This window comes from Otariodibacter oris (genome assembly GCF_009684715.1).
GTDB lineage: Bacteria > Pseudomonadota > Gammaproteobacteria > Enterobacterales > Pasteurellaceae > Otariodibacter > Otariodibacter oris.
This window is the reverse complement of sequence record NZ_CP016604.1, coordinates 1,384,115-1,441,785: the sequence shown is the minus strand read 5'-3', so window position 1 is coordinate 1,441,785 and position 57,671 is coordinate 1,384,115. Positions and strand designations below refer to the sequence as shown.

Genomic DNA, 57,671 nt, shown 5'->3' with positions numbered 1-57,671 from the left:
TGATAAACTGGAGGAAGGTGGGGATGACGTCAAGTCATCATGGCCCTTACGAGTAGGGCTACACACGTGCTACAATGGCGTATACAGAGGGAAGCGATATAGCGATATGGAGCGAATCTCAGAAAGTACGTCTAAGTCCGGATTGGAGTCTGCAACTCGACTCCATGAAGTCGGAATCGCTAGTAATCGCGAATCAGAATGTCGCGGTGAATACGTTCCCGGGCCTTGTACACACCGCCCGTCACACCATGGGAGTGGGTTGTACCAGAAGTAGATAGCTTAACCTTCGGGGGGGCGTTTACCACGGTATGATTCATGACTGGGGTGAAGTCGTAACAAGGTAACCGTAGGGGAACCTGCGGTTGGATCACCTCCTTACCAAAGAAATCGACATAGCGAGTGTTCACACAGATTGTTTGATGTAGTAGTAAAAAGACAAAAGACGTTTTTTAACGGAAGACATCTTTAAATGTTGTCCCCATCGTCTAGAGGCCTAGGACATCGCCCTTTCACGGCGGTAACAGGGGTTCGAATCCCCTTGGGGACGCCATTTAAAGATGGCTTTTTTGTCGAGAGATGAATAAGAATTTATCTTAATTGTTCTTTAAAAATTGAGAAACAAGCTGAAAAACTGAAGAGACTTTCAAGTCCGAGAGGATAAGAAGAAGTCTGAGTAAGAATAAAATCTTGTCTGAACAAAAGCAGGCAAGTATTAGTAGACTTGCATAAGCTTTGAGTTTTTTATTGTTATTTAATTATTATTTAATATTAATGATTAAATTGATTTAAAAATACTTGAGGTTGTATGGTTAAGTGACTAAGCGTACACGGTGGATGCCTAGGCAATCAGAGGCGAAGAAGGACGTGCTAATCTGCGAAAAGCTTGGATGAGTCGATAAGAGGCGTTTAATCCAAGATATCCGAATGGGGAAACCCAATAGGTGAAGAACCTATTATTACTGAGTGAATACATAGCTCAGTAAGGCAAACCGGGAGAACTGAAACATCTAAGTACCCCGAGGAAAAGAAATCAACCGAGATTCTGTGAGTAGCGGCGAGCGAAAGCGGAGAAGCCAGTTAGTGATAGTGGCAGAGTTAGGAGAATGAGTTGGGAAGCTCAGCGACACAGGGTGATAGCCCCGTATCCGAAGACCAGGCCATGGTACTAAGCTAACGAAAAGTAGGGCGGGACACGAGAAATCCTGTTTGAAGATGGGGGGACCATCCTCCAAGGCTAAATACTCCTGATTGACCGATAGTGAACCAGTACTGTGAAGGAAAGGCGAAAAGAACCCCAGTGAGGGGAGTGAAATAGAACCTGAAACCGTGTACGTACAAGCAGTGGGAGCAAGTTTATCTTGTGACTGCGTACCTTTTGTATAATGGGTCAGCGACTTATATTTTGTAGCAAGGTTAACTGAATAAGGGAGCCGTAGGGAAACCGAGTCTTAACTGGGCGAGTAGTTGCAAGGTATAGACCCGAAACCCGGTGATCTAGCCATGGGCAGGTTGAAGGTTGGGTAACACTAACTGGAGGACCGAACCGACTAATGTTGAAAAATTAGCGGATGACCTGTGGCTGGGGGTGAAAGGCCAATCAAACCGGGAGATAGCTGGTTCTCCCCGAAATCTATTTAGGTAGAGCCTTGAGCGGACACCTTCGGGGGTAGAGCACTGTTTCGACTAGGGGGCCATCCCGGCTTACCAACTCGATGCAAACTGCGAATACCGAAGAGTGATACTCAGGAGACACACGGTGGGTGCTAACGTTCATCGTGAAGAGGGAAACAACCCAGACCGCCAGCTAAGGTCCCAAAATCTATATTAAGTGGGAAACGAAGTGGGAAGGCTTAGACAGCTAGGATGTTGGCTTAGAAGCAGCCATCATTTAAAGAAAGCGTAATAGCTCACTAGTCGAGTCGGCCTGCGCGGAAGATGTAACGGGGCTAAAATATAGTACCGAAGCTGCGGCATCAGAATTTATTCTGTTGGGTAGGGGAGCGTCGTGTAAGCGGATGAAGGTGAATCGAGAGGTTTGCTGGACGTATCACGAGTGCGAATGCTGACATAAGTAACGATAAAACGAGTGAAAAACTCGTTCGCCGGAAGACCAAGGGTTCCTGTCCAACGTTAATCGGGGCAGGGTGAGTCGGCCCCTAAGGTGAGGCTGAAAAGCGTAATCGATGGGAAACGGGTTAATATTCCCGTACTTGTTATAAGTGCGATGTGGGGACGGAGAAGGTTAGGTTATCAGGGTGTTGGATATCCCTGTTTAAGCCGTTAGGTGGAGAGACTAGGCAAATCCGGTCTCTTATTAAACACCGAGAAGTGATGACGAGACTCTACGGAGTCGAAGTAACTGATACCACGCTTCCAGGAAAAGCCACTAAGCTCTAGCTTATAATAAACCGTACTGAAAACCGACACAGGTGGTCAGGTAGAGAATACTCAGGCGCTTGAGAGAACTCGGGTGAAGGAACTAGGCAAAATAGCACCGTAACTTCGGGAGAAGGTGCGCCGGCGTAGATTGTAAGGGCTTGCCCCTGAAGGTTGAACCGGTCGAAGATACCAGCTGGCTGCAACTGTTTATTAAAAACACAGCACTCTGCAAACACGAAAGTGGACGTATAGGGTGTGATGCCTGCCCGGTGCTGGAAGGTTAATTGATGGTGTTATCGAAAGAGAAGCTCCTGATCGAAGCCCCAGTAAACGGCGGCCGTAACTATAACGGTCCTAAGGTAGCGAAATTCCTTGTCGGGTAAGTTCCGACCTGCACGAATGGCATAATGATGGCCAGGCTGTCTCCACCCGAGACTCAGTGAAATTGAAATCGCCGTGAAGATGCGGTGTACCCGCGGCTAGACGGAAAGACCCCGTGAACCTTTACTATAGCTTGACACTGAACATTGAATTTTGATGTGTAGGATAGGTGGGAGCCTATGAAGTAGGAACGCTAGTTTCTATGGAGGCGTCCTTGAAATACCACCCTTTAACGTTTGATGTTCTAACGAAGACTGCGGAACGTGGTCTCGGACAGTGTCTGGTGGGTAGTTTGACTGGGGCGGTCTCCTCCCAAAGAGTAACGGAGGAGCACGAAGGTTTGCTAATCACGGTCGGACATCGTGAGGTTAGTGCAATGGTATAAGCAAGCTTAACTGCGAGACAGACAAGTCGAGCAGGTGCGAAAGCAGGTCATAGTGATCCGGTGGTTCTGAATGGAAGGGCCATCGCTCAACGGATAAAAGGTACTCCGGGGATAACAGGCTGATACCGCCCAAGAGTTCATATCGACGGCGGTGTTTGGCACCTCGATGTCGGCTCATCACATCCTGGGGCTGAAGTAGGTCCCAAGGGTATGGCTGTTCGCCATTTAAAGTGGTACGCGAGCTGGGTTTAGAACGTCGTGAGACAGTTCGGTCCCTATCTGCCGTGGGCGTTGGAGAATTGATTGGGGCTGCTCCTAGTACGAGAGGACCGGAGTGGACACATCACTGGTGTTCCAGTTGTCTCGCCAGAGGCACTGCTGGGTAGCTACATGTGGAAGAGATAAGTGCTGAAAGCATCTAAGCACGAAACTTGCCAAGAGATGAGTTCTCCCTGACTATAAGTCAGTAAGGGTTGTTGGAGACTACGACGTAGATAGGTGTGGTGTGTAAGCGTTGTGAGACGTTGAGCTAACACATACTAATTGCCCGAGAGGCTTAACCATACAACCTCAAGTGTTTTTTCGAAAAAAACTATAGAGAAAACATAAGAGAGTATGAAGTTTACTAAGAAAAGGTACACAGACTGAAAGAAGTAAAAGGAAGTCGAACAGAAAGACAGCTTGTTTTAAGATTTTAAGACTAGGAAGAGCAAAGAAAACCTAGAAAAGAATAGAAAGAAAAAAAGACAGAATAAGACGAAAGTCGTCAACAGGATTATCCTGATGGTCATAGTGCAGTGGAACTACCTGAATCCATCCCGAACTCAGAAGTAAAATGCTGTCACGCCGATGGTAGTGTGGTGATTCGCCATGTGAGAGTAGGTCGTCATCAGGGCTTTATTAGGAAAACCGTAGGTTAGCGATAACTTACGGTTTTTTGCTTTTTAGCGTTTGGGAATTTTCATTGTCTATTTCCCACATAATTATTTATACAGATTAAGCGGTCTGATTCTTATGATAATTTGCAAATTATTTAAAGAATCAGACCGCTTTTTTATCCCATTTGCAATATTTTGCATGTCATAAAATAGTGTATTATATCTTTAGTAAGTTAATTGATGGGGGAGTGGTGAAATTGTCCAAAGATTTTATACCACACTTAACTCAGTTTTTTACCAACTGGAAGGATATTCAAGAAAATAGCGAGTTTTATTTAGAATTTAGCTTAGAATATCGATTAGATTCATTTTTTCAACAGTGGAAAAAAACGAATTTTGTGCCATAGGTGCCTAAAAAGCAGGAATTAATTATTCCGAATATTGAAAATTATCCTGATACTACATTGGAAGATACAAAATATTTTGATGAAGTATAGTTGAAATTTTCATTTATATAAATTTGGCAAAAACTTTGCTGAATCAAACCGCTTGTCACTATGCTTTTCATAAAAAATCCGTACAAATACCCATATTTGTACGGATTGTCATATAGAAAACTAGTATCGATTAATAATCAATAAATGATTGCTGTCCTTCTCCCTCTTTTTCTACTACAGGTTGGATCATATGTTCTCGTTTTAAGCCTAGCTGTAATGCTAAGCCAATAGCAACATAGATGGATGAGTAAGTACCAAATCCAATACCAATTAGTAGTGCTAGAGAAAAACTATGTAATGTTGGACCTCCAAGCCAATATAGCGCCATAACAACAACGAGTGTTGTTAATGAAGTCATTAATGTTCTTGATAAAGTTTGGCTCAGTGAAACATTGATAACCTCAGATGATGTCGCTCGACGGATTTTAGGGAAGTTTTCTCTAACACGGTCAAATACAACGATACTATCATTTAGAGAATAACCAACCACCGATAAAATTGCGGCAACGAAGGTCAGATCTATTTCAATTTGTAGAAACGAAAATAACCCTACAGTTACAAGAACATCATGGAATAGTGCTGTAATACCTCCGACAGCAAGTCGCCATTCAAATCGGAATCCAACATAAACAAGTAACATTCCTAATGTTGCTAGCGTTGCGTAAATAGCACCTTGAGTTAATTCTTCACCAACATTTGGTCCGACGAACTCAATACTTTGAATTTGAGCATTTGAATCTACTTGTTGATGGATAAGAGACATTACGCTCGTACCCACATTCATATCACCTTCGGATGAAGGTAAGCGAATCATCACATCGCGTTGTCCACCAAACGTTTGTACTAATGCACTTGGATAACCATTTTCATCTAATACGTTACGAATTTGATTTAAATCCGCAGGCTGAGAGAAGTTGGTTTCAATTACTGTACCACCAGTAAAATCTAATCCCCAGTTAAATCCTTTTGTGACAATGCTGAAAATACAGAATGCCAATACTACGATTGAAAAAGCATAGGCAATGAAGCGGTATTTCATAAAAGGAATCAATTTGTAAGGGAGTTGCATATCCCCTATATTTTTCTCTAATTTTTTATTCATTTGATCCTCTTAAATCCAAAGTTTCTTCACACGTTTTCCACCATAAGTCCAATTCACGAGCATTCGTGTACCGGTTATAGCAGTAAACATTGATATCAATACCCCTAGCGCCAATGTTATTGCGAACCCTTTAATTGGTCCTGTTCCGATGGAGTAAAGGATAAGCGCAACAAGGATAGTTGTTAAGTTGGAGTCAAAGATACTGGTAAATGCACCACTGTAGCCTTCGTGAATTGCTTGTTGAATTGAGCGACCGTTACGAATTTCTTCTTTAATACGTTCGTAAATCAGTACGTTAGCATCAACAGACATCCCAACAGAGAGTACGATACCAGCTATACCTGGCATTGTGAGTGTTGCCCCAATCATTGACATTAGTCCGATGGTTAAAACTAAATTCACAATCAACGCAAGAGAAGCAAATATGCCGAATACTCGATAATAAACTAAACAGAAAATGATTGTTAAAGCTAATCCGAGTAAGCTTGCATCCATACCTTGTGCAACATTGTCAGCTCCGAGAGATGCCCCAATAGTGCGTTCTTCTACAATAACGATAGGGGCGATAAGCGCACCTGAACGAAGAAGTACAGCAAGGTTTTGTGCTTCTGCTGCACTATTAATACCAGTAATTTGGAATTGGCTACCTAAGCGAGAATTAATTGTTGCGACATTGATTACTTCTTCATGTTTTTCAAGGATGACTTTGCCTTGACTGTCTTTTCGCCCGCTATCTTTATATTCACTATAAAGTGTTGCCATTGGTTTACCTACAGCACTTTTAGTGGCATTCCCCATCAAGTCACCGCCCGCACCATCTAGGTTGATACTTACTTGAGGCAAGCCTCTTTCATCAATACCTGAACTCGCATTAATGATATGTTCTCCTCCAAGTACTGCTCGGCGGAATAATACTGTTGGCTGACCATCTTGAGTAAATTTAACTTCTGAATCGGCAGGTACGATACCTCTAGCTGCAGATTCAGGGCTAGCGGTTGTATTCACTAAACGGAATTCTAAAGTCGCAGTTGCACCTAGAATTTCTTTTGCTCTCGCAGTATCTTGAACACCAGGTAATTCAACTACGATACGATCAGCGCCTTGACGTTGAATAGTTGGTTCGGATACACCAAGTTCTTCAACACGTTTACGTAAGATTGATAAGTTCTGTTCAATCGCGGTATCTCTCGCTTCAGATAATCCATCTTCTGACGGGGCAAATGAAACGGTAGTTGGATTCAAGTATGTTGGTGTTAAATTAGTATGTGTTCTTCGAATATAACGCACAGCTTTATCTGCTGTATCAGCATCATTGAATTCAATTTCGTTAGCAAAATTATCTGCTTTTTTTATTGCTTTATATTGCAATTTTTCTACACGAAATTCATTTCTTAAGCTGTCTTGAAGTTGCTCTTGTTGTTTTAATAGAGCCGTATTCATATCAACTTCCATTAAGAAACGCACACCACCTAATAGGTCTAGACCTTGTTTCATTGGTGAGCCACCAATAGATGACAGCCATTCAGGTGTTGCTGCAGCTAAGTTTAGTGCGACAGAGAAGTTATTACCTAACTCATCAGCAATTTTTTCTTTTACTGGAAGTTGTTGTTCAGTTTTAGATAAACGAATAAGAATAGACCCATTATCAAGGCTAACCGCCTTTGGTCTAATATTCATTGATTGTAGTACATCTTGTACTTGTGAGAGAGTCTCACTTGAGGCTTGCTGACCACGAGTTCCAGAAATTTGAACAGAAGGGTCATCGCCGTATAAATTTGGAAGGGCGTATAAAGCACCAATGGCGATCAAAAAGATCACCATCAGATTCTTCCATAGAGGGAAACGATTTAACACAATAAATCCCCATGTCTAAAGGAAAAAATTAAAGAGATTTCAAAGAGCCTTTTGGCAATACAGCTACAACGAAATCACGTTTGATTGTTACTTCAACAGTATCATTTAATGCAATAACAATGTTTTCATTTTCAGCAGATACTTTGGTAATTTTGCCGATCAAGCCACCGCCTGTTAAGACTTCATCACCTTTTGATAGACCAGATAAAAGCTCACGTTGTTGTTTTTGACGTTTTGCTTGTGGACGGTACATCATAAAATAGAAGATAAGACCGAAAATAACCAAAATAAAGATCATTTCCATTCCGCCGCCTTGCTGCATATAAAGCTCCTTAAAATCAATAAGTTAATAGTATAATAAAGTCTTTTAGACTCCATAAAAAAGACGCCATAGGATAGCATAATCTGACAAATTAAACGATAGAAAATTCATTATTGATAACAGATCTGCTCTGTTTATTCATTATTTTATAATAGAATGAGAAAAGATTAATTTTTTCTCAAGATATTCAGAGGACAACGTGAAAAAGAATTGTTTATTTTTTGTAGCATTAGGATTATTTTCATCTTCAATTTTTGCCCATAACATTACACTTAACCAAGCATTACCATCTGTTCGTGTTCAGGATAATGGAGAAATTGTGATGAAGGGTGATAAAGTGGCTTATCAGCCTTGGTCATCAAGTAAGTTAGTTGGAAAGGTAAGAGTCATACAGCATATTGCAGGTAGAAGTAGCGCAAAAGAAAAAAATGAAGGATTGATAGAGGCAATCAGAAAGGCGAATTTTGATCGCACTAAATATCAAACGACTACGATTGTTAATGCTGATGATGCAATTATTGCAACGGGATCTTTTGTAAAAAGTAGTGCTGAAGATGGTAAGAGAGAAAATAACCATAGCCAAGTCGTTTTAGATCAAGAAAGTAGTGTAAAAAATAAATGGCAGCTTAAAGAAAAAGATAGCGCTATTGTGGTATTAGACAAGAATGGTAAGGTTCAGTTTGTGTCAGAGGGTAAACTTTCACCAAGCCAAATAGAACAAATTATTACGTTAGTTAATCGGTTAATTGCTGAGAGTTAATGAGCGAGTCATAAGGGGAAAAAGGCAATACAGGTATTGCTTTTTTCTTTTTAAATAATGTGACTTTAATGATTTTCAAACCAACTTTCTAAGATCAGGCAGGCAGAGATTGAATCCACTTTATCTTTCTTTAATGCTTTAAACCCCCCGCGTGAAAAAATTTCAGCACGAGCCTCAACAGTTGTTAAACGTTCATCTTGCAATTCTACGGGTAAATTAAATCGCCCTTGTAAGCGATTAGCAAATTTTTTGGCTCGTTGCGTTAGCGGTTGTTCAGTTCCATCCATATTGAGTGGCAAGCCAACAATTAATTTATTAGGTTTCCAGTCATTAAGTATTTTATCAATGATATCCCAGTTAGGAATACCGTCTTTTGCTTTAAAGGCTGATAAGGGTTGTGCTGTACCAGTGATACTTTGCCCTACGGCACAGCCAATACTGTTTGTGCCGAAGTCAAAAGCAAGTAATGTTTGATTCATTAGGCATTCCCTGCTTTAGATAGAATGCCATCAATGCCGAGAGATTCGTATGCTTCATTCCATCGATCTAGATATCCTGATTCAAATAAAATATGTTGATTAGCAGGGGATACAATCCAATAATTTTGCGCGATTTCTTGTTCTAATTGATTGGCTTTCCAAGTGCAACAGCCTAAACAGACAACAAATTTTTCTGGGGATTCTGTTCTTCCAAACGTTTCTAAGATATCGCCTGAGGTTGTCATCCAAATATCATCATCGACTTTATAGGAGTGCAATAGAGGGGTATCAATTTTTGTATGTAAGATAAATCCTCTATCTTGGTTTACTGGTCCACCGCTTAAAACGAGTTGATCTTTTGTGTATTCTCGTTCATTTGCCATCATGAAATCCATTTTCGCCAAGAGTTCTAGTACAGAAAGATCAGTCGGAGAATTGATCATTAACCCTATTGCCCCTTGGTCATTATGTTCGCAGATATATATGACAGAGCGATCGAAGTAATCATCGTTCATATCTGGTGTCGCAATTAATAATTGCCCTTGTAAATTTTTCATCTTAGCTTAAATCCCCATATAACACTTGTAAGGCTGTGATGGTTGCCAATGATGCAGTTTCTGTCCGCAAGACTCTCTTGCCAAGTAATACTTCTGTAAATCCTTCTTGTTCTGTCATTGCGATTTCTTCGGGCGAGAGCCCCCCTTCTGGACCAATTAATAATCTGACCCCAGATTTTGGTGGGGTCGGTAATGATTTTATCGTATAGCTTGCTCTAGGATGTAAATTTAGCTTGAGCATTTCATCCTGTTCTTTAGACCAATCAGTCAGTTTCATGATAGGGCGAATTTGTGGGATAACATTACGTCCACATTGTTCACAAGCTGCAATAGCAATCTTCTGCCATTGTTGAATTTTCTTCTCTTGGCGTTCGCCTTCTAACTTGACACCGCAACGTTCAGACCAAAGAGGTGTAATAATATTTACCCCTAATTCTACAGACTTTTGAATAGTAAACTCCATTCGATCACCCCTTGAGATGACTTGCCCCAAGTGAATCGGTAGGGAGGATTCTCGATCATCAAATAAACTTGAATCAATCGTGACTTCAATCTGTTTTTTGGAAACTTGATGGATTGTTGCATTGAATGTGTGGTTGGAACCATCAAAAAGAATGATTTTTTCTCCTACACTCATTCGTAAAACGCGTCCAATATGATTGGTGGCGTCTTCACTGAGCAGACAACGATCTTTTCCGAATAACGATTCTGGATGATAAACTCTAGGGATTCTCATGAATAAATAGTCCGTGATGCTTGAAAAGCAAAATTATGTGTAAAAATGCGTTCTACCGATAAAAATCAAGCGGTAAGATCCGACTTATATTTTGCAAAAGTTTTGCAGGATCTTACCGCTTGTACATTTTATTTTAATTGATTAATTGCATTACTGATTTCATTATCATTGTAAATAGATTGAATGATATCGGTATAGGCTTGACCTAACACATTCTGAATCGCTTGGTTATCAGCACCAAAAGCCCCTTCATAAGAACGACTAGTATTGAAGTTTTTACTGAAGTTACCTTTAGTTGCTTGAACTAATACTTCAACTTGGATATCTGAGTTCACCTTATAGCGAAGGTTGCCTTGTTCAACATTTGCAAAGAATTTTTTAACATTTGTGACTACATTAGCATTTGCCGCACCTTGTACTACAGTAAATCCTTTGCTATTTAGATTTTGTTGCATCGCTTGTTGAAAGAGTTGAGTGACATCAGGAATTGCTCTTAATCGATGATTTTCACTTCGTGATGTATAATTGGCGACTTCAGCTGAAGCACGTTGGTCTTGAGTTGATACATTGACCAATGTATTTTGATTTGCTGTATTAAACGCAGCATTAGGTGCAGGTGTTACAAAAGTCACGGTATTTGACTGACTTTGACAACCTGCAAGTACAAATAAACTTACTGTACTGAGGATGAGTAGTGATTTTTTTGATAGTTTCATAAAATCTTCCTTTTTGATGGGTGAAGTTAGTTAAAGTATAGTATGATTTGCACCAATTTTTCAAATTAAGGGATAAAAAATGTCTATTGAAAATTCAATAATTACAAAATTAACCGAAAATTTTAATCCAATTGTGCTTCATGTTGAAAATGAAAGCCATAATCATCATGCCGGGAAAGGGGCAGAGTCCCATTTTAAAGTGACTTTAGTGTCATCGACTTTTGATTCCATGCGTACAATTGCAAGACATAGAGCTATCTATACTTGCTTAGCTGATGAGCTTAATGCAGGTGTTCATGCACTAGCATTGCATACTTATACAGAACTTGAATGGCAAAATATGGGAGAAGTTGCACCAAAATCACCGAATTGTATGGGACATGGTCAGTAATTCGTAAATAGGTGTTGTTTGCCCATAAATAGCTTGCGTCATATTACATTTTTTTGTATAGTTCGCCGAGCTATGGAAGTGTGCATTGATATGCACATTTTTTATGTATTCTAATTAATGGTGAGATGTCCGAGTGGTTGAAGGAGCACGCCTGGAAAGCGTGTATACGGGAAACTGTATCGAGGGTTCGAATCCCTCTCTCACCGCCATTCTGTTATCAATTCTCATTTATATACTACTTTAATTTTTATCTAGAAGATACAGCGAATAGTTGAAGACTCGTTAATATGATAATTTGATATATGAAATTTGTGTAAATCCTTTAAAACCCCTCAAATAATTTTGAGGGGTTTTTGATAAATTAATGGCGGAAATGACGCATGCCAGTAAGTACCATTGCCATACCATGTTCATTTGCGGCATCAATCACTTCTTGATCACGCATTGAACCACCTGGATGGATGACACAACTAATGCCGACTTTAGCTGCAGCATCAATACCATCACGGAATGGGAAGAAAGCATCCGATGCCATTACGCAACCTTGTACTTGTAAGCCTTCATCTTCTGCTTTGATACCCGCAATTTTTGCAGAGTAAACACGGCTCATTTGACCGGCTCCAATACCGATTGTTTGTTTGTTTTTTGCATAAACAATCGCATTAGATTTTACGTATTTCGCCACTTTCCAACAGAACAAGAGATCGTCCATTTCTTCCACTGTTGGTTTACGTTCTGTGACAAATTGTAAATCTTCAACGTCCACGTGACCTAAATCGGCATCTTGTACCAGTAAACCACCATTCACACGTTTAAAGTCTAAGCGGTTTGCAGGTTCTTCAGGTAATTCGCCACATTCTAATACACGCACGTTTTTCTTTTTCGCCAATGCAGTTTTTGCTTCTTCTGAAACAGTTGGTGCAATGATCACTTCAACAAATTGACGATCAGCAATCGTTTGTGCAGTTGTGCCATCTAATTCACGGTTAAAGGCAATAATGCCACCAAAGGCAGAAGTTGGATCTGTTTGATAGGCTTTCTCATAAGCTTCTAAAATATTTTCGCCTAATGCTACACCACAAGGATTGGCGTGTTTCACAATTACACAAGCAGGCTCTGTAAACTCTTTCACACATTCTAATGCCGCATCAGTATCGGCAATATTATTGTAAGATAATGCTTTACCCTGTAATTGAACGGCTGTCGCTACGCTTGCTTCTTTTAATTTATTTTCAACATAGAAAGCCGCATTTTGATGGCTGTTTTCGCCATAACGCATAGTTTGCTTACGAGTGAAATTCAAGTTTAATGTACGCGGGAACTGACCGCTTGGTTGAGTTAAATCTTCTTCTGCTGCACCTTGGTATGGTGGGACTTTTTGTCCGAAGTAGTTAGCGATCATTGAATCGTATTGTGCAGTATGTTCAAAAGCTTTAATCGCTAAATTAAAACGGGTTTCTAGTGTTAAGCTATTTTGATGTTGATCCATTTCCGCAAGAATGGAATCAAAATCCCCATTATTGACCACAATCGCCACGTCTTTATGGTTTTTCGCCGCAGAACGCACCATTGTTGGTCCGCCGATATCAATATTTTCAACGGCATCTTCAAGGGTGCAATCTTCTTTTGCCACGGTGGCAGCAAATGGGTAAAGATTTACCACAACCATATCAATTTGCTCAATACCATGTTGTTGCATAATCACATCATCAGTGCCACGGCGACCTAAAATTCCCCCATGTACTTTTGGATGAAGGGTTTTAACACGCCCATCCATCATTTCAGGGAAACCCGTATAATCGGATACTTCGGTTACGGGTAAGCCTGCTTCAGCAAGTAGTTTTGCTGTGCCACCCGTTGATAAAAGCTTTACTCCACGTTGAGTTAAGCCTGTGGCAAATTCTACGATACCTTGTTTGTCAGACACACTTAGTAACGCTTGTTTAATTGGACGATCACTCATTCAGAATTCCTTAAGGTTTTAATATTAAAATTTCCTGTGAATTATAACGCAAACGTTTGCGGTAAGTCATTAAGTGAAACGAGAAAAGCGAAAGCTTTCTATACAAGCGGTGAGTTTCTACAAATTTTTTGCAATTATTGATGAAATTATAAAACTTTCATGCGTAATCTTTTGCGAAAAAATAAAAAATAGGTAGAATGAACGAACGTTCAGTTAATGATGTCACAATATGTTGAAAGAAGAAAAAGTACATAATGAAGTTGCATTACGTATTTTAAAAGCAACGGATACATTGATGGCAAGATATGGGGTGCAGCATTTATCTACTCACAAGATAGCAAAAGAGGCTGGAGTATCAGTCGGTACAATCTATCTATATTTTAAGGACAAAGAGGATTTATTGACCCAGTTTGTTGTTTATTTATTTGGGAATTTTCATCGGGCTATAGAGGTTGCTTATCAACCTGATTTACCTTTATTTGATCAGTATCAATATCTATGGAAAGCAACATGGAGATTTATGCTTGAAAATCCTAATATTGTAAAAAATATGCATCAATATGAATCATTGCCACAATTTCGATCGATTTTAAAACATTATTCAATGCTAGAAAATTCAGTATGGAATAAGTTTGTTAAGCAAGGGCAAAAGGATGGGGTTATTCTTTCCCTACCAAGTCAAATTTTATTTTTGATGAGCATGAAAACCGCATGGCAACTGATGTATTCTCAACTATTGAATGAGAATCCTTATTCAGATGAATTAATAAATACCGTGATTAATTCGACTTGGAAAGCGATAATTAATTAACCTTTTGGGTTATAAGGAGAAAATATGACATTAGGAAATGAAAAGCCGTCAGTCTGGAAAAGACTAGGTTTTGGGGGAATTCTACTCTTCGTAATATTGGTATTTGTTGGCGTTATTGGTTTTAACATGTTCATTGCTCAACAAAAGAGAGCATTTGCTGAGAATATGCCTGAGCCTGTAAATCTTGTTACAGCAGATACTGTTGTGGCAACAGATTGGACTCCAACTATTGATGCAGTAGGCTATATTCGTCCCAAACAGGGGACTATGTTAAGTTCACAAATTAATGGAACTGTAAGTCAAATTTTAGTTAAAGCAGGTGATCAGGTTAAAAAAGGTCAATTACTTGTTGAACTTGATAGTTCTGTAGAAAAAGCAACATTGAAAGTATCAGAAGCACAATTACCTGCAGCAAAAGCAAATTACGAAAGATTTCGTTCATTAATTGCTTCTAGAAGTGCATCTAAATCAGAATTTGATGCAGCACAGGCAAACTATAATCAACTTTTAGCGAGTATTGAATCACTAAAAGCAACAATTCAACGTCGTCAAATTTATGCTCCTTTTGATGGTGTAGCTGGGATTGTAAAGATTAATGAAGGTCAATTCATTCCAGCAGGTACAGAAATTGTGCGTGTTGAAGATAGAAGTGAGATGAAAGTGAATTTCTCTTTACCTCAAACTGATCTTGCCAGAATAGGTGTTGGTCAAGCTATTTCAGTCCTAGTTGATGCATTTCCTAATCAACCATTCTCGGCAAAAATTATTGCAATTGATCCTGCTGTTGATAATACAACAGGTCTTGTTGAGATCGAAGCTCTAGTTAAGGATGCTGAAAAACTGTATTCAGGTATGTTTGCTCGTGTAGAAGTGTTATTACCGATAGAAAAGAATCAAGTTGTTATTCCTCAAATTGCAGTGACTTATACCATGTATGGTGAAACTGTTTATGTTTTAGATCCGCTTTCAGATGAAGAAAAAGCTCAATATGAAGAGCAAAATAAAGATGTGTCTAAAATGTTTCGTGCAAGACAACTTGAAGTAAAAACAGTTGATCGTCAAGGGCTTTATGCTCAGATATCATCAGGGGTGAAAATTGGCGACACTATTGTGACGGGGGGCTTCCAAAAGCTAAGAAATAATTCGTTGGTTGAAGTATCTGATAAAAAAGGTGCAGGTACAACTCAACCAGAAAGAACTTCTCGTCTATAAATAGAGGTAGTATATGAGATTTACCGATATTTTTATTAAGCGACCTGTATTAGCAATAAGTTTAAGTATTATTATTGTTATCTTAGGATTACAAGCGATCTTTAAATTACAAGTTCGTGAGTATCCTGAAATGACAACTACAATTGTTAATGTGACAACAACTTATCCAGGTGCGAATGCCGAAACAATGCAAGCTTTTGTCACCTCAAGATTAGAAGAAGCTATTGCGGAGGCGGATAACGTTGATTACATTACCTCTTCAAGTGCAGCCAACAGAAGTGCCATAACTGTAAAAATGAAATTAAATACCGATCCAGGTATTGCTGTGGCGGATATTTCATCAAAAGTGAGTGCAGTACGTTCTCGATTGCCTTCAGAAATTGATGATCCAGCTATTTCAGCATCATCAGGTCCGATGGATGCGATCATGTTTATTCAGTTTACATCCGAGGAACTTTCTTCACCACAAATGACTGACTATATTGATCGTGTAGTTAAGCCTCAATTTTTTACTGTAAATGGAGTAGCTAAGGTTAATCAGTTTGGTGGAGCAACTTTTGGTCTTCGTATTTGGTTAGATCCTGATAAAATGGCAGGTTTAGGATTATCTGCACCTGAAATTGTGAGTGCATTATCGTCTAATAATGTACAAACAGTTGCAGGGAATATTAATGGTTATTACACCGCTTATAGTAATAAAGTTGAATCAACGACTCGTAGCGTAGAACAGCTAGAAAATGTGGTTGTGCAAACAACACGAGATGGTCGCCAAATTAAATTAAAAGATTTAGCTAAAGTTGAATTAGACAAAAATAGTGACAGTAACCGTGCAATTATAAATGGGGCAGATGTAGTAGTTTTAGCAATTGAAGCAGCAAGTAATGCGAACTCGTTAACTGTTGCAAAAAATCTTTATCCAGTCTTTGAGCAAGTTAAGGCAAGCCTTCCTGCATCAATGAATACAAAGATAATGTATGATAAAACGATCTCAATCAACCACTCAATTACTGAAGTAATTAAAACGATTGTTGAAGCAACAATAATTGTGCTAGTTGTAATTACAATGTTCGTGGGTTCGTTTAGAGCCATGGTAATTCCTGTTGTGACTATTCCAATCTCACTTGTTGGGGTAATTATGGTACTACAAGGATTCGGCTTTACCTTGAATTTACTCACATTATTGGGATTAATTCTTGCAATTGGTTTGGTAGTGGATGATGCGATTGTAGTACTTGAAAATGTAGATAGACATATTAAAGAGGGGGAAACACCATTCCGAGCAGCAATTATTGGTACACGGGAAATTGCAACGCCTGTTATTGCAATGACAACAACTCTTATTGCAGTATATTCACCGATGGCATTGATGGAGGGGATTACAGGAACGTTATTTAAAGAATTCTCTTTAACATTAGCTGGTGCAGTATTTATTTCGGGGATTGCTGCATTAACCTTGTCACCAATGATGTCTAGCCGTATTTTAAAACACGCAGATAACCCAACTTGGTTGGAACGTAGAGTTGAAAACTTTCTAGTCAGAATTACTAAATGTTATACAAATATGTTAGCGTTTATTATGACAATGCGTAAATCAATGCTTGTGTTTGCTGTCGCTATTTTTGTTACATTGCCTTTCTTATTTAATTCATTGTCGACTGAATTAGCTCCAAATGAAGATAAAAGCTTTGTAATGGGACTTGCAAACGGCCCAGCCAACGTGAATTTAGATTACATGCAAGAAGTCTTAACACCATTTGCTATTGAATCACAGCAGATTCCTGAAGTGAGTGCAACGCAGATTATGCCAGGTTTCCCAAGTGCAAATGGAGCATTTTTATTGTTTCCTTTGGTAACATCTAGTGAAAGAGATTTATCACAAGCTGAGGTGCTTAATAAAATCAAAGCAATGGCGGATCGTGTTCCTGAAGCTTCAATTATGACTTTCCAACCAGCAGAAATTTCGACAGGAGAAAATGGCTTACCATTTAGTTTTGTGATAACAACAGCTCGTGATTATCGAGACTTGGCTCAAGTTGCTCAAAATTTCTTAGAAGAGGCTCAACGTTCAGGACAGTTTTTCTTCAATCGCTTAGATTTAAAATTTGATACTGCAACGATGCGAATCAATTTAGATCGTGAAAAAATGGGTGCTTATGGTATTACAGCTCGCCAAATTAGTACGACTTTAGGGAGTTATCTTTCAGGAGCAACTCTAGCTCGTGTTGATATTGATGGACGTTCTTATAATATCGTTTCACAAGTAGAACGTGAAAAACGTTTAAATCCACAAGATTTAGGTAAGTATTTTGTCAAAGCAGTTAATGGTGATGCAATTCCTTTAAGTACCTTTGTTACAATGGAGTTAGATACTCAGCCTACAAGTTTAACAAGATTGAATCAGTTAAATTCAGCAACGATTGGTGGAGTGGTTTCTGGTTCAATTGGGGATGCGGTAGCTTGGGCTGAAGCTAAAGCTGCACAAATTTTACCAGCGGGTTATCAATATGACTTTATGGGAGAATCTCGCCAATTTAAACAAGAAGGTAGTGCCTTAATGCTGACCTTTGCATTGGCGGTTGTGATGATTTACCTCGTATTAGCGATTCAGTTTGAGTCATGGAGAGATCCTTTGGTAATTTTGGTTTCTGTACCATTAGCAATCAGTGGTGCTTTACTAGTACTGAATATATTAGCTTTTATGAGGATACAAGGAGCTACACTGAATATTTATTCTCAAGTCGGATTGATTACCCTCGTAGGATTGATTACCAAGCACGGTATTTTAATGTGTGAAGTAGCGAAAGAAGAGCAATTACATCATGGAAAATCTCGTGCAGAAGCGATCTTCTATGCAGCAAAAATTCGTTTACGCCCAATTTTAATGACAACAGCAGCAATGATTGCAGGTTTAGTCCCATTATTATTTGCTGAAGGTTCTGGTGCGGTAATGAGATTTAGTATTGGGATTGTAATTGTTTCCGGCTTGGCAGTTGGGACAGTATTTACATTGTTTGTACTCCCTGTCATTTATACTTTCTTAGCAAGTGAACATGAACCACTTATGGAATTTGATGAGAAAGAAACAGTACCGGTAATAACAAAATAGTACTAGATAAAATACATTCTATGTAATATAAAAGCGGTTAGATTATGCAAAACATTTGTAAAATCTAACCGCTTGTTTTTTATTTAAAATTTATAAATTAGACACTAACAATGCTCATTTTTGGACCAAATGGTTCAAAGTGAATATTATTTTCTTCCCATCCATTTTCGGTGAGTAGTTTTAGCATACCTTCCATAAATGAAATTGAACCACATAGATAAATTTCTGCATCTTGTGGGATATGTTGCTTGATAAAAGTACCATCAATTCGATTTGCATTTTCGGTATAAACAATATGAGATGTTGCTTGTTGTGCTTTAGAGAGTAATAACTCTGATTCTGCTTTAAATGCATGATATTTTTCATTAAAGCATGAATGTATCCAGTGGATAGGGCGAGATGGATTTTTATTTACTTGAGCTTCTAACATAGCGAGGATTGGTGTTATACCTATACCGCCACTCAATAAAACAAGGGGTTTTTCATTTTCAACCAGTAAAAAATCTCCGGCTGGAGCAGTAAATTCCAAAGTGTCGCCAATATTTATTTGATCGTGTAAATAATGGGAAACTAGACCTTTTTTATCACTCTCTCCTTCACGTTTTACCGCAAATTTTAATCCTTCAGAAGTGTCTGTTGAACAAATAGAGTAGTGACGTAACGAAAGATTTTCTTCCCCTTTTGGCTGGACGCGAACGGTAATATATTGACCTGCCACGATTTCTGGTAGTGTAAAATCAGGTTTGACGGTAAATTCTACAACATTGTTAGATACTGCTCGTTTATTTATTACCTTAAATGGTTTGAATCCTGCCCATGCGGAATGATCGTACATGTCTTTTTCAACTTTTATAAAAATATCAGCAATAACACCATAGGTTTTTCCCCATGCTTCAATAATTTCAGGTGTTGCAGCATCACCGAGAACTTCTTTTATTGCTTTGAGTAAGTTTTCACCAACGATCGGATAATGCTCTGGTTTAATTTCTAATGCTCTGTGCTTGTGCCCGATTTGTGCGACGTGAGGTAAAATATCAGCCAGGTTATCAATATGTTTTGCTGCAGCTAGCACGGTTGTCGCTAATGCCATTGGCTGATGGCCTTGTTTTTGGTTGGTCTTATTAAAGATATTGAGAAGTTCTGGATGAGCTTCAAACATATTTTTATAAAATGTCTGCGTTATTGTCGTGCCATGCTGTTCTAAAACAGGAATAGTGGCTTTAATAATGTCTTTAGTTTGTTGATCTAACATAATCACTCCAAGGTTGTATAAAAGAATACCTGATTAATTTAGTCAGGTATTGATAGTATACATTTTTCCTTAGAAAATGATTTGCGACAAATCAAAGTTAATTTTATTTCATAAAAAGAAATAATTTTTAGTAAAATTTTTGCAAAATCTGACCGCTTGTTTATTTTTATTTTATGGCTGATTTTAGGTAGAATAACTATAACATTATTGAATAATAGGAATTTTAAATGAATAAACTTAGTGTAGTGATTTTAGCTGCGGGTAAAGGAACTCGAATGTATTCTGATTTCCCAAAAGTATTACACTCTATTGCTGGCAAACCAATGGTTAAGCATGTCATTGATACTGCAAAACAACTTTCTGTCGATCAAATTCACTTAATTTATGGACATGGCGGAGAATTATTACAACAACGTTTAGCGGATGAACCAGTAAATTGGGTATTACAAGCAGAGCAATTGGGAACAGGGCATGCAATGCAACAAGCAGCCCCATTTTTTGCCGATGATGAAAATATCCTTATGCTTTATGGTGACACACCACTTATTACTCAAGTAACCTTAGAAAAATTAATTGCGGCCAAACCAGAAAATGGGATTGGATTATTAACAGTCGTGTTAGATAACCCGACAGGCTACGGCAGAATTATTCGTGAAAATGGTTCAGTAGTGGCGATTGTAGAACAAAAAGATGCTAATCCAGAGCAACTTAAAATCCAAGAAATTAATACGGGTGTGATGGTTGCAAATGGTGCGAGCTTTAAAAAATGGTTAGCTCAATTAGATAATAATAACGCTCAAGGTGAGTATTACATTACCGATGTTATTGCTATGGCAAATAAAGATGGATTTACGGTACAAGCTGTACAAGCAACAGATTTGATGGAAGTGGAAGGGGCAAATAACCACTTACAACTGGCTAATTTGGAGCGTTACTATCAAAAACGAGAAACAGAAAAATTATTATTAGCTGGTGTTACGATTATTGACCCGAATCGTTTTGATATTCGTGGTACTGTTTCTCATGGAAAAGATGTTGAAATTGATATCAATGTCATTTTAGAAGGCTCTGTAAAATTAGGTAATGGCGTAAAAATTGGGGCGGGCTCTGTCCTTAAAAATTGTGAAATTGGTGATGGAGTAGAAATCAAACCTTACTCAGTGATTGAAGATGCAATTATCGGTAAACAAGCAAAAATCGGCCCATTCTCACGTTTACGTCCCGGTACTACTTTGGCGGATGAAACCCATATTGGTAACTTTGTGGAAATCAAAAATGCCGAGATTGCCAAAGGCTCTAAAGTAAATCATTTAACCTATGTAGGCGATGCAAAAATTGGTTCTAATACCAATATCGGTGCAGGTGTAATTACCTGTAATTATGATGGAGCAAATAAATTTAAAACGATTATTGGCGATAATGTATTTGTGGGATCTGATACCCAATTAGTTGCTCCAGTAACCGTTGCAAATGGTGTTACTATCGGTGCAGGAACTACGGTAACAAGAGATATTGCAGAAGATGAATTAGTGATTTCTCGTGTGCCACAACGCCATATCCAAGGTTGGCAACGTCCGACAAAGAAAAAATAGCGTATTTGAAACATAAACAAGCGGTCACTTCCGCATAAAAATTTGCAATATTACAAATAATTTAAGATGGTTCAGCATAACAAAATGTTGTATTATGCACCTCTTTTTATTACATATTCTTGCCTAAAAAGGCACTTAATTTATTTTGAGGATAACAATGGCGACTTATAGCACAACTGACTTTAAACCGGGTTTAAAATTTATTCAAGATGGCGAACCTTGTGTAATTGTAGAAAATGAATTTGTGAAACCAGGTAAAGGTCAAGCATTTACTCGTACAAAAATTCGTAAACTTATCTCAGGGAAAGTACTAGAAATTAACTTCAAATCTGGTACTTCAGTAGAAGCAGCAGATGTAGTGGATTATAACTATACTTATTCTTATAAAGATGATGATTTCTGGTATTTCATGCACCCTGAAACATTTGAACAAATTTCGGTTGATGCAAAAGCATTAGGTGATAATGAAAAATGGTTAGTCGATCAAGCAGACTGTATCATCACACTGTGGAATGGTACTGCAATCAGCGTAACACCGCCTAACTTCGTTGAATTAGAAGTTATTGAAACTGATCCAGGTTTAAAAGGCGATACTGCGGGAACTGGTGGTAAACCAGCTACATTAAGTACGGGTGCGGTAGTGCGTGTGCCTTTATTTATTCAAATTGGTGAAGTAATTCGTGTTGATACTCGTTCTGGTGAATATGTTTCTCGTGTAAAATAATAACAATAGTCTATTTTTTATAGAGATTTTACATTCAGTGAAAACTTTATAATGAAAAGCAGAGTCTATTGCGGTAGAATCTTAATATACAAGCATTATTAAAAGAGGAAACATTATGTCAGTAGAAATTCTTGATCAACTCGAAGGAAAAATTAAACAAGCAGTTGAAACTATTCAATTACTTCAATTAGAAATTGAAGAATTAAAAGAGAAAAATGAATCAGCAAATCGTGCCAACGATTTATTGCGTCAGGAACATGAACAACTTAAAGCGGAACATCAAAATTTCCAAGATCGTTTACGTTCACTTTTAGGTCAAATTGACAACGTTTAATTTTAATCTTAAAAAAGAAAACGGCTAAATCTTGGGCTAATCCTAGAATTAGCCGTTTTTTATAGGATCTGTCCTATGGCAAAACTTTACTTTTATTACTCTTCTATGAATGCTGGGAAGTCGGCAATGCTACTTCAATCCTCATATAATTACCAAGAAAGGGGGATGAATACTCTCGTTTATACCGCAGCAATAGATTCCCGATATGGCGTAGGTAAAGTGGCATCACGTATAGGGATATCACAAGATGCTAATTTATTTTACCCAACAAGTGATTTATTTCAGGAAGTCTGTGAGCATGTAAAGCAACAGACACTACATTGTATTTTGATTGATGAAGCTCAATTTTTAACCAAGGATCAGGTGTATCAACTGACTGAAGTTGTCGATAAGCTTAATATTCCTGTTTTGTGCTACGGGCTTAGAACTGATTTTCAGGCTGAATTATTTGAAGGTAGTAAATATCTGCTTGCGTGGGCGGATCAGCTCGAAGAACTAAAAACAATCTGTTATTGTGGTAGAAAAGCCAATTTTGTGATCCGTATGAATGAAAAAGGTGAAGCCATTTCATCAGGGGAGCAAATTCAAATTGGTGGAAATGATACTTACCTTTCTGTTTGTCGTCGTCATTATAAAGAGAAATTACATAGTAAATAAATTATTTTGAATAACAATGATAGGGGAAATATGTTTCCCCTTATTTATACTCTTTTAGTAAGTATAAGTTCGGTAGAGAAAAAAGACGATTAAAATAATAAGCATGACGATTATCTGTATTAATCGTTTCTTAGTGAGTTTTTCTGCTGGCATAACTATCCTATTTTTGATGATATTTTAGTAATTTATCTATTCTACATTTTATTAAAAGTGTGTTAGAATTTGTCCTAAATCAAATTTAAGTGACAAATTTCCGCCTATGAAAATTGTATCTGATTCAAAAACAAATGGAAGAACATCTTGCACAATTCATTGCCAGAATTGTAGCATTAGTCAGCTTTGTCTTCCTTTTACACTCAATGAACATGAGTTAACTCAGTTAGATAATATCATTGAGCGCAAAAAGCCTGTACAAAAATCACAGATTATTTTTCAGTCTGGTGAAGAATTGAAGTCTATTTATGCTATCCGTTCTGGAACTATAAAAAGCTATACTATTAGTGAGAGTGGAGAGGAGCAAATTACGGCTTTTCATTTACCTGGTGATTTAGTTGGTTTTGATGCAATTATCGACATGAAACATGTTGGTTTTGCCCAAGCCTTAGAGACTTCAATGATTTGTGAAATTCCTTTTGATATTTTGGACGATCTTGCTGGAAAAATGCCAAAAATTAGACATCAAATTATGCGATTGATGAGTAGTGAGATTAAAAGTGATCAAGAGATGATTTTACTTTTATCAAAAATGAGTGCAGAAGAAAAATTAGCTGCATTTTTATACAATTTGTCACAACGCTATTCTGCTAGAGGCTTCTCAGCTAGAGAGTTTCGCTTGACTATGACTCGTGGTGATATTGGTAATTATCTAGGGTTAACAATTGAGACAATTAGCCGGTTACTTGGTCGCTTCCAAAAGAGTGGTATGATATCAGTTCAAGGTAAATATATTACTATTAATAAAATGGATGAGCTAAGTGATTTAGCTGGCGGAATTCGTTCTCAAATTCCCGTTTCTGTAGCTTGTTCTTGACCTAAATACTCCTAACAACTGTAATATTTAGCACTTAGTGTTACAGCTTTTCAGATTTTATCGAATATTCATGCCATAAAAAAACCCGATATTTATAAAAATATCGGGTGAGGCTTTACCTAAAAAATGAAAAAAACTTACTATTTACTAATACAACTCAGCATCTAGTTACTTGAGTCAGACTGTATATGTATCAATAAGTTCAATTAGTTTGCATTATATTTTAATGGTTGTTATTTATCCAATTAATGGGGGGGCATAAGATTTATATGTTGGTATTTATATAAAAATGATTTAAAATCCATCAGTTAGAATGTGATCTTTAGTGTATCCATTTTATTTAGAGTGGCTCTGTATGGAATATTGTTGTTGCAGATGTCATTTTTATTTAACGTTTATTCAATTCAAAGTAGGTATTAATTTTATGAATAAAATTTTTAGAGTTATATGGAATCAAGCAACCCAGAGTTGGGTCGCTGTATCCGAGCTATCAAAAGCTAAGGGAAAAACGAAATCTAGTAGTTTATCCAAGTTAGGTGTGATGGCAACATTAGTTGGAACATCATTCTTTAGTGTCAATACGCTTGCAGCAGTTGTTATCGGTGAAATCAATGCCGAAGGTAAAGCAGTTGTTGGAAACGTGAAATATGTAAATAAAGATGGTACTCCTTCCGATAGAAGACCATCTAATACCTTAGCGATTGGTGATGATCTGACTATAGGTAGTTTTGGTCTTACTACTGCTGGTGGTGGAAACAATATTGCACTTGGTAATAATATTATTAACCGTAGTGGTGATTTCGCAGGGATTGCACCTCGTCCAGGTGTTGCAATTGGTAATGGCGTAACATCAACGGGTAATGGCGCTATCACAATTGGAACCTATGGCGACTGGTTAGGATTCGGTGAGAAACAGCAACGTACATATAACAGTGGCGCAGATTCTATTGCTATAGGTGCAAATACTCACGTTGGTTTTGAAAATGGTGCAGAAGTTGATTCAGACAATGTATTGGGTGCTGTTGCAATTGGTAGTGATGTTCGTATTCAACCGGGTGTAAAATATGGTATCGCTCTCGGTGATAATGCGGCTGTCTATTCATCTAGAGGGACAGCTTTAGGTGCACGTAATACAATTGCTTATTCTGAAGAATCAGTTGCAATAGGTGCCTTTGCTCAAGCTGGTACAGGGAAACAAGGCCCAACTTTTACAGAAGATCGTTTCCGTAAAAATGATAGAGCTACTGAGATTTCAGGTAAATTTGCAACAGCTGTAGGGCCTGCTGCTAAAGCACTGAATGAGCGTTCTTCTGCATTTGGTGCTGCAAGTTATGCTGATGCAGACAATGCTACTGCTATCGGTCGTCATGCTTATGCCCGTGCTAATGCAGCTACTGCATTAGGTTCGCTCTCAAATGCAACTGGTGATAAATCTATTGCAATTGGTGGTTCTACAACTCGAAATTCAGCTGCAGCAGCATCTGGACAAGCGGCTATAGCTGTTGGTAGTGAAACCTCAGTAGGCTCAGAAAATGGATTAGCGGTAGGTGTTAAAAATAATCTTACTGCTGATGCTAAAGATTCTGGTGCTGTAGGTTACAACAACAAGATTGCTCAAAATAATACTTATGTTGTTGGTAATAACGTAACTACTTCTCAAGCTAATAGTGTTGTTTTAGGTAATAGTTCAAGCGACAGAGCAGCAACAGTAGAAAACTCAGCCACTGTAAATGGTATAACTTACTCAGGTTTTGCTGGGCAAGGTGCACCAGCTAAAGGTGTTGTAAGTGTTGGTAGTATTGGAAATGAGCGTCAGCTAATCAATGTTGCAGCAGGAAATATTTCTGCTACTTCTACAGATGCAATTAATGGCTCACAACTTTATTTAACTCAAAATGCATTAGGTAATTTAGCTAAAGCTGTACAAAATAATTTAGGTGGCGGCGCTACTCTAAATCCAAATAATGGAACTGTAACAGCTCCAACTTATACTGTGAATGTTGCAAATCGTAAAGCTGCTGGAAATGAGGATGCAATTGATCCTGCAAACAATGTTGGACAAGCTTTAACGAATTTAAATACTTATGTAAATAGAGGCTTCCAAGTTCTTGATAATGGTAATACTGTTAAGAGTACAGTTACTCCAGGAGAAGCCGTTCAGTTTGTTGATGGTAAAAATACTAAAGCAAATGTAACTGCTGAAAATGCTTTAGGTGTAACTAAAGTAACATTTGATGTTGACTTGCCTGAAATCAAAACTGAGCCTGTTTCAGTTAATGCATCAACAGGTAAAGCAACAGGAAATAATGGTGCTGCAAATGTTGCGAATGAAAATGCATTAGTGACAGCTAAAAATGTAATTGATGCAGTAAATAATTCATTCTGGAAAGTGACTTCTGATGTAGAAGGAGGCAAATTTGCAGATAATGGTCATTCAAAAACTGATGCTTCAGTTAAAGCTGGCGATACAGTTAAATTACAAGCAGGTAAGAACTTAACTGTTAAACAAGCAGGTACTAATTTTACTTTTGCTACTCAAAATGATGTTAATTTTGATAGCGTACAATTAGGTAATAATGGACCTAAGATTACAAATAATGATGGAAATATAAAATTATCAGGTCCTAATGGGAATACTCCTATTAAAATCACAAATCTTGCAGATGGAACTGATGGTAAGGATGCTGTAAATTTATCTCAATTAAATCAAGTTAAAGAACTCGCTGATAAAGGATGGGGAATTGGTGATACTAATGCTACAAAAATTAGCGATGTTAAACCTGGTAACCAAGTAAACTTTGTTGGTAGCGATACAGTAGAATCTGTAGTAGTAAAATCTAATGATGGACAAGCTGCTACTAATGTTACCTTTAATGTGAAAACTGGCGAAGCATCTATTGATAACGCTAGTGGTAAAGTGAATGTTCCTGCTGATGGTGGAAAAAATTTAGTAAATGTAACCACATTAGCTAATGCAGTGAACAATGCTTCTTGGACTTTAAAAGAAAAAGGGCAAGACAAAGACAAGATCACTGCTGGTGATGCTATAGATTTTGTTGATGGACAAGGTACAAAAGTAAATATAACAACTGCTAATAATAACGTATCTACTGTTAAATTTGATATTGATTCTGCAGAAGTTAAAGACTTATTAAAAGGTGATATTTCTGTTGAGTCTAATAAAGCAAAAACTGATGATGCAGCAGATTCTAAGTTAGCAACAACTAGCGATGTAGTTAATGCTATTAATAATACTGGATGGAAATTAGGTGGCAAAGACAGTACTGGTACTCCTTCATCATCAGTAGTCAAACCTGATTCACAAGTAACATTTGTTGATGGAAATAATACTCAAGCAATTATTGATTTAATGGATCCAAATAATCCTTCTGTTAGTGTGAATGTTAAAACAACAGACCTACCAGTTGGTAATGATGGAAAAATTAGTACCGTTACTAATGGTGATCAATTAGTAAATGCAACTACTGTAAGTAAAGCTATTAATGAATCTGGTTGGGTTTCTACAATTGGTGGAAATATTTCCGAGAAACAAGTAGGCGCTGTTCAAGATAGAGTAATTAAACCTAGTGATAAAATTTCATTCAAAGCAGGAGATAATCTTGTAGTTCAACAAGATGGTAATGATATTACTTATTCGACAGCTAATAATGTAACTTTCACTAATGTTAATGCAACAGAAGGCGTTCGCGTTGTTGGTGGTCCATCACTTTCAAAAGATGGTATTGATGCTAACGGTAAGAAAATTACTAACGTTTCTACAGCTGTAGATGGTAACGATGCAGTTAACCTAAATCAATTGAACAGTACTGTTCAGAATTCAAGCTGGAATTTGAAAGTTGCACAAGGCTCGAATGAAGCAACAAATGTACAAGATGGAAAAGTTAATCCAAATGATAATGTTGTAATTCGTGGATTAGATTCTGTAAAAGTTGAAGCTGGTACAGCTTCAAACGGTTCAGATTATTTAGTTAATATTAGTGTAAGTTCTGAGAAGATTAGTGCAAACCCAGCAACTGGTAAAGTTGGTGCTGGTGATGCAGGTGTGAGTGATAAAGTTACAGATCCAAATGCACTTGTAAAAGCACAAGATGTTATTGATGCTGTAAATCAATCAGGCTTTACATTGTCAGTTGGTGGACAACAAGGCTCTGTTGTTAATCCTGGCGAAAAAGTAGATTTAAGCAATAAAGATGGAAACATAATTATTGAAAAATCACCAGATAATAATAATGTCACATTTAAACTTAATGATGTAGTTCATGTTGGACCACAAGATGGCGGTATATCAATTGATGGTACAAATAAAACTATCAGTGGTTTAAATAGCACTTTACCAACTAATAATGTAAACAACGGAGTTGCACCTAGTAATATAGATACATCCAAAGTAGCAACAGTGAGTGATGTATTGAATGCAGGTTGGAACCTGAAAGAAAATAACGTCGATAAAGACTTTGTAAAAGCATACGACACGGTAAATTTTGTTAATGGTACAAGTACAATTGCAAATGTTTCTGTAAATGAAAATGGTACTATTGCAAATGTAACATTTAATGTTCTAGATACGGTTATATCTGTTGTTGATGGTTCTAATACAGCTGCAAATGCAGCTCAGGGTAAAGTTGTTGCTCCATCTGATGCTGACAAAAATAAATTTGTGACAGCAGGAAATATTGCTGATGCTATCAATAAAACAGGATTCACATTTAAAGTGAATTCAGATGATGGTGAATTTGTAAATCCAGGTGATGTTATCGACTTTAAAGATGGTAAAAACATCAAGATAACTAGAAATGGTGGTAATTTCACTATAGCAACAGATGAAAACGCGACATTTACTACAATTAATGTACCGACAGATCCTGCAAATCCAACAAATAGCCCTATTGCTATCACTAAAGATGGTATTAGCGCAGGTAATAAAGTTGTTAGTAATGTAGGTAAAGCAGCTGATGTTTATACAGATCCTGACAATAGAAAAGGGTTAACTAACTTAACAGATGCAACAGATGGTAATGCATTAACAGTTGCAGATGCGAAAAATATGGGTTGGATTGTTTCATCAAATAAAACTACAGATAAGTTAGGTGAAGCATATACAGCACAAGTTCGTAATGCTCAAGAAGTTGAGTTTGTTGGAACAGGTTTAGCAACTGTATCTGGTAAATCTGATAATGATAAACGTACAATTACTGTTGATGTAAATGCACAACGTGTTATCGAGTCTGCACAATTGCCAGTGGTATACACAAAAGCTGATGGTAGCAAAGTATATAAACAAGCAGATGGTTCATTTAATGAGAAACAAGATGGCTTAGGTGCAACAGTAGCAGCAGATCAAGTTATCGCTTCAATGAACAGTGGAGCAAATGCAACAACTACTCCAACTACATTAGCTAATGTGAAGGGTAATTTACCAGTAACTACAAATAAAGTAGGTACAACAGAAGCAACAGTATCTCAACTTGCACCTGACTTCACTGGTAAGGAAGCTTCATTGAATAATGCAGCAACTGTAGGTGATGTGTTGAATGCAGGTTGGAACTTGAAAGAAAACAATACCGCGAAAGATTTTGTAAAAGCTTACGATTCAATTGCGTTTGTTGATGGTAATGGTACAGCTGCAAATGTATCAATAAATGAAGATGGCTCTGTTGCAAATATTACATTTAATGTAGTGAATACAACATTAACAGCTTCTGAAGGTGCTGCTAGCAACAATGGCAATACACCTAAAGGAAAAGTCGTTACTCCAAATGCTGCAGATAAAGATAAATTTGTAACAGCGGGTGACATAGCTGATGCTGTAAACAACACTGGTTTCACATTTAAAGTGAATTCAGATGAAGGTGAATTTGTAAATCCAGGCGATGTTATCGACTTTAAAGATGGTAAAAACATCAAGATAACTAGAGAAGGTGGTAATTTCACTATAGCAACAGATGAAAACGCGACATTTACTACAATTAATGTACCGACAGATCCTGCAAATCCAACAAGTAATCCTATTGCTATCACTAAAGATGGTATTAGCGCAGGTAATAAAGTTGTTAGTAATGTAGGTAAAGCAGCTGATGTTTATACAGATCCTGACAATAGAAAAGGGTTAACTAACTTAACAGATGCAACAGATGGTAATGCATTAACAGTTGCTGATGCGAAAAATATGGGTTGGATTGTTTCATCAGATAAAACTACAGATAAGTTAGGTGAAGCATATACAGCACAAGTTCGTAATGCTCAAGAAGTTGAGTTTGTTGGAACAGGTTTAGCGACTGTATCTGGTAAGACTACAGCAGATAAACGTACAATTACTGTTGATGTAAATGCACAAGGTGTTGTTGAGTCTGCACAATTGCCAGTGGTATACACAAAGGCTGATGGTAGCAAAGTATACAAACAAGCAAATGGTTCATTTAATGAGAAACAAGATGGCTCAGGTGCAACAGTACCAGCAGATCAAGTTATCGCTTCAATGAACAGTGGAACAAATGCAACAACTACTCCAACTACATTAGCTAATGTGAAGGGTAATTTACCAGTAACTACAAATAAAGTAGGTACAAAAGAAGCAACAGTATCTCAAGATGCACCTGACTTCACTGGTAAGGAAGCTTCATTGAATAATGCAGCAACTGTAGGTGATGTGTTGAATGCAGGTTGGAACTTGAAAGAAAACAATACCGCGAAAGATTTTGTAAAAGCTTACGATTCAATTGCGTTTGTTGATGGCAAGGGTACAGCTGCAAATGTATCAATAAATGAAGATGGCTCTGTTGCAAATATTACATTTAATGTAGTGAATACAACATTAACAGCTTCTGAAGGTGCTGCTAGCAACAATGGCAATACACCTAAAGGAAAAGTCGTTACTCCAAATGCTGCAGATAAAGATAAATTTGTAACAGCGGGTGACATAGCTGATGCTGTAAACAACACTGGTTTCACATTTAAAGTGAATTCAGATGAAGGTGAATTTGTAAATCCAGGCGATGTTATCGACTTTAAAGATGGTAAAAACATCAAGATAACTAGAGAAGGTGGTAATTTCACTATAGCAACAGATGAAAACGCGACATTTACTACAATTAATGTACCGACAGATCCTGCAAATCCAACAAGTAATCCTATTGCTATCACTAAAGATGGTATTAGCGCAGGTAATAAAGTTGTTAGTAATGTAGGTAAAGCAGCTGATGTTTATACAGATCCTGACAATAGAAAAGGGTTAACTAACTTAACAGATGCAACAGATGGTAATGCATTAACAGTTGCTGATGCGAAAAATATGGGTTGGATTGTTTCATCAGATAAAACTACAGATAAGTTAGGTGAAGCATATACAGCACAAGTTCGTAATGCTCAAGAAGTTGAGTTTGTTGGAACAGGTTTAGCGACTGTATCTGGTAAGACTACAGCAGATAAACGTACAATTACTGTTGATGTAAATGCACAAGGTGTTGTTGAGTCTGCACAATTGCCAGTGGTATACACAAAGGCTGATGGTAGCAAAGTATACAAACAAGCAAATGGTTCATTTAATGAGAAACAAGATGGCTCAGGTGCAACAGTACCAGCAGATCAAGTTATCGCTTCAATGAACAGTGGAACAAATACAACAACTACTCCAACTACATTAGCTAATGTGAAGAGTAATTTACCAGTAACTACAAATAAAGTAGGTACAAAAGAAGCAACAGTATCTCAAGATGCACCTGACTTCACTGGTAAGGAAGCTTCATTGAATAATGCAGCAACTGTAGGTGATGTGTTGAATGCAGGTTGGAACTTGAAAGAAAACAATACCGCGAAAGATTTTGTAAAAGCTTACGATTCAATTGCGTTTGTTGATGGCAAGGGTACAGCTGCAAATGTATCAGTAAATGAAGATGGCTCTGTTGCAAGTATTACATTTAATGTAGTGAATACAACATTAACAGCTTCTGAAGGTGCTGCTAGCAACAATGGCAATACACCTAAAGGAAAACTTGTTACTCCAAATGCTGCAGATAAAGATAAATTTGTAACAGCGGGTGACATAGCTGATGCTGTAAACAACACTGGTTTCACATTTAAAGTGAATTCAGATGAAGGTGAATTTGTAAATCCAGGCGATGTTATCGACTTTAAAGATGGTAAAAACATCAAGATAACTAGAGAAGGTGGTAATTTCACTATAGCAACAGATGAAAACGCGACATTTACTACAATTAATGTACCGACAGATCCTGCAAATCCAACAAGTAATCCTATTGCTATCACTAAAGATGGTATTAGCGCAGGTAATAAAGTTGTTAGTAATGTAGGTAAAGCAGCTGATGTTTATACAGATCCTGACAATAGAAAAGGGTTAACTAACTTAACAGATGCAACAGATGGTAATGCATTGACAGTTGCTGATGCGAAAAATATGGGTTGGATTGTTTCATCAAATAAAACTACAGATAAGTTAGGTGAAGCATATACAGCACAAGTTCGTAATGCTCAAGAAGTTGAGTTTGTTGGAACAGGTTTAGCGACTGTATCTGGTAAGACTACAGGAGATAAACGTACAATTACTGTTGATGTAAATGCACAAGGTGTTGTTGAGTCTGCACAATTGCCAGTGGTATACACAAAAGCTGATGGTAGCAAAGTATACAAACAAGCAGATGGTTCATTTAATGAGAAACAAGATGGCTCAGGTGCAGTAGTACCAGCAGATCAAGTTATCGCTTCAATGAACAGTGGAACAAATACAACAACTACTCCAACTACATTAGCTAATGTGAAGGGTAATTTACCAGTAACTACAAATAAAGTAGGTACAACAGAGGCAACGCTTTCTCAAGCTGCACCTGACTTCACTGGAGCTAATGCTTATAAATTAAATAATGCAGCAACTGTAGGTGATGTGTTGAATGCAGGTTGGAACTTGAAGGAAAACAATACCGCGAAAGATTTTGTAAAAGCTTACGATTCAATTGCGTTTGTTGATGGCAAGGGTACGGCTGCAAATGTATCAGTAAATGAAGATGGCTCTGTTGCAAACATTACATTTAATGTACTGAATACAACATTAACTGTTTCTGATGTAGCAACTGATGCGAATGGCAATACTCCTAAGGGTAGAATTGTTACTCCAACAGATGAAAATCAAGATAGATTTGTAACAGCTGGTGATCTTGCTAATGCAATGAATAATACAGGATTCACACTTAAAGCTAACGAACAAGCTGGTGAGTTAGTGAAAGCTGGTGATGTTGTTGAATTCAATGATGGTAGAAACATTACTGTTACACAAGATGGAACTAATATTACTGTAGCTACTAAAGATGATGTAACCTTTAAAACAGTACAACTTGGGGATAATGGACCAAAATTATCTAGTGATAATAATGGTAACATTCGCTTAGGTGGCTCTGAAGGTGAACCAGTTAGAATTACTAATGTTGCAGATGGTGATATCAGTCCAAATAGTAAAGATGCAGTGAATGGAAACCAACTATACAAAGTTCAACAAATTGCTAATAAAGGTTGGAATCTTACAGCTAATGGTAAGGACAGTTCAAATGTAGCCCCTGGTGGTACAGTTGATCTGAATAATACTGATGGCAATATTGAAATTGTAAAAGATGGAAATAATGTTAGCTTTGATTTAGCTCCAGTTGTAAGTATTGGTGATGGTGACAATAAAGTTACTATTGATGGTGATAAAGGTACTATTACTAACTTGACAAATAAAACCTTTAATCCAAATGATTTTACTTCTGGTCAAGCTGCAACTGAAGATCAGTTAGGCTCTGTCTACGATTCTTTAAGCGACAAAGTAAACAACTCTGGTTTCGAACTAGCTGGTAAAGCTAACGAAGGTGGTCAATTTATTAAGGCAGATGATTTATCAGATTCTCGTATTAATAATAATGAGACATTAGGTCTAGATGCCGGTAAGAATATTAAGATCACTCAAGTAAATAATGGTTATGAAATTGCAACCACAGATACTTTGGATGTTAAAGAAATTGTTATAGGCGAACCAGGACAAAATGGTCAGCCAGGTGTTTCTATTTCTAGTAAAGATGGTGTTGGTACTATAGGATTAAGCGGTAAGGATGGTGCTAATGGTATTAATACAGATATCAAACTAGAGAGAGGAAAACCAACAGTAGATCCTAACGATAGTAAAGATGGAATTAATCGTATTACTTATACGACTCCAGATCCAAGAAATCCAAATGCAACAATTACTCGTCAAGTTGCAACAATGGATGATGGATTAGTCTTTGCTGGTGATAGCGGTACTGCATCTAGTCGTAAATTAGGTGAAACAGTTAAGGTATCTGGTGGTCAGCAAGATGCAACTAAGCTATCAAATAATCCAAATATTGGTGTAGTATCTGATGGTCAAGGTACATTGGCAGTTAAACTTGCAAAAGATATTGATTTAGGTCCTGAAGGTAGCGTAACCGTTGGTGATACAAGAGTTGATAACAATGGTGTAACTATTAATCAAGGTCCATCAATTACTAAGTCTGGTATTGATGCTGGAGGTAAACCTATTACTAATGTAGGACCTGGCAGAAATGGCACAGATGCGGCTAATGTAAATCAATTGAATGCTCTTACTAAAGGTATTGCTGATAAAGTTAACCGTAACAACAAAGATCTCAGAGCAGGTATTGCTGGAGCAAATGCTGCGGCAGGTTTACCACAAGTTTACTTACCTGGTAAGTCAATGGTAGCTGCATCAGCAGGTACGTTTAGAGGTCAAAATGCAGTTGCAGTTGGTTATTCACGTGCAAGTGACAACGGTAAGCTTATCTTGAAACTTCAAGGTAATGCTAATACTCGTGGTGACTTTGGTGGATCGGTTGGTGTTGGTTACCAATGGTAATTTACACAAATTAATTCAGCTTAACTAGCATTAATTAGTACAAAGCCCCCTTCTTTTGAAGGGGGCTTTTTTATCAGTAAGATTTAAGATTATTGTCGTTAAATATAAAAATACCGCCTGTAGTTACAAGCGGTAAGTTCATATAAATATTGTGTAAATTTACTAGTACTTATTGCTTTTAGCCAGTATTACGCATACCGGCTGCAATTCCAGTAATGGTAATCATCAATGCTTGTTCTAATTCTGGATTTGGATTTTCTCCTTGTAATCGTAATCGGTGCAATAATTCTACTTGAAGTAAATTAAGTGGATCTGTATAAATATTACGTAAAGCGATTGATTCAGCAATCCAAGGTAAATCGGCCATGAGTTGTCCTTCATGAGCGAGAGATAAAACAGTTTTAATATCTGATTTTAGTTGATTACGTAATGTTTCGCCTAAATGATGTAGATTTTCAGGTACAAGGCGTTGATCGTAATGTTCTGCAAGCCATAAATCTGTTTTACTGAATACCATCTCTAACATACCAATTCGTGTAGAGAAGAAAGGCCACTCTTGGCACATTGCTCTAAGTAATTCTTCTTGTCCATTATCTATAAATTGTTGTAGTGCAGAACCAGCGCCTAGCCATGCAGGAAGCATTAATCGGTTTTGCATCCAAGCAAAGATCCAAGGAATTGCACGTAAACTTTCAACACCACCATTTGGATTTCGTTTTGCAGGACGAGAACCTAGTGGTAATTTTGATAGTTCTTGTTCTGGTGTTGCTGCTCTGAAATAAGGCACAAAATCAGTTTCGCCTCTTACAATATCACGGTACTGTTCACAAGAAATTTTAGAAGCTTGATCCATCATATCTCGCCATGCTTGTTTTGGCTCTGGCGGTGGGAATAAATTAGCTTCTAAAATTGCGCTAGCATAAAGATCTAAGCTTTCAACAGCAACCGCAGGTAAACCAAGTTTAAAACGGATCATTTCTCCTTGCTCTGTAGCGCGTAATCCATTTTTTAGTGAACGAGGAGGTTGAGATAGTAGGGCTGCATGGGCAGGTGCACCCCCACGACCAATAGTGCCGCCACGCCCGTGGAATAAAGTTAATTCAATAGAATAATTTTCACAAAGATTGACAAGAGCTTCTTGTGCTCGGTATTGTGCCCAAGAGGCAGAAAGCATCCCTGCATCCTTCGCAGAATCGGAATAACCAATCATTACCATTTGTTTATTATTAATAACGCCACGATACCAACCAATGTTAAATAAGCTTGTCATTACTTTCTCACAACGATCTAAATCATCTAAAGTTTCAAATAATGGCGCAACAGGAATATTAATTTTACAGCCTGCCTCTTTTAGCAATAAGTGTACTGCAAGTACATCGGAAGCTTCTCTAGCCATTGAAATAACGTAGGCTGAAATAACACCTTCTGTTTGTTCTGCAACGACTTTACAGGTGTCTAATATTTCTTGTGTTTCAGGACTTGGTTGCCAATTTGTTGGGACTAGTGGACGACGGGAGCTAAGCTCTCGTACGAGAAAAGCTTGTTTATCATCCTCTGTCCACTGTGAATAGTCGCCTAGTCCAATATAGCGAGTGATTTCAGCAATTGCCATGGTATGTCGGGTACTTTCTTGACGGATATCAAGACGAGATAGCCCTAATCCGAAGCAACGAACTCTACGTAAACAATCTAGCAGGCCGCCATTAGCGATAATTCGCATGCCACATTTATGTAATGATTGGTAACAATCGTATAATGGTTCCCATAGTTGCTCATCGTTTACTAAGATATCTTTAGAACTAATACTTAATGTTTTACCTTGTAGCAACTCAGCATAATAGGTCACGGTATTGGTCAGCTTTTCTCGCAATTTTTTCATTAAAATTCGGTAAGGTTCTTTATGATCCCCATATTTTGCTCGAAATTCAGGAGTACAGTTTACTATTGAAAGTTCATCCGCAAGTGATTTTATATCTTCTAAAAAAAGATCCGCCGCTTTCCAGCGATTCATCTGTAATACTTGACGAGTTGTTTCGGCTGTAACAAATGGGTTACCATCTCTGTCTCCTCCCATCCAAGAAGAAAAGCGGACAGGTGCTAGACCAACAGGATGTTGAACGCCAAAGTTTTTTTCTAAATGATAATTAATTTGGCGACAAAATTCAGGTACTGCTTTCCACAAGCTATTTTCAATAACTGCCATTCCCCACTTTGCTTCATCTACTGGTGTTGGGCGTTTTGTACGAATTTCATTGGTATGCCATGCTAATGCAATGAGTTGCATTAAGCGTCGTTTTAATTTAGTTGTTTCTTTATCAGTTAAATCATTATGTTCTAAACGGCTCAAAGTACGATTAATTTCAACATGTTTATTGACGAGTGAACGTCGAGTGACTTCAGTTGGATGAGCGGTTAATACGAGATCAATAAGTAATTTTTCAACTGTTTCAATCACTTTTTCAGCAGGGATATGTTGTGCTTTTAAACGTTCAAATAATTGTCCTAGCGAGCGATCACCTAATGATGAATCTTGACTATGGCGTGAGATTGTTTGGTATTGTTCTGCAATGTTGGTGAGATTTAAGAATTGGCTAAATGCTCTTGCAACAGGAATAACGTTTTCTGTGGAAATATTGGCGAGGATATCAAGTAATTCTTCTCTTGCTTTTTCATCCCCTGAACGTGAACTTCGAGAGAGTTGTCTAATATTTTCAATGAGTTCTAAAATTTCATTGCCTTGTGCATCTCGAATGGTTTCACCAAGAAAGTCACCTAGCATATGAATGTTGTGACGCATTGATTCGTAAAGTTGGCTCATCGCTTATCCTCTTTTTAGGTAAAATTTTATTGCATAGATATACCTAAAAAGAGGATTTTTATCAATATGATTTAGTTTTTTTAATGAAATAAATTAGAAAAATTACACTTTTTCGAATAAATGTTGATTATTTTTAAGCTGATCACGAGTTAGGCTGAATACGCCGATTCCTCCATGTTTAAATTCAATCCAATTAAATGGTACAGTTGGAAATTGTTGAATGAGATGCACCATACTATTTCCCACTTCACAAACAAGGACACCATTATCAGATAAATAATCAGCTGCTTGTGCTAAAATACGTTTGGTAATTGTTAGCCCATCGCTACCAGAACCTAGCGCCATTTCAGGCTCATGGTGAAATTCTTCTGGCATAGTATCAAGATCTTCTTCATCTACATAAGGTGGATTAGTGATGATTAGATCGTAATGATCTTGTGGTAGTGAATCAAAAAGATCTGATTGTAGTGGGAAGACTCTATGGTTAAGTTGATGGCGATCGATATTAATTTCCGCCACATTTAAGGCATCAATCGAAAGATCGATGGCATCAATTTCAGCTTGTTGAAAACGTTCAGCACAAGCAATCGCAATACAACCACTACCGGTACACATATCGAGAATACGTTTAGGTTCAGTACGTAAAATCCCTGTAATGCCTTCTTGAATCAGCTCTCCGATTGGTGATCGAGGAATAATTACTCGTTCATCAACATAAAATTCTAAGCCACAGAACCAAGCAGAATTAGTGAGATAGGCAACAGGTTTTCTTAATCCTAGACGTTGTTTAACCATTTCAACAATACGTTGTTTTTCTACTAAGGTTAAACGAGAACAATATAAACTTTCTGGCACATCAATAGGCAGGGCTAAAGCACTCAAAACAAGTTGATTTGCTTCATCCCAAGCATTATCTAAGCCATGTCCATAATACAGATCAGAAGCATTGAAATAGCTATATGCCCAACGCATCATATCTACAATTGTGTGTAAGTCTTGCTCGATAGGATGTGCTGGTGAATTAATTTCGTCTAATAAATCGAGATTATAATGAGGTTCAAACATAGGATTTTCTCTAGTGAATAAAAACGGAAGTGTTATACCATATTTCCCTTTATGTTAGAATGAGGAAAATAGGTTTTAGAGGATAGATAATGTCAGAGAATGATGATTTTTCTTTATTTCATGAAGCAATTAAAGGCGTAAAGAAGATTAAGCAAGATACATTTTTCCCAAAAAATGAACGACGTGAAAAGATAAGTGAAATACGAGACTTAAAAGAACAAGCGGATACATTATTCTATTTTTCAGATGAATATGAGCCGTTACTTACTGATGATAATGACAAAGTGCGCTATCGTCGTGAGGATGTCGATCCACATATTTTGAAACGATTACGTCGTGGTGATTTTGAGCCTGAACTTTTTCTTGATTTGCATGGATTAACCAAAGAAAAAGCAAAAAAAGAGCTAGCAGCATTAATTCTTGCCTGTGAAAGAGAACGTGTTTATTGCGCAAGTATTATGACAGGGTATGGAACTCGAGCATTAAAATACCAGATCCCTCGTTGGTTAGTGCAACATCCCAAAGTGATTGCTTTACATCAAGCTCCCCGAGAGTGGGGAGGTGATGCGGCAATTTTAGTGCTTATTGAACAAAAAGAGCCTAGAGATATTCACGAATTTCAGGGTAGATAATGTTAACAAGCGGTCAGTTAGCATAAAAATATTGCAATACATCTCTGACCAGCCAAATTTGAATCAACAAATAATGACTATCTCAATTAGAATAGTGCGTTTTTATCTAACACATATAAAGGAGATTAAATGTTAGAGCTTTTACTTGCAGTATTGTGCAGTGTTATGGTTGGTATTTTGATTAAGGTTGCAAGAGGTAAAGGTGTTGCGATAGCACAAAGTATTGCAATGAATTATGTGATTGCAACGATTTTATCTTACTTCCTATTACAGCCAGATTTTAAAGGACAAAATTTGGTTGAAATCGTCAGAGACAATCCTTCCTCTTATCTTTTCTTAGCATTAGGTATTTTGTTACCGACGGTCTTTTTAATTCAAGCAAAAGCCTTAGAGTATGCGGGAATTATTCGTACTGATGCAGCGCAACGTCTTTCTCTCTTTTTACCTATCTTAGCGGCTTTTACTTTATTTGGGGAAGTCGTGACACAAAACAAATTGATTGCGTTAGTACTCGCATTTGGCGCTTTGATTTGTTTGTTATGGAAAAGTCATGAAGGAATTACGGGTAAAGGCGGTAAGGTTGCTCTAATTAGCCTTATTTTTGTTTGGATTGGATTCGGTATCATTGATATTTTATTCAAGGAAATGGCAAAAACAGGCTCTAGTTTTTCATTAACGCTATTTATTTCTTTTATTGGTGCGGGATGTGTGATGTTTATCTACCTCACCTTAAAAAGAACGAAATGGAACTTAGTCAGTTTATTAACGGGTGTGCTATTAGGTATATTAAATTTTTGTAATATTTTATTTTATATCAAAGCCCACCAAGCAATGAAAGATGATCCAACTTTAGTCTTTACTGGCATGAATTTAGGGGTGATTTGTTTAGGAACCTTAGCTGGAGCTTTCCTGTTTAAAGAAAAAATCAATAAAATTAATTATATTGGGGTAGTAATCGCGATTATTGCCATTTTATGCCTATTTTATTGGCGATAATTGATAACTTGCTTATCAACAAAATATAAAAGGTGTTGAGATGAAGAATCCAAAGGAATATGCACAGAATTACGTTAATTGGGTCCTTAAATTAGGGAGAGTAAAGGCATTGCTCTTAGGGCTAGTTGTATTAGCTGCATTGGCAATCAGTACACAAGTTTTTTTGAGCTTGTTATTTACTGGTGGCGTAAATACACGTGATATTGTTCGTTCGATGACTTTTGGATTAGTTTCAGCCCCCTTTGTTTTGTATTTTTTTAATTTAATTGTTGAGAAGTTAGAGCATTCACGTATTCACTTAGAAAAATCATTAAAAAAACTCTCTTTATTGAGAGAGCAAGATGCGAGATTGAATGTTCAATTAGAACAAAAGGCGGAGTTTCTTCGTTCATTTATCGATGCTTCGCCCGATTTAGTTTTTTATCGAGATGATCAAGGAAAATTTCTAGGCTGTAATAGAGCAATGGAATTGCTCACAGGAAAAACGGAAAAAGAATTAATTAATTTAACGCCCAATGATGTTTATTCTGAAGAAACCGCTAAATTAATTATTTCTACCGATAGAGATACGCTGATTAGCAATACAGGCGTAACCTATGAACAATGGATTCGTTATTCAAATAATAAATTATCTTGTTTTGAAATTCGTAAAGTGCCTTATTACGATCGAGTGCAAGATCGACATTGTATTATGGGGTTTGGACGAGATGTCACTGAACGCAAACGTTATCAAGAAGTGATAGAAAAAAATAGCCGTGATAAAACAGTTTTAATGGCGACTATTAGCCATGAATTAAGAACGCCATTAAATGGGATTATCGGACTTAGCCAAATTTTATTAGAAGGTGAATTATCTGATCAGCAACGGGAATATTTAAAAACAATTAATATCAGCGCAGTCTCATTAGGACATATCTTCAGTGATATTATTGATTTAGAGAAGATTGATAGTCGTCGGATTGAATTATTTCCAAAAGAAATTGAATTTTCTCAGTTGATTAGTAATATCAGTAACTTCGCAAATTTAATGGCTGAGCAGAAAAAGATCCATTTCCATATCCAATGTAGTTATGACTTACCTCCATTTATTTGTGTTGATAATGCTAGATTAAGCCAAATTTTGTGGAATTTGGTGAGTAATGCGGTGAAGTTTACGCCTTCGGGTGGACATATTTGTTTGAATGTTGTGCGTAATGATCAAAATCATTTTAGTTTTATTTTAAAAGATACGGGGATTGGTATACATAAGAAAGACCAACGGAAGATCTTTGCGATGTTTTACCAAGCAGAAAATGAACAAGGTGAAAAAGCCATTGGTAGTGGTATTGGATTAGCTATTTCTAAACGTATTGCGAAATTAATGGGGGGGGATTTAACAGTCGAAAGTAAACTTAATGAAGGCTCGACCTTTACTTTAACTGTTAAAGCTGATGAAGTTGTTCCTCGTCAGACGGTAGAGATCAGTAATCACGCCTTAAAAGTCTTATTGGTTGAAGATATTCAAGTTAATGTAGTGGTAGCCAAGGCGATGTTGACTAAATTTGGATGTGAGGTCGATGTTGCAATGACTGGTGCAGAAGCGTTCGAATTATTTAAGCAAAATAGTTATGATTTAATTTTACTCGATATCCAATTACCTGATATGACGGGTTTTGATATTGCAAAAACATGGCGAGATCAATATGAAGAAGGTGAAATTGACTACCTACCTTTATTAGTTGCATTAACTGCAAACATTATTCACACCAGAGAAGAATATAAGCAACGAGGAATGGATGATGTATTGCGTAAGCCTCTCTCCTTAGAAGCATTGGCAGATTGCTTAAGTCACCATTTTGATGACAATTTCTTAGAGCATACCTTGAATGAAAAAACGGTTGATCCTTTTGATGTAGCCAATAGCAATGTTGTCGAGAAGATCGTATTTGATCACAGTCTATTAAGAGAGTTGATTGAAGTGATGGGCAAAAATTCCGTATTAGCGAATTTTGAGTTATTTGCAAAACTGATGCCAGAATATCTGGATAATTTATCTTCATTGTTTACAAAATGGAGTGAGAATAAGGATGCAGAAATTCGTAAATCCGTATTAGATGAAGCGCATAAAATCAAAGGGGCATTAGCATCCGTCGGGTTAATTAAATTACAAGATGTTGCCCAACAGGCACAAACCGATAGCCAAGAATTTTGGGATGAAAATATTGAAAAATGGGTAACCCAACTTCAAAATGAATGGCAACAGGATTTGCAACAGGCGAAAGAGTGGGTTAATCAATTAAATTAAGGGATGAAATGCAACAGTATTATATTGGTGTGATGTCGGGGACGAGTCTTGACGGCGTGGATCTTGCGTTAGTTGATTTTAGTCTATCAAGCCCTAAATTGATTGCCAGTGATTTTGTGCCAATGCCAGATTCACTCAGAAGTTCACTCTCCCAGCTTTTAAAAACAGGGGAGGTTACTCTTCAGCAATTAGGCAAAATCGATCATCAATTGGGCTTATTATACGCTGAGAGCATTAATCAATTTCTTGTAAAACAGCAGTTGCAACCGTACCAAATTGAAGCGATTGGTTGTCATGGTCAAACTGTATGGCATTCTCCTAAAGGTGAATACCCATTCACTATGCAAATTGGCGATATGAATCTAGTGACAACAAAAACAGGCATTACCACAATTGCTGATTTTCGTCGTAAAGATATGGCACTAGGTGGGCAAGGCGCGCCTTTAGTACCCGCTTTTCATCAAGCAGTATTTAGTGATCCTGAGCGAATTGTTGGGGTATTGAATCTTGGCGGAATCAGTAATATTTCATTGCTCGACCCTAATCAAAATACGATAGGTTATGATATTGGCCCAGGTAATACGCTGTTAGATATTTGGATTGAAAAGCATTTGGGTCAGCGTTTTGATAAAGATGCACAATGGGCAAAAACGGGTAAAGTGAATGATGACTTGTTAGCAAAATTACTTGATGAACCTTTTTTCGATCAAGCCCCACCAAAAAGCACTGGGCGAGAATTATTTAATTTAGCATGGTTATTGCAAAAATTAGCACAGATCTCGCCGCTTGCACCGCAAGATGTTCAAGCAACTCTCGTTGAATTTACCGCAAGAAGTATTGCACAAGATCTCACAAAAATTTCCCAACAGAAAACCTTACCTTGCTTATTACTCGTTTGCGGTGGCGGAGCAAGAAATCCATTATTAATGGAACGACTAGGTAAATTATTACCCGATTGGCACGTTTCTACCACCACAGAATACGGCATTGATATCGATTATGTTGAAGCAACGGCATTTGCGTGGTTGGCTTATCAGCGTATGCATAATTTACCCTCTAATTTACCGAGTGTAACAGGAGCGACACAAGCGGTCAGTTTAGGTGTGATTTTTCCAAAATAATCTGCAATAGCATTTTAATCATCAAACATTTAGGGCAAGACAATGGCACAACAAGATTTATTAAAGACTTTAACTCAACTCATCACTGAACAACGTAATCCTAATTCAATGAATTTGGATCGTTTGTCAGCATTAGAAATTGTGACCTTAATGAATCAAGAAGATAAATTAGTGCCACAAGCCATAGAAAAAGTCTTACCGCAAATTGCTCAAGCAGTCGAAAAAATTGTTGAAGCATTTCAACGTGGTGGACGACTTGTTTATATCGGAGCAGGCACTAGCGGACGGTTAGGCGTGTTAGATGCCTCTGAATGCCCACCCACTTTTGGTGTATCGCCTGAAATGGTCAAAGGTATTATTGCTGGTGGAGAAAGAGCATTACGTCATCCGATTGAAGGAGCAGAAGATAATACCCAACAGGGAAAAGCTGATTTACAAAGCGTCAATTTTTCCGAGAATGATGTTTTAGTGGGAATCGCCGCGAGCGGTCGTACACCTTATGTGATTGGCGCATTGGAGTATGCAAAATCATTGGGAGTAACGACGGTATCTATCGCGAGTAATCCCAATTCTGCAATGAGTAAAATAGCCGATATTGTGATCGATACAATTGTTGGAGCAGAAGTGCTAACAGGATCAAGTCGTTTGAAATCAGGTACAGCACAAAAATTAGTTCTGAATATGCTTACTACCGCAAGTATGGTTTTGATGGGAAAATGTTACCAAAATCTGATGGTGGATGTGCAAGCTAGCAATCAAAAATTGGTGGCTCGTGCCATTCGTATCGTGATGCAAGCCACCGAATGCAGTAAAGAGAAGGCGGAAGAAACATTAGCCATTGCCAATAATAATGCAAAATTAGCCATTATGATGATCTTAGCTAATGTTGACAAAAACACCGCAGAAAAAATGCTTGCTGATAATCAAGGTAAACTTCGACAAGCACTGTAAATGCTATTTTCTAGGCTAGTTATTTTTTATATTTTTCTACTGCCGTTAGCATTCCTCGCAATAAATTCAATTCAGTACTTTCTAACTCTGCCCGTTGGTATAAACGGCGGAGTTTGAGCATGACCGCATCATTTTTAATGAATCCCAATTCTTTATACAGTGATTCCGTGTGAGCAAAAAAATGCTCTAAGGCTTCTGTCGTTGGATAATCTACAAGCGGTAAGTTTTGCGGTTTATTTTGCAAATTGAGCCAAGCCATTCTAATTTCATAGCTAACTAACTGGACAGCCATGGCAAGATTGAGCGAACCATACTCTGGGTTGGTTGGCACGTTTAAGTGATAATGGCACTTGAGTAATTCTTCATTGGTTAGCCCGACTCGTTCACGACCAAATATTACACCCACATTCCCTTGATTTGCTCGTTGAACCGTTAATTCGCCACAGGCTCTCGGTTCAATCAAGGTGCTTTGCAAATGACGGTGTCTGGCACTGGTACCGATCACTAATTGGCAATCGGCTACGGCATCATTAAAATTCTCAAAAATTTCAACCTGTTCAAGTACGTCTTTCGCCCCTGCTGATAAGGCAATCGCTTGATCATCAATTTCTTGCTTGGGCGAAACTAAGCGAAGTTGGGTTAATCCCATTGTTTTCATCGCACGGGCAGCCGAACCGATATTGCCACTGTGAGAGGTTTCAATTAAAACGATTTTTATGTTATGTAATGAGTTCATTTAGTTTACTAATTAGAATGATAGGCTATATTTTCGGTATTTTAGCATAAAAGAAGCTAACTTCTGATTTTCAAGATAAGGTGTAGGTGTTACACTCAAATTTCTATTTATTTCAGGAAGAAAAATATAATGCAAACAACAATTAAACCAATTTTAGCGGGACTATTATTAAGTTCAGCGACATTATTTTCAAATTCTGCTCAAGCAGAAGGACGATTGACAGTGTATTGTACTGTGCAAACAGTGGTATGTGAGGACATGACTAAGCAATTTGCTGAAGCAAATAATGTTGAAACGCAATTTGTACATGGTGGCACTGGCACAATTTTAGGGCGAATCAAAGCGGAAAAAAATAATCCGCAAGCGGATATTTGGTATGGCGGTACGCTAGAGCCTCATTTACAAGCAGGGGAGTTAGGTTTACTTGAGAAATATCGATCCCCTTTACAAGCAGAAACCGTTGATCAATTCAAGCATCTCATCGAAGATAAACATGGTGACTATACTTCTCTTGTTTATGCTTTGGTCTTAGGCATGGGAGTAAATACTGAAAAATTAGAAAAACTTGGCATTTCAGCTCCGCAAACTTGGCAAGACTTACTTAATCCTAAATTAAAAGGGGAATTACAGCTACCTGATCCACGTAGTTCTGGTACAGCCTACACGATTATGGCAACGTTAATTCAGCTATGGGGAGAAGAAAAAGCTTTTGAATTTTTCAAAAAATTAGATAGCAATGTTTCCCAATATGTAAAAAGTAGCCTTGTGACGTCTAATTTATCTCGTGGAGAAAGTGCCGTTTCAGTAGGCTTTGTGCATAGTTATGAAACGGAAAAAGAGAAGGGTGCAAAAGTTGAGTATGTATTACCAAAAGATGGTGCGGGATATGCTCTTGGCGGAGTGAGTATTATCAAAGGCGCAAGAAATTTAGATAATGCCAAATTATTTATGGATTGGGTATTATCCAAAGAAGCACAAGAAATCCCTTGGAGAGAGCATGGCGTTTATCAAATTCCAACCAATAAATTTGCAGAAGTTGCACCACAATCAGTGAAACTGGATGAAGTGAATCTCGTGAATATTGACTTCGAGCATTTTGGTAAAAGCGAAGAAGGAAAACGCTTAATTGATAAATGGCTACATGAGGTGAAGTTAGCTAAATAAATAGAATCATTACGGACAAGCGGTAAGATCCTTGCATTTTTTTGCAAATTTGATCTTACCGTTTTTTTTTATCTTTTAATTTTTGTGATCTCTTTCTCATTTTCGAATGTTTTCGTTTGTTTTTGAATTTTGTATTTTTTATAATCTTATCGAAAACAATCGAAGTATGTTGTGGTTGTTTGGTCTTAGGAGAAAAAATGAAAAGTAGCGTTGAAAGACGTGCCGATATTTTAGCATTATTGCAACAAACAAATAGCCAAAGAGTTGAGGCTTTAGCACAACATTTTGGCGTATCGACAGTAACAATTCGTAGTGATTTGAATAACTTAGAAGAACAAGGGTATATTACTCGTTCTCATGGGTTTGCGGTATTAAATTCTCGATTGATTACAGAGCTTTCAATTGCAGATAAAGGTAATCATTGTCCTGAATTAAAACAACAGATAGGAAAAATGGCGGCATCATTGCTAAGTAATGGTGAACGAGTTATTTTAGATTCTGGAACAACAACGAAAGCAATCGTAAGATATTTAAAGGACTTATCATTAACAGTATTGACGAATGGATTGGATATTGCATTTGAATTAGTCAATTGCCCCAATGTTGAAATTCGTATGACAGGCGGTGTATTACGCAAGAACGCCATGTCGTTTTCTGGTGTGATGGCAGATAATAATTTACGCCAGTACAGATTTGATAAAGTTTTTCTTGGGGTTGATGGATTTGATTTACATAAAGGTATTACTACTTTTAATGAGCAAGAAGCCCATTTGAATCGTTTAATGTGTGAAGCTTCAGATCAGATTATTGTTGTGACAGATTCCAGTAAGTTTGGGCAATATAGTGATTTTGTTATTTGCCCAGCTAATCAGATCGATGTGTTAGTGACAGATGATAAATTACCCAAAAATTATCAAGAGTATCTCGAAAATTCAGGTGTTTCAGTCTTAATCGTCTAACAGCCTAGTTGAGATATTTCTAACTTAAGTATCTTTTCATTTTTCCCGAACGAGTATTCATTACATTGTGAGGTAGGTGGAATGATCCTCAATATTTCAAATCAGACATTAGAGAATCAAAATGCTTTTTGGACAGCAAAAGAAATTGCTCAACAGCCAGCAACTTGGTTAGAAACGGCTAATATTATTGCTGATTCTGATGTTAAGTCTTTTGTCAGTCCGTTGATTGCTCGTGCTAAAAAAGGCGAGCTAAGAATTATTTTTACTGGTGCGGGTACTTCTGCATTTATTGGCGAAGTCGTTGCACCTGTCTTGAGTGAGAAATTAGGTTGTGTAGTAGAAGCGATTGCCAGTACCGATCTTGTTTCAAGCCCTTATCAATATCTTTTTGAAGATAAACCAACCTTATTAGTTTCCTTTGCCCGTTCTGGTAATAGCCCTGAAAGTATTGGGGCAGTGGATCGTGTCAATGATATCGTTAAAGAAGCCTATCATTTAGCCATTACCAATAACGTAAAAGGATCACTTTTTGCAAAATGTAGCGACAATCCGACCGCTTATCCTTTGGCGCTTCCTGATTCAACTCACGATCAAGGCTTTGCAATGACGTCTAGTGCGAGCAATATGATGCTTGCCGCATTATTAACTTTTGCCCCTGAAGCTTTCAATCAACAATGGGTTGAACAATTCGCTAAAGTGACTGAGCAGTTATTAAATGACGATGCGAAGAAAATACAAGAACTCGCACATTTACCTGTTAAGCGGATTGTTTATTTAGGTAGTGGACATTTCCAAGGATTAGCCAGAGAAACATCGCTAAAATTATTGGAATTAACCGCTGGCGAACGTTTAGGGTTCTTTGAGTCCGCAATGGGATTCCGTCACGGTCCTAAGTCATTAGTACAAAATGAAACATTAATTTTTGTATTCCTTTCTCAGAATACTTATACAGCGAAATACGATCGCGATCTCTATAACGAGTTAGTTAAAGATAAAAAAGCTAATCAAGTGTTATTACTTGGAGATGAATGCGGTCAGTTCAAAGCAGAAATTTACAAATTAGATGACGCGGCAAGAATTTTCCCATTCTTAGTGATTGGTCAGCTTTATTCATTTTACAGTTCATTACATCTTGGTTATACCACTGATAACCCTTGCCCAACAGGTGAGGTAAATCGAGTTGTACAAGGTGTCACACTCTATTCATACAAATAATTTTTAAGGAGATAAGTATGGCAATTTTGAATGTAAGAATTGATGGTCGTTTGATTCACGGTCAGGTCGCGAATCTATGGACATCTTATCTTGATATTACTCGTATTATGGTGATTGATGATGTAGCAGCAGCGAGTGATATTGATAAAGCAGGCTTACGCTTAGCTTGCCCTGCGGGTGTTAAGTTGAGTGTGTTACCTGTTGAAAAAGCAGCAACTAATATTAAAGATGGGCGTTATGACTCCCAACGTGTATTAATTGTTGTTCGTAATCCGCAAACTTTGTTAAGACTTGTTGAACAGGGTGTGGCATTAACTGATATCAATGCAGGGAATATGCCAAAAACGGATCAAACACGTCCTATCAGAAAAACAGTTCACGTAACTGATGATGATGTTGAAGTGTTTAAAAAACTTTCTGCAAAAGGTATCAATTTGACAGCACAATTAGTACCTAATGAAGAAAAAGTGGACTTAATGAAACTTTTATAGAGGAGTAACGATTATGATCGAATGGTGGCAGATCCTTTTGATAACGATCTATGCGTTTTATCAAATCTTAGATGAACTTACTATTGTGTCTAGTGCAGGATCCCCTGTATTCGCTGGTCTTGTGACAGGTTTAATTATGGGTGATTTAACAACTGGTTTATTAATCGGTGGTTCAATGCAATTAACTGTACTTGGTGTCGGTACATTCGGTGGTGCATCTCGTATTGATGCTAACTCAGGAACTGTTATTGCAACAGCCTTCTCTGTTGCAGCAGGTATGGATCCACAACTTGCATTAACAACATTAGCTGTACCAATTGCTGCATTGATGGTTTATACCGATATCTTAGCAAGAATGTCTAACGTATTCTTTGCACACCGCATTGATAAAAATATCCAAGATCACGCATATAGATCAATTAGTATCAATTATCTATCAGGTATGATCGCGTGGGGGCTTTCTCGTGCCTTACCAATCTTCCTTGCATTAGTGTTCGGTGGTCCATTTGTTGCAAGCTTAGCAGAAGCAATGCAACACGGTTTCTTAAAAGTTATCGCAGATGGTTTAACCCTTGCAGGTGGTGTGTTACCAGCACTCGGTTTTGCAATCTTACTTCGTTACTTACCAACAAAACGCCATATTGCGTACTTAATTTTAAGTTTCTCTTTAACTGCAATCCTCATTACTTTATTCGGCAACGTAGCTGCAATTGGTAATGCGTTAGATGGCTTACTCCCTGCATCACTTGGACGTTCTTACAACAGCGTACCAATGCTTGCAATGGCAGCAATCGGTTTTGCATTCGCTTATATGGTTTATCAACGTAGTGTAGAAGGTGGTTCAGCACCTGTTGCAAAAAATACAACGACTTCTGTAGAAGGAGAAATTGAAGATGACGAACTCTAATCAACAAGTAGGCAACCCAAAAGGCTATAAATTAACAGAAGCCGACTTCCGCCAAATTAATATTCGTAACTTATTTTTCAACCAATTGGGTTGGAACTATGAACGTATGCAAGGTTCTGGTTACCTTTGGATTCTATTACCACAACTTCGTAAAATGTATGGTGATAACACACCTGAATTACAAAAAATGATGGTAATGCATAACCAATTCTTTAATACCAGTCCGTTCTTTAACACTATTGTAAAAGGGATTGACCTTGCACTTGAAGAAAAACAAGGTACTGATTCATTAGAAGCAGTAGCAGGGATTAAATCCGGTTTAATGGGACCTTTCGCTGCAATCGGTGATGCAATCTTCGGTTCACTTGTTCCAGCAATTATGGGGGCAATCGCTGCAACAATGGCAGTGAATGGTAACCCGCTTGGTGTTGGTTTATGGGTATTAGTTGCGATTGCAACAATGGTATTCCGTTGGGTTCAACTCAAAATTGCTTATCGTGAAGGGGTAAACCTGGTCACTAACTTAGGTCATAAACTCAATGCGTTAACCAATGCGGCAACAGTATTAGGGGTATTCGTTGTAGGGGTCATGTGTGCCACCATGGTGAATGTTACCGTACCATTAACCGCAACCATTGGTGAAAAAGTCGTGTCTGCTCAAGCTAACTTAGACTTAATTTTACCAAGATTGGTCCCAGCATTAGTGGTGTTCTTTATCTACTGGCTAATTGGTAGACCAAAAATGAATTCCAATAAAGCCATTATGATTATTATCCTATTGTGTATCATCCTCTCTTGGGCAGGATTATTAGCAAAAGGCTAATGTTTTGAGTGATTCCCCTCTTGATGTAGAGGGGAATCATTTTGTATAACGAGCTCGTTTTGGGCGAATATTGAAACTTATCAGATTGATTGGATTACTAATCCTACTGCAGTAATAAAAATAAATAGGAGAATGTATGTTGAATTTGATCATCTTTGATATGGATGGCGTGATTGTCGATAGTGAATTTGTAGGCTTTAGCTATTTACAAAAATTTGTCGAGCAAATAAAACAAAGAACGACCCCGATCAGTCACGAAGAATATTCGGCAATTATCGGGCGTTCTTATGATGATTTATATCTAGCTATTAAAGATCTAAGCCAGTCTAATTTATCAATCAAAGAGATCGGCATAAAATTAGGTGAGTTTAGTAAACAACACTTAAGTAATATTGATTACTTTTCTATCTTCCGTAAAGACATTCTACACATTATTCAATTTGCTAAACAAAATAATATCAAGCTTGCGTTAGCCTCTTCATCGGAAGTAAAAAGAATGGAACAAATTCTAGCGGACTGTGGCATCAGACAATATTTTGATTATGTGGTTAGTGGCACAGTCTTCCCTAAAAGTAAACCGCACCCTGAAATTTATCAGCATGTATTAGCGCATTTTAATTTATCAGCAGATCAGGCGATTGCTATTGAGGATTCAAGCCTCGGGATTGAATCTGCTAAAGGGGCGGGAATAAAAGTCATCGCTTATGAAGAAAATCGCATGGCAATGGATCAAAGCCTAGCTGATTACAAAGGCAAAGATATGCAAGCGATTTTAGCCATTATTCAGCACCTATACTCAGAATAGAAATTGGAAAAATAAGGACGATATATGCAGTTTGAAATCGGACAAAAAGACTTTTTATTAAATAGTAAACCTTTCAAAATTATTTCAGGGGCAGTGCATTATTTCCGTATTGTACCTGAATATTGGTATAAAACCCTCTATAACTTGAAAGCGATGGGCTGCAATACCGTCGAAACTTATGTCGCTTGGAATTTACACCAACCTCAACCTGACCAATTTAATTTTAGCAAGCAGGCAGATCTGCCTCAATTTTTGCAAATTGCCCAAGAGTTAGGCTTATATGTTATTTTGCGTCCAACCCCTTATATTTGTGCTGAATGGGAGTTTGGCGGATTACCTGCTTGGCTGTTGAATATTCCTAATATCCGTTTACGTCAAAATGATCCCGTTTTTCTTGCACAAGTGGATCGTTATTTCTCACAATTATTGCCACGCGTTGCCCTTTATCAATTTACCCAAGGGGGCAATATTTTAATGATGCAAATCGAGAATGAATATGGCTCTTTTGGTAACGATAAAGATTATTTAAGAGCGATTAAAGCATTAATGCAAAAGTATGGTGTGAACGTACCGCTATTTACTTCAGATGGTGCTTGGCAAAATGCACTCGAAGCAGGGGCGTTGATCGATGATGATATTCTGCCAACGGGTAATTTTGGCTCTCGATCCAATCAAAATTTAGATGAATTACAACGTTATTTTGATAATCACAACAAGTCTTATCCGTTAATGTGTATGGAGTTTTGGGATGGCTGGTTTAACCGTTGGAAAGAACCAGTGATTACTCGTGATGCACAAGATTTAGTGGATTGCACAAAAGAGTTGCTTGATCGTGCTAGTATCAATTTTTATATGTTCCAAGGTGGCACAAACTTTGGATTCTGGAATGGCTGCTCAGCTCGCTTAGATACTGATTTACCGCAAGTCACTTCCTATGATTATGATGCCCCTGTGCGAGAATGGGGAGAACCGTCAGAAAAATATTATTTGTTGCAAAAACTGCTCGCAACTTATCCTGATTCCAGTGAGATCAAAGAGCCAATTTTACCTGAAATCACAGCCTATCCAGCGATTTCTATGGAGAAAGAGGTCTCTCTATTTAGCACTTTAGATAGCATAAGCCAACGCCACGATAGTCCATTCACTCAAACAATGGAAACCCTAGGGCATTATTATGGCTATATGCTTTATCGAGCAAAACCTGTTGCACATAGCGGTGAGATCAAGCTAAGAATTTACCAATGCCGAGATCGTGTTCAAGTCTTTAATGATCATCAAAAGGTCGCAACTCAATATCAACACGAAATTGGTAATGACATTATGTTGCAAACGCCAAATGGACAATTTCAATTAGATCTATTGGTTGAAAATATGGGACGAGTCAATTATGGCGGTAAGTTACTGGCTCCAACACAGCATAAAGGTATTGGGGCAGGAGCAATTCTCGATCTGCATTTCCATACTGGATGGGAACAATATGCGATTGATTTTGAAAAATTAGATCAGATTGATTTTTCAGGCAAGCAAGATCCTCAAACACCGTCTTTCTATCAATTTACCTTAACAATTGATGACGAGCCAAAAGATACCTTTATTGATACTAGCAAATTAGGTAAAGGGGTTGTCATTGTTAATGGCGAAAACCTAGGGCGTTATTGGAATGAAGGCCCAACTTGTTACCTTTATTTACCTGCACCGTTGCTACACAAGGGGAAAAACCAAATTATTGTGTTTGAAACAGAAGGTGTTAGACCAACGGAATTAACATTTAGTGATAAACCAATTTATAAACAATTAAATACGAAGAATTTGTAATTTGAAATAGGAGCAAATGATGAGTTTAATTTTAATCAGCCACGGTGAATTTGCCGAAGGATTATTGGAAACCGCAGAAATGATTTTGGGTGAGATTGAAAATGCTCAAACGGTCTGTCTATACCCGCACGAAGGGACAGAAGATTTCCAACAAAAATTTGAGCAAGCGTTAGCTAAAGCGACAGGCGAGATTGTTGTGTTCTGTGACATTATGGGTGGTACACCTTGTAACATTGCGATGCGTTATTTAAGTCAATTATCAGGCTTATATAGCGGTATGAATTTGCCAATGGTGATTAGCTATGTCAGCGAAGAAGGTACAGAAGGCTTGCTAGATAATGCCAAAGAGCAAATTTACGATGTTGCGTATCAATTAAAGAATTTAGCTTCAGATGATGATGAATAAGGAGTAACTAATGGCTAAAAAAGATTTCTTAAAAAAACTCTCAACGAAAGATGGCATTATTGCTGCACTGGCTATCGACCAACGTGGTGCGTTACGTCGAATGATGGGCGATGATATTACTCCTGAACAAGTGAGTGAGTTTAAAGTGCTTATTTCACAAGAATTAACGCCTTATGCCTCATCTATTTTGTTAGATCCAGAATTTGGTTGGCCAGCCTCTAAAAAACGTGATGAGAATTGCGGTTTGATTATGGCTTATGAAAAAACAGGTTACGATAAAACAATCGTTGGACGTTTCCCTGATTTAATTGATGACGTGTCTGTCTTACGTTTAAAAGAAAAAGGGGCGGAAGCGGTTAAATTATTAATTTATTTTGATATTGATGAACCAAAAGAAATTAATGATCGTAAAGCTGCATTTGTTGAGCGTGTTGGTTCTGAATGTAAAATGGAAGAGCTTCCACTCTTTTTAGAAATTATCGCTTACGACGGAAGTAATGAAGATAAAGTTTACAATGCGAAAGTGAAACCTCGCAAAGTGATTGAAGCAATGAAATTCTTCGCAGATCCACGTTTTGGTGTTGATGTGCTTAAAGTAGAAGTGCCTGTCGCAATGAATTATGTTGAAGGATTTGCTGAGGGCGAAGTGCTTTATACTCAAGAAGAAGCAAAAGCATTCTTTAGACAACAAAGCGAAGCAACTCCATTACCATTTATTTTCTTAAGTGCGGGTGTTTCAGCGAAATTATTCCAAGATACATTGAAGTTCGCTAAAGAAGCGGGTAGCCAATTTAACGGCGTATTATGTGGTCGTGCAACTTGGGCAGGGGCAGCAGAAACCTATAAAGAAAAAGGCGTAGATGCTGCGCGTGAATGGTTAAAAACTCAAGGTAAGAAAAATATCAGTGAATTACTTGAAGTGTTAGAAAAAACAGCAACGCCTGTGAAATTCTAATTTTGTAGAAATTATACCCAGTTTAATGCTTATTTTATTTCATTAAACTGGGTGTTTTTATTTTTACCACTTTTCTTTCCAATATCCTAGCCATTCTTTGACGGCTAGCATATTGCTGTGTAATGCCCCCGATTGTGGGATGAAATACATCATATTTAAGCCATAGGTTGCGGGTGTAATACCAGCACCAACGCTCGCGGGTAAAACCTCAAATCCTTCTCGCTCAAATAAAAATTTTGCCCTCTGCATATGCCATTGATTTGTTACCACAATAATTTTATTCATGTTTTCTTTTGCTAATATTTGATGACTGAATTCAGCATTTTCTTTTGTTGTTTTAGCTTTTTCTTCAAGCCATGTGGTTGGGATATTAAAGAACATATTAAGCTCTCTAGCCATAACTGCCGCTTCTGATGTGCCATTTGGACTACTGCCTGTAATCAAGAGAGGTAACTGAGTTTCTTTCTGCAAGTAAGCAGCATAACGCACTCTTTCAAGAGCCACTTCACTAATCGCTAATTTTGAAAAGAGTTCTTTGCTATCACGCAACCCACCACCCAGTAATACAATCGCTTGCGCTGATTTATAATCATCCAAAGTCAGATTATCTTCGGTAACAAGGGAGTCATGTAATTTTTGAGAAGTATAGGGAATACTAAAAGCGTATAGAATAAATATTCCAAGAAAAGTAGTAAAATAGCTTAGTTTTTTATATTTCAATGCTGATAGGATCAGCGAGATTATCCATAAAATTAGGACATTGAAAGGTGACAAAACAACAGTTGTAATGATTTTTGTAAGTTCAAACATATTGTTACAAGAGATAAATAGAAAATAGTATTATTCATCATTCAGATTATATTGTCTATTATTGCCCTTCCCTGTTGTTTAAGTTAGCCTTTGAAATTAGAATAGCAACCTTTATAAAATCATATAAGCGGTCAGTTTAATGAAATATATTGCAATTATTCCTGCACGAGCAGGCTCAAAAGGAATTAAAGATAAAAATTTACAGTTAGTTGGCGGTATTTCTTAGTTGAGTGGTATTAGTTACTAAAGAGGTCAATATGTTCGATGAGATTATTGTTAGTTCTGATGACACGTTTATTTTGGTAGAAAGTTTAATCGAGAAAGAGATGTAATGAAAGTAGTTAAGGATAGCTTTATTTACTTAATCGGTGAATTAGCCTCTCGATCAATGCCATTTCTACTCTTACCTTATCTATCTCGTAAGCTTGGCGTTGAGGGCTTTGGTGAGCTTTCTTATTACCAAACATTTACCGTTTTATTTTTTATTATTGTAGGGTTAAGTCAGGAAGGGGCTATTACCCGTTATTTTTATGTGTATGGAAAACGTTCCCTTGATTTAGTGGTATCTACTGGTTATACCTATACCATTTTTATGGGAATAGTCGTTTTGCTCGTTTGTTGGTTTTTTAATAATGAAATCCTACTGTATGTTGCATTATCTGCTGTTTTTCAATCTTTTTTAGGTGTTCAGCTCAGTATTCGGCAATGCCAGAAACAAGCTATTCCTTATACAGTGATTCAATTTTTCTCAAGTATAACAGCTGTAGTTTTCACTATTTTACTACTCGAAATATTTGATACAGATTTAGTTGAAAAGCGTTTGATTGCAATTTTATTGGGAAATGTTACGGTTTTTGTGGGAAGTTATTTACTGTATAGAAAAAAAGTCAAAACAACATTCTTTTCCCTAAAACAATATAAGTCCGCATTATTCTATTTATTAGGATTTGGTGTGCCTCTTATTTTGCATAATTCCAGTTTATTCCTAAAAGGGCAGTTAGATCGAATCTTTATCTTTCATAAATTTAATGAAGCAGATTTAGGCTTATATGCGATGGGAGCCCAAATTGCAGCTATATTGATGATTCTTCTACAAGCGGTAAATAAAGCGAGTATTCCGTATTTTTTTGATGCCTTGAAACAGAAAAAGATCAATGTGAAAGACGTACATAGATGGGCATTACTCTCTTTTATCATTGTGCCTATACCTGCAATTTTAATGTGGCTCGTTCCTGAATCTGTTGTGGCGTGGTTATTAAGTGATCAATTTGTAGGGGCAAAATACTATATGGTGCTTTTCTTGCTATCGGTAGCGATGACAATCCCTTATTTTATTTTAGTTAATTACTTGTTTTATTATGGGAAAAATAAATTTATCTCTGTTTGCTCGGTTTTATCCACTGTCATTTATTTAGTTAGCTTGGTGGGATTAACTTATACCAAAATTGAGTATATTCCTTACGCAGGTATTTTAGGCTCACTTTCTATTATTCCTATTTTATATTTTATGACTGCTCGAGTTGGCAAAGTAGGAGGAATGGAATGAATATTATAATATGTTATACCCCATTACATGTGCTGATTGCTGAAAGGATTATTGAGCTTTATCCTAATGAAAAGTTTTATGGTGTGATGATTTATCCCGTTGATAATGAGAAATATCAACATTACTCAGAGAAATTACAAGCTAAATGTAATCAGTTTTT

General features: G+C 37.4%; 41 protein-coding genes, 2 tRNA genes, 3 rRNA genes and 1 pseudogene (2 of these 47 running past the window's edge). 34 read left to right on the top strand and 13 right to left on the bottom strand.

The window, feature by feature from the left end:
• The 4 genes from A6A10_RS06655 to rrf form a co-directional block, all read left to right on the top strand.
• A 16S ribosomal RNA gene (locus tag A6A10_RS06655) occupies positions 1–378 on the top strand (it extends 1,163 nt beyond the left edge of the window).
• 96 nt (positions 379–474) lie between these two features.
• Positions 475–550: transfer RNA gene (locus tag A6A10_RS06650), tRNA-Glu, on the top strand.
• Positions 551–807: 257 nt separating this feature from the next.
• Positions 808–3,709: ribosomal RNA gene (locus tag A6A10_RS06645) — 23S ribosomal RNA — on the top strand.
• 215 nt (positions 3,710–3,924) lie between these two features.
• Positions 3,925–4,040 (top strand): 5S ribosomal RNA (gene rrf, locus A6A10_RS06640).
• The 16S, 23S and 5S rRNA genes sit together here with 1 tRNA gene alongside, the layout of an rRNA operon.
• A gap of 610 nt (positions 4,041–4,650) precedes the next feature.
• Here the strand turns inward: rrf and secF are convergent.
• From secF to yajC, 3 genes are read right to left on the bottom strand one after another with little or no spacing between them, the layout of a single operon-like run.
• Positions 4,651–5,622, bottom strand: coding sequence for a protein translocase subunit SecF (secF, locus tag A6A10_RS06635; protein ID WP_121120756.1), 972 nt, complete (start codon positions 5,620–5,622; stop codon positions 4,651–4,653).
• Between the two features lie 9 nt (positions 5,623–5,631).
• Positions 5,632–7,476 (bottom strand): protein translocase subunit SecD, encoded by a 1,845-nt coding sequence (secD, locus tag A6A10_RS06630; protein WP_121120758.1) that lies wholly within the window; start codon positions 7,474–7,476, stop codon positions 5,632–5,634.
• Between the two features lie 28 nt (positions 7,477–7,504).
• Positions 7,505–7,798, bottom strand: coding sequence for a preprotein translocase subunit YajC (yajC, locus tag A6A10_RS06625; protein ID WP_121120760.1), 294 nt, complete (start codon positions 7,796–7,798; stop codon positions 7,505–7,507).
• 199 nt (positions 7,799–7,997) lie between these two features.
• Between yajC and A6A10_RS06620 the strand changes: the two genes are divergently transcribed.
• On the top strand, positions 7,998–8,558 hold the full coding sequence (locus A6A10_RS06620) for a YtfJ family protein (protein ID WP_121120762.1): 561 nt from the start codon (positions 7,998–8,000) through the stop codon (positions 8,556–8,558).
• Positions 8,559–8,623: 65 nt separating this feature from the next.
• Here the strand turns inward: A6A10_RS06620 and ruvX are convergent, their stop codons facing one another.
• From ruvX to A6A10_RS06600, 4 genes are all read right to left on the bottom strand, one after another.
• A complete protein-coding gene (ruvX, locus tag A6A10_RS06615) occupies positions 8,624–9,037 on the bottom strand; it encodes a Holliday junction resolvase RuvX (RefSeq protein WP_121120764.1) in 414 nt (137 codons plus the stop codon).
• Positions 9,037–9,594 carry a YqgE/AlgH family protein gene (locus A6A10_RS06610; protein WP_121120766.1) on the bottom strand — a complete coding sequence of 186 codons (558 nt, stop codon included), beginning with the start codon at positions 9,592–9,594 and terminating at the stop codon, positions 9,037–9,039. The genes ruvX and A6A10_RS06610 overlap by 1 nt, the downstream gene beginning before the upstream one ends.
• A 1-nt stretch (position 9,595) precedes the next feature.
• Positions 9,596–10,330: a 16S rRNA (uracil(1498)-N(3))-methyltransferase gene (gene rsmE / locus A6A10_RS06605; RefSeq protein WP_121120768.1), complete on the bottom strand. Its 735-nt coding sequence runs from the start codon at positions 10,328–10,330 to the stop codon at positions 9,596–9,598.
• A 128-nt stretch (positions 10,331–10,458) separates the two neighbouring features.
• The gene (locus A6A10_RS06600; RefSeq protein WP_121120771.1) at positions 10,459–11,046 is read right to left on the bottom strand and encodes a YajG family lipoprotein; all 588 of its coding nucleotides are present in this window, start codon (positions 11,044–11,046) and stop codon (positions 10,459–10,461) included.
• A gap of 79 nt (positions 11,047–11,125) precedes the next feature.
• Between A6A10_RS06600 and A6A10_RS06595 the strand changes: the two genes are divergently transcribed.
• Entirely contained in the window at positions 11,126–11,437 is a 312-nt protein-coding gene (locus A6A10_RS06595) for a BolA family protein (protein WP_121120774.1), read from the top strand.
• A 119-nt stretch (positions 11,438–11,556) separates the two neighbouring features.
• A tRNA-Ser gene (locus A6A10_RS06590) sits at positions 11,557–11,646 on the top strand.
• Between the two features lie 152 nt (positions 11,647–11,798).
• Here A6A10_RS06590 and purH read toward each other — a convergent pair.
• Positions 11,799–13,400 (bottom strand): bifunctional phosphoribosylaminoimidazolecarboxamide formyltransferase/IMP cyclohydrolase, encoded by a 1,602-nt coding sequence (purH, locus tag A6A10_RS06585; protein ID WP_121120776.1) that lies wholly within the window; start codon positions 13,398–13,400, stop codon positions 11,799–11,801.
• Between the two features lie 229 nt (positions 13,401–13,629).
• Between purH and A6A10_RS06580 the strand changes: the two genes are divergently transcribed.
• From A6A10_RS06580 to A6A10_RS06570, 3 genes are read left to right on the top strand one after another with little or no spacing between them, the layout of a single operon-like run.
• Positions 13,630–14,211, top strand: a complete 582-nt coding sequence (locus tag A6A10_RS06580; RefSeq protein WP_121120778.1) for a TetR/AcrR family transcriptional regulator — start codon at positions 13,630–13,632, stop codon at positions 14,209–14,211.
• Between the two features lie 24 nt (positions 14,212–14,235).
• Positions 14,236–15,423: an efflux RND transporter periplasmic adaptor subunit gene (locus A6A10_RS06575; protein ID WP_121120780.1), complete on the top strand. Its 1,188-nt coding sequence runs from the start codon at positions 14,236–14,238 to the stop codon at positions 15,421–15,423.
• Between the two features lie 13 nt (positions 15,424–15,436).
• Entirely contained in the window at positions 15,437–18,529 is a 3,093-nt protein-coding gene (locus A6A10_RS06570; RefSeq protein WP_121120782.1) for an efflux RND transporter permease subunit, read from the top strand.
• Between the two features lie 97 nt (positions 18,530–18,626).
• Here the strand turns inward: A6A10_RS06570 and hmpA are convergent, their stop codons facing one another.
• Positions 18,627–19,781, bottom strand: a complete 1,155-nt coding sequence (gene hmpA / locus A6A10_RS06565; protein ID WP_121120784.1) for an NO-inducible flavohemoprotein — start codon at positions 19,779–19,781, stop codon at positions 18,627–18,629.
• Between the two features lie 227 nt (positions 19,782–20,008).
• Here hmpA and glmU point away from each other — a divergent pair, with 227 nt between their 5' ends.
• The 6 genes from glmU to A6A10_RS06535 all read left to right on the top strand — a co-directional run bounded on the left by glmU (position 20,009) and on the right by A6A10_RS06535 (position 35,012).
• Entirely contained in the window at positions 20,009–21,373 is a 1,365-nt protein-coding gene (gene glmU / locus A6A10_RS06560) for a bifunctional UDP-N-acetylglucosamine diphosphorylase/glucosamine-1-phosphate N-acetyltransferase GlmU (protein ID WP_121120786.1), read from the top strand.
• A gap of 157 nt (positions 21,374–21,530) precedes the next feature.
• Positions 21,531–22,097, top strand: a complete 567-nt coding sequence (gene efp / locus A6A10_RS06555) for an elongation factor P (protein WP_121120788.1) — start codon at positions 21,531–21,533, stop codon at positions 22,095–22,097.
• 115 nt (positions 22,098–22,212) lie between these two features.
• A complete protein-coding gene (gene zapB / locus A6A10_RS06550; protein WP_121120790.1) occupies positions 22,213–22,431 on the top strand; it encodes a cell division protein ZapB in 219 nt (72 codons plus the stop codon).
• A 75-nt stretch (positions 22,432–22,506) separates the two neighbouring features.
• Entirely contained in the window at positions 22,507–23,088 is a 582-nt protein-coding gene (locus tag A6A10_RS06545; RefSeq protein WP_121120791.1) for a thymidine kinase, read from the top strand.
• A gap of 259 nt (positions 23,089–23,347) precedes the next feature.
• A complete protein-coding gene (locus A6A10_RS06540) occupies positions 23,348–24,118 on the top strand; it encodes an FNR family transcription factor (protein ID WP_121120793.1) in 771 nt (256 codons plus the stop codon).
• Positions 24,119–24,542: 424 nt separating this feature from the next.
• Complete coding sequence (locus A6A10_RS06535) at positions 24,543–35,012, top strand: YadA-like family protein (RefSeq protein ID WP_195759396.1); 10,470 nt, start codon at positions 24,543–24,545, stop codon at positions 35,010–35,012.
• 178 nt (positions 35,013–35,190) lie between these two features.
• On the opposite strand, the gene ppc is transcribed toward A6A10_RS06535, so the two are convergent.
• The gene (gene ppc, locus A6A10_RS06530; RefSeq protein WP_121120795.1) at positions 35,191–37,830 is read right to left on the bottom strand and encodes a phosphoenolpyruvate carboxylase; all 2,640 of its coding nucleotides are present in this window, start codon (positions 37,828–37,830) and stop codon (positions 35,191–35,193) included.
• A 102-nt stretch (positions 37,831–37,932) separates the two neighbouring features.
• A complete protein-coding gene (gene prmB, locus A6A10_RS06525; RefSeq protein ID WP_121120797.1) occupies positions 37,933–38,895 on the bottom strand; it encodes a 50S ribosomal protein L3 N(5)-glutamine methyltransferase in 963 nt (320 codons plus the stop codon).
• 89 nt (positions 38,896–38,984) lie between these two features.
• On the opposite strand from prmB, the gene smrB reads away from it, so the two are divergent.
• From smrB to murQ, 5 genes are all read left to right on the top strand, one after another.
• Positions 38,985–39,527, top strand: coding sequence for an endonuclease SmrB (gene smrB, locus A6A10_RS06520; protein WP_121120798.1), 543 nt, complete (start codon positions 38,985–38,987; stop codon positions 39,525–39,527).
• A gap of 129 nt (positions 39,528–39,656) precedes the next feature.
• Complete coding sequence (locus A6A10_RS06515; RefSeq protein WP_121120800.1) at positions 39,657–40,523, top strand: EamA family transporter; 867 nt, start codon at positions 39,657–39,659, stop codon at positions 40,521–40,523.
• Between the two features lie 40 nt (positions 40,524–40,563).
• Positions 40,564–42,807, top strand: a complete 2,244-nt coding sequence (locus A6A10_RS06510; protein WP_121120802.1) for an ATP-binding protein — start codon at positions 40,564–40,566, stop codon at positions 42,805–42,807.
• Between the two features lie 8 nt (positions 42,808–42,815).
• Entirely contained in the window at positions 42,816–43,928 is a 1,113-nt protein-coding gene (locus A6A10_RS06505; RefSeq protein WP_121120804.1) for an anhydro-N-acetylmuramic acid kinase, read from the top strand.
• Positions 43,929–43,970: 42 nt separating this feature from the next.
• Complete coding sequence (murQ, locus tag A6A10_RS06500; RefSeq protein WP_121120806.1) at positions 43,971–44,879, top strand: N-acetylmuramic acid 6-phosphate etherase; 909 nt, start codon at positions 43,971–43,973, stop codon at positions 44,877–44,879.
• A gap of 19 nt (positions 44,880–44,898) precedes the next feature.
• Here murQ and trmJ read toward each other — a convergent pair whose 3' ends face one another.
• A complete protein-coding gene (gene trmJ, locus A6A10_RS06495; protein WP_121120808.1) occupies positions 44,899–45,615 on the bottom strand; it encodes a tRNA (cytosine(32)/uridine(32)-2'-O)-methyltransferase TrmJ in 717 nt (238 codons plus the stop codon).
• A 129-nt stretch (positions 45,616–45,744) separates the two neighbouring features.
• On the opposite strand from trmJ, the gene A6A10_RS06490 reads away from it, so the two are divergent.
• The 10 genes from A6A10_RS06490 to lacD all read left to right on the top strand — a co-directional run bounded on the left by A6A10_RS06490 (position 45,745) and on the right by lacD (position 55,155).
• The gene (locus A6A10_RS06490; protein ID WP_121120810.1) at positions 45,745–46,779 is read left to right on the top strand and encodes an ABC transporter substrate-binding protein; all 1,035 of its coding nucleotides are present in this window, start codon (positions 45,745–45,747) and stop codon (positions 46,777–46,779) included.
• A gap of 197 nt (positions 46,780–46,976) precedes the next feature.
• Positions 46,977–47,738 (top strand): transcriptional repressor AgaR, encoded by a 762-nt coding sequence (gene agaR, locus A6A10_RS06485; RefSeq protein WP_121120812.1) that lies wholly within the window; start codon positions 46,977–46,979, stop codon positions 47,736–47,738.
• Between the two features lie 81 nt (positions 47,739–47,819).
• On the top strand, positions 47,820–48,953 hold the full coding sequence (locus tag A6A10_RS06480; RefSeq protein ID WP_121120814.1) for an SIS domain-containing protein: 1,134 nt from the start codon (positions 47,820–47,822) through the stop codon (positions 48,951–48,953).
• A gap of 17 nt (positions 48,954–48,970) precedes the next feature.
• The gene (locus A6A10_RS06475; RefSeq protein WP_121120816.1) at positions 48,971–49,444 is read left to right on the top strand and encodes a PTS sugar transporter subunit IIB; all 474 of its coding nucleotides are present in this window, start codon (positions 48,971–48,973) and stop codon (positions 49,442–49,444) included.
• Between the two features lie 13 nt (positions 49,445–49,457).
• Positions 49,458–50,351 (top strand): PTS mannose/fructose/sorbose/N-acetylgalactosamine transporter subunit IIC, encoded by an 894-nt coding sequence (locus A6A10_RS06470; RefSeq protein ID WP_121120818.1) that lies wholly within the window; start codon positions 49,458–49,460, stop codon positions 50,349–50,351.
• Positions 50,338–51,174 (top strand): PTS system mannose/fructose/sorbose family transporter subunit IID, encoded by an 837-nt coding sequence (locus A6A10_RS06465; protein WP_121120820.1) that lies wholly within the window; start codon positions 50,338–50,340, stop codon positions 51,172–51,174. The genes A6A10_RS06470 and A6A10_RS06465 overlap by 14 nt, the downstream gene beginning before the upstream one ends.
• A 136-nt stretch (positions 51,175–51,310) precedes the next feature.
• Complete coding sequence (locus tag A6A10_RS06460; protein ID WP_121120822.1) at positions 51,311–51,979, top strand: HAD family hydrolase; 669 nt, start codon at positions 51,311–51,313, stop codon at positions 51,977–51,979.
• A gap of 24 nt (positions 51,980–52,003) precedes the next feature.
• Complete coding sequence (locus A6A10_RS06455) at positions 52,004–53,794, top strand: glycoside hydrolase family 35 protein (RefSeq protein WP_121120824.1); 1,791 nt, start codon at positions 52,004–52,006, stop codon at positions 53,792–53,794.
• A gap of 16 nt (positions 53,795–53,810) precedes the next feature.
• Positions 53,811–54,200: a PTS sugar transporter subunit IIA gene (locus tag A6A10_RS06450; RefSeq protein ID WP_229583598.1), complete on the top strand. Its 390-nt coding sequence runs from the start codon at positions 53,811–53,813 to the stop codon at positions 54,198–54,200.
• Between the two features lie 10 nt (positions 54,201–54,210).
• Complete coding sequence (lacD, locus tag A6A10_RS06445) at positions 54,211–55,155, top strand: tagatose-bisphosphate aldolase (protein WP_121120828.1); 945 nt, start codon at positions 54,211–54,213, stop codon at positions 55,153–55,155.
• A gap of 63 nt (positions 55,156–55,218) precedes the next feature.
• Here lacD and A6A10_RS06440 read toward each other — a convergent pair whose 3' ends face one another.
• The gene (locus A6A10_RS06440; protein ID WP_121120830.1) at positions 55,219–55,965 is read right to left on the bottom strand and encodes a YdcF family protein; all 747 of its coding nucleotides are present in this window, start codon (positions 55,963–55,965) and stop codon (positions 55,219–55,221) included.
• A gap of 139 nt (positions 55,966–56,104) precedes the next feature.
• Here A6A10_RS06440 and A6A10_RS06435 point away from each other — a divergent pair.
• The 3 genes and pseudogenes from A6A10_RS06435 to A6A10_RS06425 all read left to right on the top strand — a co-directional run.
• A pseudogene (locus A6A10_RS06435) lies at positions 56,105–56,276 on the top strand (cytidylyltransferase domain-containing protein); the annotation flags it as partial.
• Positions 56,277–56,296: 20 nt separating this feature from the next.
• Positions 56,297–57,511 (top strand): flippase, encoded by a 1,215-nt coding sequence (locus A6A10_RS06430; protein WP_121120832.1) that lies wholly within the window; start codon positions 56,297–56,299, stop codon positions 57,509–57,511.
• Positions 57,508–57,671: the 5' end (the start) of a glycosyltransferase family 52 gene (locus A6A10_RS06425; RefSeq protein ID WP_121120834.1), read on the top strand. Its footprint extends 757 nt past the window's final position; 164 of the gene's 921 nt are visible here — the first part of the coding sequence; it begins with the start codon at positions 57,508–57,510; its stop codon lies beyond the right edge, outside the window. The genes A6A10_RS06430 and A6A10_RS06425 overlap by 4 nt, the downstream gene beginning before the upstream one ends.

Coding starts and splice junctions, on each gene's coding strand:
- A6A10_RS06470 (WP_121120818.1), top strand. CDS start 49,458: ATGATCGAATGGTGGCAGATCCTTTTGATAACGATCTATGCGTTTTAT.
- A6A10_RS06505 (WP_121120804.1), top strand. CDS start 42,816: ATGCAACAGTATTATATTGGTGTGATGTCGGGGACGAGTCTTGACGGC.
- A6A10_RS06540 (WP_121120793.1), top strand. CDS start 23,348: ATGAAAATTGTATCTGATTCAAAAACAAATGGAAGAACATCTTGCACA.
- agaR (WP_121120812.1), top strand. CDS start 46,977: ATGAAAAGTAGCGTTGAAAGACGTGCCGATATTTTAGCATTATTGCAA.
- smrB (WP_121120798.1), top strand. CDS start 38,985: ATGTCAGAGAATGATGATTTTTCTTTATTTCATGAAGCAATTAAAGGC.
- A6A10_RS06480 (WP_121120814.1), top strand. CDS start 47,820: ATGATCCTCAATATTTCAAATCAGACATTAGAGAATCAAAATGCTTTT.
- efp (WP_121120788.1), top strand. CDS start 21,531: ATGGCGACTTATAGCACAACTGACTTTAAACCGGGTTTAAAATTTATT.
- zapB (WP_121120790.1), top strand. CDS start 22,213: ATGTCAGTAGAAATTCTTGATCAACTCGAAGGAAAAATTAAACAAGCA.
- A6A10_RS06545 (WP_121120791.1), top strand. CDS start 22,507: ATGGCAAAACTTTACTTTTATTACTCTTCTATGAATGCTGGGAAGTCG.
- A6A10_RS06610 (WP_121120766.1), bottom strand. CDS start 9,594: ATGAAAAATTTACAAGGGCAATTATTAATTGCGACACCAGATATGAAC.
- ruvX (WP_121120764.1), bottom strand. CDS start 9,037: ATGAATCAAACATTACTTGCTTTTGACTTCGGCACAAACAGTATTGGC.
- lacD (WP_121120828.1), top strand. CDS start 54,211: ATGGCTAAAAAAGATTTCTTAAAAAAACTCTCAACGAAAGATGGCATT.
- trmJ (WP_121120808.1), bottom strand. CDS start 45,615: ATGAACTCATTACATAACATAAAAATCGTTTTAATTGAAACCTCTCAC.
- A6A10_RS06455 (WP_121120824.1), top strand. CDS start 52,004: ATGCAGTTTGAAATCGGACAAAAAGACTTTTTATTAAATAGTAAACCT.
- yajC (WP_121120760.1), bottom strand. CDS start 7,798: ATGCAGCAAGGCGGCGGAATGGAAATGATCTTTATTTTGGTTATTTTC.
- A6A10_RS06460 (WP_121120822.1), top strand. CDS start 51,311: ATGTTGAATTTGATCATCTTTGATATGGATGGCGTGATTGTCGATAGT.
- ppc (WP_121120795.1), bottom strand. CDS start 37,830: ATGAGCCAACTTTACGAATCAATGCGTCACAACATTCATATGCTAGGT.
- murQ (WP_121120806.1), top strand. CDS start 43,971: ATGGCACAACAAGATTTATTAAAGACTTTAACTCAACTCATCACTGAA.
- A6A10_RS06535 (WP_195759396.1), top strand. CDS start 24,543: ATGAATAAAATTTTTAGAGTTATATGGAATCAAGCAACCCAGAGTTGG.
- secF (WP_121120756.1), bottom strand. CDS start 5,622: ATGAATAAAAAATTAGAGAAAAATATAGGGGATATGCAACTCCCTTAC.
- A6A10_RS06580 (WP_121120778.1), top strand. CDS start 13,630: ATGTTGAAAGAAGAAAAAGTACATAATGAAGTTGCATTACGTATTTTA.
- A6A10_RS06465 (WP_121120820.1), top strand. CDS start 50,338: ATGACGAACTCTAATCAACAAGTAGGCAACCCAAAAGGCTATAAATTA.
- A6A10_RS06490 (WP_121120810.1), top strand. CDS start 45,745: ATGCAAACAACAATTAAACCAATTTTAGCGGGACTATTATTAAGTTCA.
- A6A10_RS06450 (WP_229583598.1), top strand. CDS start 53,811: ATGATGAGTTTAATTTTAATCAGCCACGGTGAATTTGCCGAAGGATTA.
- A6A10_RS06600 (WP_121120771.1), bottom strand. CDS start 11,046: ATGAAACTATCAAAAAAATCACTACTCATCCTCAGTACAGTAAGTTTA.
- A6A10_RS06595 (WP_121120774.1), top strand. CDS start 11,126: ATGTCTATTGAAAATTCAATAATTACAAAATTAACCGAAAATTTTAAT.
- A6A10_RS06440 (WP_121120830.1), bottom strand. CDS start 55,965: ATGTTTGAACTTACAAAAATCATTACAACTGTTGTTTTGTCACCTTTC.
- hmpA (WP_121120784.1), bottom strand. CDS start 19,781: ATGTTAGATCAACAAACTAAAGACATTATTAAAGCCACTATTCCTGTT.
- A6A10_RS06575 (WP_121120780.1), top strand. CDS start 14,236: ATGACATTAGGAAATGAAAAGCCGTCAGTCTGGAAAAGACTAGGTTTT.
- A6A10_RS06430 (WP_121120832.1), top strand. CDS start 56,297: ATGAAAGTAGTTAAGGATAGCTTTATTTACTTAATCGGTGAATTAGCC.
- A6A10_RS06570 (WP_121120782.1), top strand. CDS start 15,437: ATGAGATTTACCGATATTTTTATTAAGCGACCTGTATTAGCAATAAGT.
- prmB (WP_121120797.1), bottom strand. CDS start 38,895: ATGTTTGAACCTCATTATAATCTCGATTTATTAGACGAAATTAATTCA.
- A6A10_RS06475 (WP_121120816.1), top strand. CDS start 48,971: ATGGCAATTTTGAATGTAAGAATTGATGGTCGTTTGATTCACGGTCAG.
- purH (WP_121120776.1), bottom strand. CDS start 13,400: ATGAGTGATCGTCCAATTAAACAAGCGTTACTAAGTGTGTCTGACAAA.
- rsmE (WP_121120768.1), bottom strand. CDS start 10,330: ATGAGAATCCCTAGAGTTTATCATCCAGAATCGTTATTCGGAAAAGAT.
- A6A10_RS06515 (WP_121120800.1), top strand. CDS start 39,657: ATGTTAGAGCTTTTACTTGCAGTATTGTGCAGTGTTATGGTTGGTATT.
- glmU (WP_121120786.1), top strand. CDS start 20,009: ATGAATAAACTTAGTGTAGTGATTTTAGCTGCGGGTAAAGGAACTCGA.
- A6A10_RS06510 (WP_121120802.1), top strand. CDS start 40,564: ATGAAGAATCCAAAGGAATATGCACAGAATTACGTTAATTGGGTCCTT.